This is a genomic window from Pseudomonas sp. QTF5, assembly GCF_000512695.2.
In the GTDB taxonomy this organism is placed as follows: Bacteria; Pseudomonadota; Gammaproteobacteria; order Pseudomonadales; family Pseudomonadaceae; genus Aquipseudomonas.
Genome location: NZ_AZRW02000048.1, coordinates 1 through 43,840, shown reverse-complemented (window position 1 = coordinate 43,840; position 43,840 = coordinate 1). Strand labels below are relative to the sequence as shown.

General features: G+C 60.5%; 24 protein-coding genes and 1 pseudogene. 14 read left to right on the top strand and 11 right to left on the bottom strand.

The genetic code is table 11. The annotated features are described in order from the left end of the window. Positions 1 to 529: 529 nt before the first annotated feature. The 10 genes and pseudogenes from glgA (at position 530) to IC37_RS25920 (ending at position 17,972) form a co-directional block, all read left to right on the top strand. Positions 530 to 2,116 carry a glycogen synthase GlgA gene (glgA, locus tag IC37_RS25965; RefSeq protein WP_030129156.1) on the top strand — a complete coding sequence of 529 codons (1,587 nt, stop codon included), beginning with the start codon at positions 530 to 532 and terminating at the stop codon, positions 2,114 to 2,116. Positions 2,117 to 2,129: 13 nt separating this feature from the next. Then, positions 2,130 to 3,926 (top strand): malto-oligosyltrehalose trehalohydrolase, encoded by a 1,797-nt coding sequence (gene treZ, locus IC37_RS25960; RefSeq protein WP_030129157.1) that lies wholly within the window; start codon positions 2,130 to 2,132, stop codon positions 3,924 to 3,926. After that, positions 3,923 to 6,001, top strand: a complete 2,079-nt coding sequence (gene malQ, locus IC37_RS25955) for a 4-alpha-glucanotransferase (protein ID WP_030129158.1) — start codon at positions 3,923 to 3,925, stop codon at positions 5,999 to 6,001. The genes treZ and malQ overlap by 4 nt, the downstream gene beginning before the upstream one ends. Beyond that, positions 5,998 to 8,790 carry a malto-oligosyltrehalose synthase gene (locus IC37_RS25950; protein WP_030129159.1) on the top strand — a complete coding sequence of 931 codons (2,793 nt, stop codon included), beginning with the start codon at positions 5,998 to 6,000 and terminating at the stop codon, positions 8,788 to 8,790. Before malQ ends, IC37_RS25950 begins: the two co-directional genes overlap by 4 nt. 21 nt (positions 8,791 to 8,811) lie before the next feature. Next, positions 8,812 to 9,156: a DUF2934 domain-containing protein gene (locus tag IC37_RS25945; protein ID WP_030129160.1), complete on the top strand. Its 345-nt coding sequence runs from the start codon at positions 8,812 to 8,814 to the stop codon at positions 9,154 to 9,156. A gap of 177 nt (positions 9,157 to 9,333) precedes the next feature. Further along, positions 9,334 to 11,493 carry a glycogen debranching protein GlgX gene (gene glgX / locus IC37_RS25940; RefSeq protein WP_030129161.1) on the top strand — a complete coding sequence of 720 codons (2,160 nt, stop codon included), beginning with the start codon at positions 9,334 to 9,336 and terminating at the stop codon, positions 11,491 to 11,493. A gap of 491 nt (positions 11,494 to 11,984) precedes the next feature. Further along, positions 11,985 to 12,743, top strand: a complete 759-nt coding sequence (locus tag IC37_RS25935) for a PIG-L deacetylase family protein (RefSeq protein WP_030129162.1) — start codon at positions 11,985 to 11,987, stop codon at positions 12,741 to 12,743. 203 nt (positions 12,744 to 12,946) lie between these two features. Further along, positions 12,947 to 13,747 (top strand): endonuclease/exonuclease/phosphatase family protein, encoded by an 801-nt coding sequence (locus tag IC37_RS25930; RefSeq protein ID WP_030129163.1) that lies wholly within the window; start codon positions 12,947 to 12,949, stop codon positions 13,745 to 13,747. A 284-nt stretch (positions 13,748 to 14,031) separates the two neighbouring features. Continuing rightward, positions 14,032 to 16,582 (top strand): annotated as a pseudogene (locus tag IC37_RS25925) (autotransporter outer membrane beta-barrel domain-containing protein). Between the two features lie 322 nt (positions 16,583 to 16,904). Then, a complete protein-coding gene (locus IC37_RS25920) occupies positions 16,905 to 17,972 on the top strand; it encodes an autotransporter outer membrane beta-barrel domain-containing protein (protein ID WP_030129164.1) in 1,068 nt (355 codons plus the stop codon). A 133-nt stretch (positions 17,973 to 18,105) separates the two neighbouring features. Here IC37_RS25920 and glgB read toward each other — a convergent pair whose 3' ends face one another. The 3 genes from glgB to IC37_RS25905 form a co-directional block, all read right to left on the bottom strand. Next, positions 18,106 to 20,337, bottom strand: a complete 2,232-nt coding sequence (glgB, locus tag IC37_RS25915) for a 1,4-alpha-glucan branching protein GlgB (RefSeq protein WP_030129165.1) — start codon at positions 20,335 to 20,337, stop codon at positions 18,106 to 18,108. 2 nt (positions 20,338 to 20,339) lie between these two features. After that, positions 20,340 to 23,681 carry a maltose alpha-D-glucosyltransferase gene (treS, locus tag IC37_RS25910; protein WP_030129166.1) on the bottom strand — a complete coding sequence of 1,114 codons (3,342 nt, stop codon included), beginning with the start codon at positions 23,679 to 23,681 and terminating at the stop codon, positions 20,340 to 20,342. 178 nt (positions 23,682 to 23,859) lie between these two features. After that, positions 23,860 to 25,857 carry an alpha-1,4-glucan--maltose-1-phosphate maltosyltransferase gene (locus IC37_RS25905; protein ID WP_030129167.1) on the bottom strand — a complete coding sequence of 666 codons (1,998 nt, stop codon included), beginning with the start codon at positions 25,855 to 25,857 and terminating at the stop codon, positions 23,860 to 23,862. Positions 25,858 to 26,073: 216 nt separating this feature from the next. Between IC37_RS25905 and IC37_RS25900 the strand changes: the two genes are divergently transcribed. Then, a complete protein-coding gene (locus IC37_RS25900; protein ID WP_081729303.1) occupies positions 26,074 to 26,256 on the top strand; it encodes a hypothetical protein in 183 nt (60 codons plus the stop codon). 17 nt (positions 26,257 to 26,273) lie between these two features. On the opposite strand, the gene IC37_RS25895 is transcribed toward IC37_RS25900, so the two are convergent. Further along, the gene (locus IC37_RS25895) at positions 26,274 to 26,774 is read right to left on the bottom strand and encodes an MgtC/SapB family protein (RefSeq protein WP_030129168.1); all 501 of its coding nucleotides are present in this window, start codon (positions 26,772 to 26,774) and stop codon (positions 26,274 to 26,276) included. 130 nt (positions 26,775 to 26,904) lie between these two features. Between IC37_RS25895 and IC37_RS25890 the strand changes: the two genes are divergently transcribed. From IC37_RS25890 to mapR, 3 genes are all read left to right on the top strand, one after another. Then, on the top strand, positions 26,905 to 27,138 hold the full coding sequence (locus tag IC37_RS25890; RefSeq protein ID WP_030129169.1) for a DUF3203 family protein: 234 nt from the start codon (positions 26,905 to 26,907) through the stop codon (positions 27,136 to 27,138). Positions 27,139 to 27,333: 195 nt separating this feature from the next. Further along, entirely contained in the window at positions 27,334 to 28,746 is a 1,413-nt protein-coding gene (gene ccoG, locus IC37_RS25885; RefSeq protein ID WP_030129170.1) for a cytochrome c oxidase accessory protein CcoG, read from the top strand. A gap of 204 nt (positions 28,747 to 28,950) precedes the next feature. Continuing rightward, on the top strand, positions 28,951 to 30,360 hold the full coding sequence (gene mapR, locus IC37_RS25880; protein ID WP_030129171.1) for a GntR family transcriptional regulator MpaR: 1,410 nt from the start codon (positions 28,951 to 28,953) through the stop codon (positions 30,358 to 30,360). Positions 30,361 to 30,511: 151 nt separating this feature from the next. Here mapR and IC37_RS25875 read toward each other — a convergent pair whose 3' ends face one another. The 7 genes from IC37_RS25875 to tpx form a co-directional block, all read right to left on the bottom strand. Next, complete coding sequence (locus IC37_RS25875) at positions 30,512 to 31,258, bottom strand: SDR family oxidoreductase (RefSeq protein ID WP_008069154.1); 747 nt, start codon at positions 31,256 to 31,258, stop codon at positions 30,512 to 30,514. Between the two features lie 117 nt (positions 31,259 to 31,375). Beyond that, on the bottom strand, positions 31,376 to 33,457 hold the full coding sequence (locus IC37_RS25870; RefSeq protein ID WP_030129172.1) for a bifunctional diguanylate cyclase/phosphodiesterase: 2,082 nt from the start codon (positions 33,455 to 33,457) through the stop codon (positions 31,376 to 31,378). 109 nt (positions 33,458 to 33,566) lie between these two features. Further along, complete coding sequence (locus IC37_RS25865) at positions 33,567 to 35,066, bottom strand: efflux transporter outer membrane subunit (RefSeq protein ID WP_030129173.1); 1,500 nt, start codon at positions 35,064 to 35,066, stop codon at positions 33,567 to 33,569. Further along, positions 35,063 to 38,170, bottom strand: a complete 3,108-nt coding sequence (locus IC37_RS25860; RefSeq protein ID WP_030129174.1) for an efflux RND transporter permease subunit — start codon at positions 38,168 to 38,170, stop codon at positions 35,063 to 35,065. Before IC37_RS25860 ends, IC37_RS25865 begins: the two co-directional genes overlap by 4 nt. Beyond that, complete coding sequence (locus IC37_RS25855; RefSeq protein WP_030129175.1) at positions 38,167 to 41,271, bottom strand: MdtB/MuxB family multidrug efflux RND transporter permease subunit; 3,105 nt, start codon at positions 41,269 to 41,271, stop codon at positions 38,167 to 38,169. Before IC37_RS25855 ends, IC37_RS25860 begins: the two co-directional genes overlap by 4 nt. Continuing rightward, a complete protein-coding gene (locus IC37_RS25850) occupies positions 41,268 to 42,584 on the bottom strand; it encodes an MdtA/MuxA family multidrug efflux RND transporter periplasmic adaptor subunit (protein WP_030129176.1) in 1,317 nt (438 codons plus the stop codon). The genes IC37_RS25855 and IC37_RS25850 overlap by 4 nt, the downstream gene beginning before the upstream one ends. Before the next feature lie 439 nt (positions 42,585 to 43,023). Then, complete coding sequence (tpx, locus tag IC37_RS25845; RefSeq protein WP_030129177.1) at positions 43,024 to 43,524, bottom strand: thiol peroxidase; 501 nt, start codon at positions 43,522 to 43,524, stop codon at positions 43,024 to 43,026. Positions 43,525 to 43,840 lie beyond the last annotated feature (316 nt).

The window sequence follows — 43,840 nt, the reverse complement described above, 5'->3', positions numbered from 1 at the left end:
ATTTGAAATGCATTCCCCTGTGGGAGCGGGCTTGCTCGCGAAGAGGCCCTCAACCTCACCACATCTCCAGGAATCCAACGCACCGCAATGGTGCAACCCACGTCCCATTACGCCCGATTATCGTGACTTCCCAGTCCCGATTTGACCCGCACCAGAAAACAAACCTGCACTTCGTCGGTGCATCTCCCCGCAAAACCCCATGCCTGCACCCTCTTTTGACCGATTGTCGAACAATTTCATCCGTTGGCCGCCGCCGCTCTAAGTTCTGTCCTAGACTGATTTTCGCGGAGTAAAACCGGCTGGTCATTCGGTGAAAATAATCGAAACTTTTGGTGCTGGCCGCGGGTCAGGTTAAAGGGAGGGCCAGCGACTGGTGCATTCCTTGCAACAGCCACTTCACCCAGTCAGCTTCAGCGCATGGGCAGCGCTTGCTCACCGATGCGTAGCGCGTTCGCGCCCGGCCACGGAATTGGCCACGAACACCGTTTGTGCCAGGCCTAGAATTAGATCAACAACACGGGAGATTCATATGATCAGTGCGGCTTTAGATATCCAGGGAGAACGTGCTCATCAGCAGGTCGGGGAAACGAGCACCGTCGGTGTCCTCAATGCCAAATCAGTCAATATGCCGATCCCCAAGACGCTGGCACCGGCAGCCAGCCAGAATCCCAACAAAAAGAAAGTCCTGTTCGTTACCTCGGAAATTGCCGATCTGGTGAAGACCGGAGGTCTTGGCGACGTTTCCGCCGCACTGCCGCGAGCCATGGCGCATCTGCATGATGTGCGTGTGCTGATTCCCGGTTATCCGCAAGTGATGAACAGCGAAAACCCGATTCATATCATCGGTGAGCTGGGCGGGCACGCAGCGTTGCCGCCCTGCAAGATCGGGCGCATGGACATGCCCGACGGCCTGGTCATTTACGTGTTGATCTGCCCTGAATTGTACGAGCGCGAGGGTTCACCCTACGGCGCCAACAACGGCCGAGACTGGCCGGACAACCATATTCGTTTCGCCCGGCTGGGCCTCGCAGCGGCCGATATCGCCGCCAACCTCGCGCAAATTCACTGGTGCCCGGACCTGGTGCACGCACACGACTGGCCCGCCGGCCTGGCCCCTGCTTATATGCACTGGCGTGGCCAACGCACCCCGACCCTGTTCACCATCCACAACCTGGCATACCAGGGCGTCACCAGCCTCGGCTCGTGCCCGGAACTCGGTATCCCCGCGCATGCCTTGCAACAGGAAGGCATGGAGTTTTACGGCAAGATGTCGTTCCTCAAGGCCGGCATGGCCTACTCGAGCCACATCACCACCGTCAGCGCGACCTATGCCCAGGAAATCACCACGCCGGCCTTCGGCTGCGGCCTCGACGGTTTTCTCGCCTCCAAGACCCAGCAAGGTTTGCTCAGCGGAATTCCCAATGGCATTGATGAAAGCTGGGACGCGGCCACCGATCCGCACCTGTTCCACCCGTTCGGCATCGGCGACTGGGACGGTAAAGCCGTCAATGCCGCGCACGTTCGCCGGCTGTTCGATCTCGAAGACTCCGACGGCCCGCTGTTCGCCGTGGTCTCGAGATTGGTCTACCAGAAAGGCCTGGACCTGACCGAAGCGGTAGCCGAATACATTGTCGCCAACGGCGGGCAGATCGCGATCATCGGCCGCGGCGAGCCGGAAGAAGAACAAGCCATGCGTGAACTGGCGTTGCGCTTCCCCGGGCAAATCGGCGTGCACATCGGCTTCAATGAAACCGACGCTCGCCGGATGTTCGCCGGCAGTGATTTCCTGTTGATGCCTTCGCGTTACGAACCTTGCGGCTTGAGCCAGATGTACGCGCAGCGCTTCGGTTCATTGCCGGTGGCCCGCAATACCGGTGGCCTGGCCGATACCATTGAAAACGGCGTGACCGGTTTTCTCTTCGACGAATCCACGGTGGAGAGTTATCGCGAAGCCCTGAGCCGCGCGTTCAAGGTGTTCGCCTTCCCCGGCCTGCTCAACGCCATGCGTTGCCGGGCCATGGCGGCGCCTTTCAACTGGTGCAAGGCCGTCGAACCCTACGCCGAACTCTACGAACAACTGGTGGCTAAAACGCTGGGAAAATCGGGCAAACAGTAAGAGGCTTTCAACGATGCCGTTACGGACCCTTGAGACCTGGCCCCACGGCGCAATCATGCTGGACGCAGAACACACGCGTTTTGCCTTGTGGGCGCCCGATGCGTTTTTCGTCAGTCTCGAACTGGACGATGGACAAACCCTGCCGCTGCTGCCTCAGGCCGATGGCTGGTTTGTGATCAAGACCCGCTGCACCGCGGGTACCCGCTACCGCTACAACATCGATGGCGAGCTGGAGGTGCCGGACCCGGCCTCCCGCGCCCAGACGGGCGATATCGATAGCCACAGCGTGGTGGTCGATCCCCTCGCCTATCGGTGGCAACACAGCGCCTGGCGGGGTCGGCCATGGCATGAGGCGGTGATCTACGAACTGCACGTCGGACTACTCGGTGGTTTCAGCGAGGTCGAACAGCATCTGGCGCACTTGGTCGAGCTGGGTATTACCGCCGTCGAACTGATGCCGTTGGCGCAGTTCCCCGGCGAGCGTAACTGGGGCTATGACGGGGTTTTGCTTTACGCGCCCCAGGCTTCCTACGGATCGCCCGAACAACTCAAACACCTGATCGACACGGCCCACGGCCACGGCCTGGCAGTGATTCTCGACGTGGTCTACAACCACTTCGGCCCGGATGGCAATTACCTGCATCGCTACGCCAAGGGCTTTTTCCGCGAAGACAAACACACCCCATGGGGCGCGGCGATCGACTTCCGACGGCGCGAGGTGCGCGACTTCTTTATCGACAACGCGCTGATGTGGTTGCTGGAGTACCGCTTCGACGGCCTGCGCCTGGATGCCGTGCACGCCATCGAAGACCCCGACTTTCTTCAAGAGCTGGCGCAACGGGTGCGACGGCAAACCGATCCGACGCGGCATGTGTGGCTCATGGCGGAAAACGAGCACAACCAGGCCAGCCTGCTGGAGCAAGGTTTCGACGCGCAGTGGAACGACGACGGCCATAACGCCCTGCACGTTCTGCTCACTGGCGAAACCGATGCCTATTACGCCGATTATGCCGAGCAGCCCACCGAACAGCTCGCCCGCTGCCTGAGCCAGGGCTTCGTGTTTCAGGGGCATATCACCCGCCACGGTACGCCACGGGGTGAGCCGAGCGGTCACTTGCCGCCCACAGCCTTCGTGCTTTTTCTGCAGAATCACGACCAGATTGGCAACCGCGCCTTTGGCGAGCGCCTGCATCAGCTGGCCCATCCTGATGCCCTTTACGCCGCCACCGCGTTACTGCTGTTGTCGCCGATGATCCCGCTGATGTTCATGGGCGATGAGTTCGCCGCCGAGCAACCGTTCCTGTTTTTCACCAGCCACCATGGTGAGCTGGCGGAGTTGGTGCGCGAAGGACGACGCAATGAGTTCGCAGCGTTCAGCGCCTTTGCCGACCGGCACAAACGCGAGCAGATTCCCGACCCGAACGCGACGCAGACCTTCGAAGCTTCACGGCCAAAACTGACCGCCATTCAACAACCGCCGATTTACCAGCTGTATCGCCAACTGCTGCAGATCCGCCATCGACACATCATCCCGCACCTGCCCGGCACCCAGGCGCTGGGCGCGCAGGTACTGGCCGAGGGCGCGGTGACGGCGCGCTGGCGGCTGGGCGATGGCAGTCAGTTGCGCATTGACCTGAACCTCAGCGACGCGCCCGTGGTCCACACCCCACAGGCCGACGCTACGTTGCTGTTCGAACACCCGCCACAATCGGCCGGTCTGTTGAATCAGGGCATGCTTGCCCCGTATTGCGCGCTAGTCAGCCTCACGGCCGCAGCCCCTTTGCTACCCCCGGATGGAGAGCGCCCATGAGCAATACGCAACTGGAAATACTGGCCAGCCGAGCAGGCCTGGCCGTCGACTGGATCGACGCCAATGGCCGTCCACAGAAGGTTACCCCGGCGGTGTTGCGCTCGGTGCTCAGCGGCCTTGGCCATCCCGCCAATACCGCCCAAGAGATCGACGCCAGCCTGCTGCAATTGCAGGAGGTGCAACAAACCCGGCACCTGCCACCGCTGCTGACCTGCGACGTGGGCGTTGGCCTTGATCTGTCCCACTACTTCGAACCGCAAACCCCGTGTGAGATTCATCTCGAAGACGGCTCACGGATTAACTTGAAGCTCGATGACAACGCTGTGTTGCCCGGACTGGTGCCGGTGGGTTATCAGCACGTCAGCATCGACGATCAATCCTTCACCCTGGCGGTGGCACCTGAGCGCTGCTACAGCGTCGGCGACGCGGTTGACAGTCAAAACCCGCGCGCCTGGGGCCTGAGCGTGCAGTTGTATTCGCTGCGACGCCCCGGCGATGGCGGTTTCGGCGATACCCAGGCCCTCGAAGACCTGGCCCGGGTGGCCGGCGAACGAGGCGCCGAAGCGTTGGCGATCAGCCCGCTGCATGCGATGTTCAGCGGCGACACCCAGCGTTACAGCCCTTACTCGCCGTCCAGCCGTTTGTTCCTCAATAGCCTGTACGCGGCGCCCGGTGCGATTCTCGGTGAACGTGCCCTGCGCACCGCGATCGACGCCACCGGCCTTGCCGCTGAGCTCAAGCACCTGGAACAACTTCCACTGATCGACTGGCCCACCGCCGGCGAAGCCAAGCACCGTTTGCTCGAAGCCTTGTACGAAGGATTCACCCACGGTGAACATCCCTTGCACCCAGACTTCAGCAGTTTTCGCCATGCCGGCGGCGAAGCGCTGGAAAATCATTGCCGCTTCGAAGCGATCCAGGAAGCCCGTGCGCTGCGCGGTGAAAGCCTTGACTGGCGCGAGTGGCCCGAACAATGGCGTGACCCGCGCAGCACCGCCTTGGCGCATTTTGCCGAAGAAAACTCGACCCGCATCGGTTACTACGCATTCTGCCAATGGCTGATTGCGCGCAGCCTGGAACGCGCTCAGAGCGCCGCCCGCGGTGCCGGCATGGGCATCGGCCTGATCGCCGACCTGGCGGTGGGCGCTGATGGCGGCGGCAGCCAGGCCTGGAGTCGTCAGGACGAATTGCTCGCCTCACTGACCGTGGGTGCGCCACCGGACATCCTCAACCGTTCAGGGCAGGGCTGGGGCATTTCCGCATTCTCCCCCAAAGGCCTGGTGCGCAACGGCTTTCGCGCATTCATCGAAATGCTGCGGGCCAACTTCGCCCATGCCGGCGGCCTGCGCATCGATCACGTCATGGGGCTGCAACGGCTGTGGGTGATCCCTAACGATGCGCCGCCCAGCGACGGTGCCTACCTCTATTACCCGGTGGACGACCTGCTGCGTTTGCTGACCCTCGAATCCCATCGGCATCAAGCCATCGTCCTCGGCGAAGACCTCGGCACCGTGCCCGAGGGTCTGCGCGAGAAACTCATCGCGCGCTCGATTCTCGGCATGCGCGTGCTGCTGTTCGAACAGGACAATACTCACTTCAAGCCGATTCTCGACTGGCCGGACAACGCCCTGGCAACCACCAGCACCCATGACCTGCCGACGCTCAATGGCTGGTGGCATGGCCGCGATATCGATTGGAGCGCGCGCTTGAATCTGGTCGACGCCCCGGGTGAAATCGAATGGCGCCAACATCGTGAGCGCGAGCGCGAAGGTTTGCGCCGGGTGCTGAGCCAGGACCCGCAGAACTTTCGCGAAGAGTCCCACGAAACCGATCAGGTGCTCGACGCCGCCATCCGTTTCCTCGGCCATACCCGCGCGCCGCTGGTATTGCTGCCACTGGAAGATGCCTTGGGTATCGAACAGCAGGCCAACCTGCCCGGCACCACCGACACCCATCCCAACTGGTCCCGCAGGCTACCCGGCGACAGCGAAGCCCTGCTCGATGATCCGGACGCCGCCCGGCGCCTGGAACTGCTCGCCTGTGCGCGACTTCAGGCGGCCGAGCGTGACCAATGAATCAACCGTTCAACCAACCGCTGCGGGCGACTCTACGGCTGCAATTTCATAAAGGTTTCACTCTGGATCAGGCGGTGCCGCTGGTGCCGTACTTCGCCAGCCTGGGCATCAGCCACGTCTATGCCTCGCCGCTGCTCGCCGCACGCGCGGGGTCCATGCATGGCTACGACGTGGTGGACCCGACTACCGTCAACCCTGAACTGGGCGGCGAAGCTGCATTGCGCCGTTTGGTCGGTGCATTGCGCGAACAGAACATGGGGCTGATCCTCGACATCGTCTCCAACCACATGGCCGTCGGTGGTGGCGATAACCCCTGGTGGCTCGACTTGCTCGAATGGGGGCGACTGAGCCCTTACGGCGAGTTCTTCGACATTCAATGGCACTCGCCCGACCCGTTGATGGAGGGCCAATTGCTCCTGCCTTTTTTGGCCAGCGATTACGGCATCGCCTTGCAGGACGGCACCCTTCCCTTGCGTTTCGATGCCCGGCGCGGTGCCTTTTATGTCGAGCACTACGAACATCACTTCCCGATTTGCCCGACGAACTACGGCGAACTGCTCAAGGCCAATGATCAATTGAATGCCGAGCAGGTCGAGCAGCTCAAATCCCTGGCAGACCGCTTCACTACCTTGAGCTACCAGACTGACGCGCACAGCCTGGCAATTGCGCTGAAAACGGAACTGCATGAACGGGCCAGCGATCCGGCCATTCTTCACGCCATTCAGCACACGCTCGGCACCTACGACTCGCTCACCCCCGAAGGTTTCCAGCGCCTGCATAACCTGCTGGAGCGCCAGAGTTATCGCCTGGCCAGCTGGCGCACCGCAGCAGACGACATCAACTGGCGGCGCTTTTTCGATATCAATGAACTGGGCGGCCTACGGGTCGAACGCCCGGCGGTGTTCGAGGCGACCCACGCAAAAATCTTCGAGCTGGTGGCCGAAGGTCTGGTCGACGGGCTGCGCATCGACCACATCGACGGCCTCGCCGACCCGCGCGGTTACTGCCGCAAACTGCGGCGCAGAGTCGATAGCCTGGCACCGGAGCGGCACCTGCCGATCTACGTCGAGAAGATCCTCGGCGAAGGCGAAACCCTGCATCGTGACTGGGCCATTGATGGCAGCACCGGTTATGAATTCATGAACCAGTTGTCGTTGCTGCAACATGATCCCGAAGGCGCCCGGATCTTGGGTGAACTCTGGCACCGCCACAGCGAACGGCCCGACGATTTCCGTCAGGAAGCACAACTGGCGCGTCAGCAGATTCTCAACGGCTCCCTCGCCGGGGATTTCGAAAGTGTCGCCCACGCCCTGTTGCAAGTGGCCCGGGACGACCTGATGACGCGAGACCTGACCCTCGGCGCGATTCGTCGGGCCTTGCAGGAGCTGATCGTGCACTTCCCGGTGTATCGCACTTATATCGGTCCGTTGGGCCGCTGCGATCAGGACGAGGTTTTTTTTCAGCAAGCCATGGATGGTGCCCGGCAAACCCTTGGCGAGGCCGATTGGCCGGTGCTCGACAGCCTGGCTGGCTGGCTCGGCGGCCAACCCTGGCGCAAGCGCCCGGTGGGCCGCCCACGCAAACTGCTCAAACATGCCTGCGTGAGGTTCCAGCAACTGACCTCACCGGCGGCGGCCAAGGCCGTGGAAGACACCGCGCTTTATCGCTCGGCGGAATTGCTGTCGCGCAACGATGTCGGCTACAACACCGAGCAGTTCAGCGCCCCGGTGGCTGACTTCCATGCGGCGTGCGCCAATCGCCTTGCCGAATTCCCCGACAACCTGCTGGCCACCGCGACCCACGACCACAAACGGGGGGAAGACACCCGTGCGCGGCTGGCGGTATTGAGCGAGCGCAGCGCCTGGTATGCCGAACAGGTCGAACATTGGCGAACGCTGGCCGATGAATTGCGCGTTGAACCCGGTGCGCCTTCGGCGGGCGATGAGCTGATTCTTTATCAAGCGATCCTCGGCAGTTGGCCGCTGGAACTGCGCAGCGATGATCGGGTGGCGCTTGAGGCCTACGCCAAACGCCTCTGGCAGTGGCAACGCAAAGCCCTGCGCGAAGCCAAGTTGCAAAGCAGCTGGAGTGCGCCAAACGAGGGCTATGAACAGACAACCCATGGGTTTCTCCAACGCCTGCTACTCAGCCCCGAAGGTCAGCCACTGCGCGCGGCCATTGGTGCGGCGGCGCAGAGCATCGCCGTCCCGGGCGCGTTGAATGGCTTGGCGCAAACCTTGCTGCGAATGACCGTGCCGGGGGTACCGGACCTCTATCAGGGCAACGAGTTCTGGGACTTCACGCTGGTCGATCCGGACAACCGCCGGCCGGTGGATTACGTCAGCCGTCAGCAGGCCATGCACGTACGGTTGGACCTGCCCGATCTGTTGGTGAACTGGCGTGACGGGCGCATCAAGCAAACCCTGATCGCCCAGACGTTACACCGGCGTACCGAGCATGCCGGGCTGTTTCAAAAAGGGACGTATCAAGCTCTTGAAACCCTTGGCAGCCAGGCTCACCGAATCCTGGCGTTCGCTCGTGAATGGCAGGGAAAACGGGCTATCGTGACAGTACCGATACGCTGTGCCGAACTGCTGAAAAACAGTGCCGAACCACGGATTGACGCGCCGCTCTGGGGCGACACCCGAATCAAATTGCCGTTTGCCGCCCCTGAAGATCTGAAGGGACTTTTCGCAAGCGTCGCAGTCACAAAACACAGGGAACTGATGGTCAGCGCCGCGCTGGGGGATTTCCCGGTCAATCTCTTTATCCAAACTACCCAAGCTTGAGTTCAGTTCAGGAGCATTGCGATGAGTACCGACGATAAACGTATCCGCGAATTTGCCTATCAGATCTGGGAGTCCGAAGGAAAACCCGTGGGCCAGGAAGCACGCCATTGGGAGATGGCCTGCAAACTGGCCGAAGCCGAAGCACTGGCGCCCGGCAAGTCACCGAAAGCCAGCGGCAGTAAAACCGTCGGCACCAAGCCTGCTGCCGGCAAGCCCGACGGCAAGCTGGTCAATGCCAATGGCATCGAAACCAAAGCCAAAGCCAGGCCCAAGGCCAAACCCGCCGCCGCTTCGGCAGTGACCCCGCCTGGCGAAAAAGCCACCGAGAAAAAACCTCGCGCCGCGCGTAAACCGCCAACGACCTGACGCGTTAGCACCATGCCTCGCTTGATTTGTGGCGAGGGAGCTTGCTCCCGTTGGACTGCGAAGCGGTCCCCTCTTTTTGGGGATAAGGGGGGGGCCGCTTCGCGGCCCAACGGGAGCAAGCTCCCTCGCCACAGCTGACCGGCATTAGCCCAATAATGCCCCCATGCAGGAGCACCTATGAGCAGTCCAAAGAAAACCGCGCCCGAACCTCGTGCCGAGGCCTCGCGAATCCGTGAAGGCTTGCCCTTCCCGCTAGGCGCGACCTGGGATGGCCTGGGGGTCAATTTCGCGCTGTTTTCGGCTAACGCGACCAAGGTCGAACTGTGCATCTTCGACGATGCCGGCGAGGTGGAGCTCGAGCGTATCGAGTTGCCGGAATACACCGACGAGATCTACCACGGCTACTTGCCCGACGCCCATCCGGGGTTGATCTACGGCTATCGCGTGTACGGTCCGTACGACCCGGCCAACGGTCATCGTTTCAACCCCAACAAGCTGCTGATCGATCCCTACGCCAAACAATTGGTCGGCCAATTGAAATGGTCCGAAGCATTGTTCGGGTTCACCATCGGCCACCCTGATGCCGACCTCAGTTTCGATGAACGGGACAGCGCGCCCTTCGTGCCCAAATGCAAAGTGATCGACCCGGCGCACACCTGGGGCCACGATCATCGGGTCAGCGTGCCGTGGGACAAGACCATCATTTATGAGACCCACGTACGCGGCTTCAGCATGCGTCATCCCTCTGTCCCCGAGAACTTGCGCGGCACCTTCGCCGGGCTGATGGTCGATGACGTACTGGAACACATCCGCAAGCTCGGCGTGTCGAGCGTGGAATTGCTGCCGATTCATGCCTTCGTCAATGACCAGCATCTGCTGCACAAAGGCATGACCAATTACTGGGGTTACAACAGCATCGCGTTCTTTGCCCCGGACCCGCGCTATCTGGCGAGCGGCAAGATCGCCGAGTTCAAGGAGATGGTCGCGCACCTGCATGACGCCAATCTGGAAGTGATCCTCGACGTGGTCTACAACCACACCGCCGAGGGCAACGAACAAGGCCCGACCCTGTCGATGCGTGGCATCGACAACGCCTCCTACTACCGCTTGAGGCCCGACGACAAGCGCTACTACATCAACGATTCCGGGACCGGCAACACCCTGGACCTGAGTCACCCGTGTGTACTGCAAATGGTCACCGATTCACTGCGTTACTGGGCCACGGAAATGCACGTGGACGGTTTCCGCTTCGATCTGGCAACCATTCTCGGCCGCTATCACGACGGTTTCGACGAGCGTCACAGCTTCCTCGTGGCCTGCCGCCAAGACCCGGTGCTGCGCCAGGTGAAAATGATTGCCGAATCCTGGGACTGCGGCCCCGGCGGTTATCAGGTCGGGAACTTTCCGCCGGGGTGGGTCGAGTGGAACGACAAGTTCCGCGACACCGTGCGTGCGTTCTGGAAAGGCGATGATGGTCAAATCGCCGACTTCGCCAACCGCATGACCGCGTCCGGTGAGATGTTCAATCAGCGTGGCCGGCGTCCGTATGCCTCGCTGAACTTCATCACCGCCCATGACGGTTTCACGCTCAACGATCTGGTGTCGTACAACGACAAACACAACGAAGCCAACGATGAGAACAATCAGGACGGCAGCAACAACAATCTGTCGTGGAACCACGGCGTCGAAGGCCCCACCGACGATCCCGAGATCAATGCGCTGCGCCAGCGACAAATGCGCAATTTTTTCGCCACGTTGCTGCTGTCCCAGGGCACGCCGATGCTAGTGGCCGGCGATGAGTTCGCCCGCACCCAGGAAGGCAACAACAATGCTTATTGTCAGGACAGCGAGATCGGTTGGGTCAATTGGGACCTGAGCGAAGATGGCAAGGCCCTGCTCAAGTTCGTCAAACGCCTGATCAAGTTGCGCCTGGCCTATCCGATCCTGCGGCGCGGGCGTTTCCTGGTGGGCAATTACAACGAAGACATCGGCGTCAAGGACGTGACCTGGCTGGCCCCGGATGGCAGCGAAATGTCCACCGAACAATGGGAGGAAGGCCACGGTCGTTGCCTGGGCATGCTGCTCGATGGCCGCGCCCAGGAAACCGGCATTCGCCGCAAGGGCGCCGACGCAACTCTGCTGCTGGTGGTCAATGCCCACCATGACATCGTCAATTTTCTGCTGCCGGAAGTGCCTGACGGCGGTTTCTGGACCTGCATGATCGATACCAATCAACCCTCGATTCGTGGCCAGGAACGCTTCGAGTTCGGTCACGAATATTCGGTCACCGGCCGTTCACTGCTGCTGTTCGAACTGCAGCGCGAAGAGGACGAGTGAAGGGCATCAAGGAGCGCAATGCTGTTCACTTAAGTGCGACTCTTCAATATATGCCTACCTTTGTGGCGAGCGAGCTTGCTCGCGCTGGGCTGCGTAGCGGCCCCAAAAATCTGGCAACCATCGCCGATTTTTGTGAGTGCTACGCACTCAAACGGGAGCAAGCTCCCTCGCCACAGGTTTCTCACTGACTCAAGATTCACCGGTCGGGCCGCCGCACCGCTCGCTCCTACAGGCAATTCCCGCGCCCGACTGGATAGCCGGGACGGTTTTGCTGACTATTTGCGACACCTGACACAGCTCGGATTAAAAAACCATATCAGACCAAAGGCTGGGGCGACGAATAGCGTTCCATGAGCAATACTCTCCCCGCAGCAATCCAGGGTTCGGAGCGTTGCAATGGTTATTTTTCCGACTTCACGGGTCTGCCAGGCTTGCTCCCCTGCAAGCAATGCGCATGACTGAAGGCAAGACAGAACAAGGACGTAGCGCCTATGAAATCAGTTTCCATCAGCGAAAACAGCTCGCTCGCGCAGATCTGGAACAGCGCCCCGCAACTGGACAACATCCCTGTCATCAACACCGAAACGCTGGTCCCGGCGGGCGCTCGCGCAGTAGTCATCGCGCCGCATCCCGGCGATGAAGTAGTGACCTGCGGTGGCCTGCTGCAGTTGCTGTGCTCACTCGGTCATCCTCTGCAATTGATCTCGATCACCGACGGTAGCGCCAGCCATCCGGGGTCACGACAATGGTCGGAGAAACGCCTGAGCGTGTTCCGCCCCCAGGAAAGCGTCGAAGCCTTACGCCGGCTGGGGGTGCCGATGCACAGCCTGAAGTGGATTCGTGGCGGCTTCACCGACAGCGGTCTGGCCGAGCGGGAGTCTGAATTGACCCAATTCCTCGTCCGCTATCTGCGCCCCGGTGATGTGCTATTCACCACATGGCGCGAAGACGGTAACGTCGACCATGACGCCGTCGGCCGTGCCAGCGCCAGAGCAGCGGCCCTGGTCGGGGCAACGCTCAACGAAGTACCCGTCTGGGCCTGGCACTGGCCGACGCGCGATCACGGGCTGATTCCCTGGCATCGCGCACGCAAGGTACGCCTTGACACCTGGACCGTCGCGCGCAAAAGCCACGCCACCTACGCCTACGCCAGCCAACTCGACGGCGAGCCGGCAATCGGCATCGCCCCAATGCTGCCCTCGGTGATACTGGAGCGCATGCGATTGCCGTATGAAATCGTGTTTGTCTGAAACCCGACTCTCAATCAGCTCACCATTCAATGTGGGAACGGGCTTGCTCGCGAAAGCGGTTTGCCAGCCGCCAAAGATGTATCGAATGTACCGGCCCCTTCGCGAGCAAGCCCACTCCCACATGGGATTGGCGTCGCTCAAACTGAACTGCTCGCCCGTGCATCAGTCGCATAGAAACATCAGCCTGATTCAGAGGAGTGAACGTGACCAGTGATTCCGAAAGGCAGCCCGTCGAATCAGTGCCATTGAACACGCCTGCGGCGATTCATCGACTGAGGGTGCTGACGGTCAACACCCACAAAGGCTTCACCGCCCTCAACCGGCGTTTCATCCTGCCGGAACTGCGTGAAGCGGTACGCAGCACGTCGGCGGACCTGGTGTTTCTACAGGAAGTGGTGGGTGAGCACGACCGGCATTCATCCCGTTACAACGACTGGCCACAGACCTCGCAATACGAGTTCCTGGCCGACAGCATGTGGAGCGATTTCGCTTACGGTCGCAACGCGGTCTACCCCGACGGCCACCACGGCAATGCCCTGCTGTCGAAATACCCGATCCGCGAATTTCGCAACCTCGATGTCTCGATCACCGGCCCCGAGCGGCGCGGGTTGCTGCACTGTGTGCTGGATGTGCCGGGCCATGCCGAAGTGCATGCCATTTGCGTACACCTGAGCCTGTTGGAAAGCCATCGACAACTCCAGCTCCAGTTGCTCTGCCTGTTGCTCGAGTCGCTGCCCGATGACGCCCCGGTGATTATTGCCGGCGACTTCAACGACTGGCAGTTGCAAGGCAACGCTGCCCTCGCCAGGCGCCACTACCTGCACGAAGCTTTCGAACGCCATCATGGCCGACCGGCGAAAACTTACCCGGCGCGTTTTCCCCTGCTGCGCCTGGACCGGATCTACCTGCGTAATGCCAACAGTCATGAACCGCGCATACTCGGCCACAAACCCTGGACGCACCTGTCGGACCATTTGCCGCTGGCCGTTGAAGTCCACCTTTGAGCTCTTTGCTGGTCCTATCGAAAACTGTTCATGACCGGCCGCTAAATCGTTTCACCTGTTACTTTTGACAGTAGCGACGCAAAAATACTGCTGCTACGTTGCTCTCGTCCCTACCTGGCGGTGCGGACATGCGACTCGCAGTGGCCGTCGTTGCCAAAGGCTCTCGATTTACGGGTGATTGCTTTCCCGATGCCGTCTCGCAACTCGCGCTGCCCAAGGTGTCTGATGCCTTGCCGCTTTTGACAAGTGGCAACTCAGTCGCCGACCCACCAGCGGAGACGAGCATGAAATTTTTCAGCGATCTGCCCAAGTACCGTTATAGCGTCTGTGCAGTTTCAATCTGGTTATGCCTAGGCTGGTCCCAACCCACCCAAGCGGCCTGTACGCTCAGCCCCACCGCCGGCAACGACAACTTCGTTTGTGACAGCGCCAGCAGCGGACCGTTGACCGATCTGGCGGGCAATAACAGCCTGACCTTCCCCGCTAATAGCACCGGCACTATCAATGGCAACGTGACGTTCGGGGCCGGCACAGACACGGTAGACATGAATTCCGGGCGCATCGTCGGTACGCTGGATCAGGGTGACGGCGCTGACAACTTCAACATCAGCGACGGACAGATCACCGGGGCCGTCAACCAGGGCAATGGCGTCGATAATTTCACCATGAGCGGCGGCACCCTCCAGTCCCTGGCCCAAGGCGACAGCCGCGACTTCTTCTTGATGACCGGCGGCACCATCATCGACGCCTTCGAGGACGGCGACACCGCCAGAATGACCGGTGGCACCATCGGCCGGGTCGACATGAAACTCGATAACAATCGGTTCGATCTCTCCGGCGGGCAGATCCTCGGCAATCTGGTCACCGGTTTCGGCACCGACACCATCATCGTGTCCGGTGGCAGGATCGGCGGCAATATTAGTGTCAGCGGTGGCAACGACAGCATCACGGTCACCGGTGGCGAAGTCGTCGGCGAGATCCGCACCAGCGCTGGCAACGACACTTTTGTATGGGATGGCGGTGGGATTATCCACTCGGCGATCCTCATGGGCGACGGCGACGACAGTGCGACCCTGCGCAATATCGGGGAGAGCACGCTCGCCCAGACCCCGAGCCTCAACGGTGGCACTGGCAACGATGTGCTGACCTTCGATCACACAACCACCGCGGGTGCCGACCGCTGCGCCAATTGGGAAACGGTAAACCTGAATGAAAGTTCGCAGTTCGATCTCACCGGTAACCTTGTGCTGGGTGACAGCACTACCGGTACCCGCGTGTTCAATATCGACGGCAGCAGCGTCCTGACATCGACGCAAGGCAGTATCACGCCATTCACCGCTGGCCAGCATGCAACGCTGACCAACGCCGGCACAATCGACCTGAGCAGCGGCAATACCCGCACCAATGACACCCTGACAGTGCAGGGCAATTATTCGGGTAATGGCGGCCAGCTGTTTATGCAAAGTGTGGTGGGTGATGACACCTCCCCCAGTGACAAACTGGTGGTCGTCGACGGGGCCATGACCGGCACCACGGCGATTTCCGTTAGCAATATCGGCGGTACTGGCGCCCTGACCCGGCAGAACGGCATTCAGTTGGTCCAGGCCCAAGGCACGGCGAGCAGCGACAACGGGGCGTTTACCTTGAAATCCCCGGTGTCCGCGGGCGCCTATGATTACTACCTGTTCAAGGGTGGCGTCACGGCCGGCAGCGAAAACAGTTGGTACCTGCGTTCGTCCGTCGTCGCGGCCCCGTTGGTGGCCGTGCCCAACCCGGACCCGGCCTTGCCGCCGATTCTAGTGCCGCTGGTGGCGGCGCCCGTGGCTGCCACAGGTACCCCATCGTTGCCGACCGCCGAACCCGGCGCAGCACCGGTTCCGCTGTACCGACCGGAAGTCCCGACCTGGTCCGTATTACCACCGGCTGCGGCACAACTGACCCTGTTGGCACTGGGCACGTTCCATGATCGCCAGGGCGATCAGCGCCTGCTCAACGAAACCGGTGTCTTTGGCGCTGGATGGGGCCGGGTATACGGCAAAAACTTCGACCAGACCTGGGCCGGCACGGTGACGCCGCGGCTCGACGGATCGGTCAACGGTTTTCAAGTCGGCAACGACGTGTACAGTTCGCAAACCTCGGGTGGGCAAACCCCAGCGCACCGGTTTTTTCGTCGGCCACACCCGCTTGCGGGGTGATGTCGATGGCTTCAATCAAGGCTTCGAAGGCAAACGCGCCGGCAAGGTGGAGCTAGAAGGTGACAGTTACGGCCTGTACTGGACGCTGACTGATTCGAAAGGCTGGTACGTCGACACCGTGGTGATGGGCACTCGGCTGGATGGCGACAACCGTTCCGAACGCGGACTGAAACTCGACAACCGTGGTCACGCCCTCACCCTCTCGGCCGAGGCCGGTTATCCGATGGCGGTGGGGCACAACTGGGTCATGGAACCTCAGGTGCAAGTGATCCATCAAAAAGTCTCCCTCGACAGTCAGGACGATGGCATTTCACGCATCTCGTTCGATTCCGACGGCGCCTGGACCGGTCGCCTCGGTGCTCGACTCAAAGGGCGCTACGCAGTCATGGGCCGGCCGCTCGAACCTTATGTGCGGGCCAATCTTTGGCACACGTTTTCGGGCACTGACACGGTGACATTCGATGGTGCCGAGCAGATCGGGACCCAACAAAAATATTCTTCGGCCGATCTCGGCGTCGGCGTGGTACTGAGTCTCGCATCAACGGTCGGTGTATACGCCAGCGCCGACTACAGCAGCAATATCGACAGCAATCACCTGCGCGGAACGAGCGCAAATATCGGGGTGCGCATGAGTTGGTAGAACAATCCACTGCGTCCAGAAAACTTTTGAGCGAGCGGATTTTTGATGATTTTTCGCACAAACAACAACTTAGTTATACGTCAAAAATCAGTCACTTATAGCCAATAAAATAGCCATACCACTTATCGGCCATTTTCTTGACGCGGCGCCATGGGTCTTCTTAGCTAGAGCTTACTACCCCCGGAAATCCATCAGGGGCAAGCCTTCAGACTCTCGTAAAAACGGGCGGGTCGGACCTTGCCCCAATCCATTCGGTCGCCCCTCATTCGGGGTAGGAGAGACGCCACAGCGAGATACGCATGCGATTGCAAGGTAGACCCCCATGAAAACTTCGCTCACCCCACAAGAGATCAAAATCACGTTTTGCACTGTCACAGGTTCACTCCTGCTGTGTTCATCCATGGAGGTGCGGGCCGCGTCTGCCGACGATGAAACAGCCCCCTGGTACAACCAGGCATTGCCGACCCTTACCTTGCCGGCCGACTCAGCCACGTATCCCGGCCGCTTACGCTTCAATCCAGACTTACAAAGCTCACGCCTGACGGTAGAAGACGCCGCGCCTTCGGCCTGGGACCACGTCTATGGAAAGGCATCACGGCAGGCCCAGACCGATTATCTGGCCCAGGGTTCTTCTATCCCCGGCGCCACTGAATTCAAAGGCCCGGCGCTGCTGACCGTACAAAGCAACAGCGGCCATACCCAACGGGTCGGACTGATCGGCGGCACCACCCAATTCCAGGGCAATGACAACGGTCTGCTGACCAGCCGCGCCCTCGCCGATCCCGGCCATGACACGCTCAACCTTCAAGGCCAAAGTCTCGGCGCCTACTGGAGCCTGACCGGCCCGCAAGGCTGGCACGTGGACTTAACGGCCAGCGGTGGCCGGGTCAACGGATACAGCCGCAATGAACAGGGCGCGCGACAAGCCACCGAAGGCAGCGCGGTGACGTTGTCGGTGGAAGGTGGTTTCCCGATTGGTCTGGGTAATAACTGGGTGATCGAACCCCAGGCACAGTTGATCAATCAACGCATTACGCTGGATACGCCGTATGCCGGTTCTGGTAATGCGTCATCCAGCGACTTGACGTCCTGGAGCGGTCGGGTCGGTGCACGCTTGAAGGGCAGTTACGATATTAACGGCCTGCCGGTCGAACCCTATGTTCGGACCAACGTGTGGCACACGGTGTACACCGGCAATACCGTGAGCCTGGATCAGGTCGACAAAATCAGCAGCAGCCGCAACTCGTCGACGGTAGATGTGGGTCTGGGGCTAGTGGCCAGAGTGACGCCTTTGGTCAGCCTGTATATCAGCGCCGATTACAGCAGCGATGTGGATGACAATGATTTGAACGGGTTGATTGGCAGCCTTGGGGTGCGGATGCGGTGGTGAGCGCATGACACAAGAAGCGCTTTGTTCGATCTGGCCTCTTCGCGAGCAAGCCCGCTCCCACATTGGATTGTCGTCGTACACAACACCAATGTGGGAGCGGGCTTGCTCGCGAATGAAGCGACGCGGTTTTAGATCACCCCTCCGGACGTAAAATCAACACCGCCAACGGCGGCAGGTTCAACACCAGCGAAAGGGCCTGCCCATGACTTGGCTCTTCTTCGGTGAACACCCCGCCGCCGTTACCGTAATTGGACCCGGCGTAAGTATCGGCATCGCTGTTAATCAACTCGACCCAACGCCCGGAAAATGGCACTCCAACGCGGTAGGACTGACGCGGCACCGGGGTGAAGTTGGCCACCACCAACACCGGCCGCCCGTCTTTGCTCCAGCGCAACCAGGCATAAACGCTGTTGATCGCGTCGTCGCCGATCAACCACTGGAAGCCTTGCGGGGCATCGTCCTGATCGTGCAGCGCCGGTTCTTCGCGATACAACTGATTCAGGTCACCGACCAGTTTTCGCACACCCTGGTGTTCCGGGTATTGCAGTAAATACCAATCCAGCTGCTGATCGTGATTCCACTCACGCCATTGGCCGAACTCACATCCCATGAACAACAGTTTCTTGCCGGGATGCGTCCACATGAAACTCAGATAAGCCCGCAGGTTGGCAAACTTCTGCCAGCGATCGCCGGGCATCTTGTCGATCAGTGAATGCTTGCCGTGGACCACTTCATCGTGGGAAATCGGCAGGATGAAGCGCTCGGACCAGGCGTACACCAGACCAAAACTCAGCTCATTGTGATGATGGGCGCGGTATACCGGATCCTGCTGAATGTAATGCAGTGAATCGTGCATCCAGCCCATGTTCCACTTATAGGCAAAACCCAGCCCACCCTGTTGCGTGCTCTGGCTGACACCCGGCCATGCCGTGGATTCTTCGGCAATCACCAACGCGCCCGGTGTTTCCAGGGCCACCACATCGTTGAGATGGCGGACGAAATCAATGGCCTCCAGATTCTCCCGACCGCCGTGACGGTTGGGCACCCATTCGCCGGCCTTGCGCGAGTAATCGCGATACAGCATCGACGCCACTGCGTCCACGCGCAGGCCATCGACATGGAAATGCTTGAGCCAGTGCAGCGCCGACGCCAGCATATAGCCGTGCACCTCGGTGCGGCCCAGGTTGTAGATCAGCGTGTCCCAGTCTTGGTGAAAGCCTTCCTGCGGGTTGCCGTACTCATATAACGCGGTGCCGTCGAACTGCGCCAGGCCATGGGTATCAGTGGGGAAATGCGCCGGCACCCAATCGAGGATCACGCCGATCTCGGCCTGGTGACAGGCGTTGACGAAAGCGGCGAAGTCATCCGGCGTACCGTAACGGGCGCTCGGGGCGAATTGCGACAGCAGTTGATAACCCCACGAGCCACCGAACGGATGCTCCATGATCGGCATCAGTTCGATGTGGGTAAAACCCAGCTCCTTCACATAAGGAATCAGCCGCTCGGCCAACTCGGGCCAGGTGTACTGACGGGCGACCTCACCGAGGTCATCCAGCTCGCATTGCCAGGAACCGGCGTGTAATTCGTAGATCGACAACGGTGCGCTGGTTCGCTGACGCTCGCCCCGCGACTGCATCCAGGCGTGGTCGTGCCAGTCGATTTTCAGCGGCGAGGCGACTTTTGATGCGGTGTCCGGCGGCAGTGCGGTGGCGAGGGCCATCGGGTCGGCCTTGAGCGGCAAAATGCCGTGGGCGCCAAGTATTTCGTATTTGTAGAGCTCCCCCGCTTGCAGGCGCGGAATGAACAACTCCCAGACCCCGGAAGGATGGCGCAGGCGCATCGGATGCCGACGACCGTCCCAGACGTTGAAGTCGCCGACCACCGAGACCCTTTTGGCGTTCGGTGCCCACACAGCGAAGCGCACGCCATCGACGCCATCGACCGTCTTCAGTTGCGCGCCGAGGCAACTGCTCAAGTCCCGGTGATTGCCCTCGGCGAACAGATACAAATCCATCTCGCCGAGTAACGGGCCGAAGCTGTAAGGGTCCTCGGCAAGTTGCTCGCCGCCGGCCCAACGGGTTCGCAACAGATAGGGCCGGGCCCGTTCGAAGTGCCCGACGAACAGCCCTGGGGTTTGGGTGGTCTCAAGGCTGCCGAGTTCTTCCCCGGATTCCTTGTCCACCACTTGCACGCTCAAGGCGTCCGGCAGATAGGCTCGAATGAATCGCCCGCCAGCGCCATCACCGTGCGGGCCGAGAATTGCAAAGGGGTCTTGGTGCTCGGCGCGTACTAACGCATCGATATCCCGCGCTCTGGGCAGCAGCGCCTCATTAACTTGTCCCTGTTCCTTGTTCGAGATACTCATGACTACTCTCCACCAAGATCGGAAAAGGGTTTAAGCCCACTCAATAATCCATATAAACCGTGCAACGGCACAGGCAACCAGGTGGGGCGATTTTCCGCCTCATAGGCCACTTCATAAGCCGCCTTCTCCAGACCGAACAACGCCAGCGCAGCGTCCTCGCCTTCAGAATCTTGCCATGCATGAGCAAGACTAGCTGCCGCCAGCCGATAAGCGTCGACAAATGATTGTCGCGCCTCTTTCAGATAACGATCTGCGACTCGTTGACGCGCCGCCTGGGCGTCGGCGGTGTTGTCAACGTTGTGCACGTTGATCGCCATCGCTGCGGCGTAATCGAAGGAACGCAACACACCGCTGACATCTTTATAGGGGCTGTGTTTGCCCCGGCGCTCATGCAGCGGCCGCGCCGGTTCACCCTCGAAGTCGATCAGGTAGGCATCACCCTTGATCACCAACACCTGCCCCAGATGCAAGTCACCATGGACGCGAATGCGCAGGCCACCAGCCGCTTTCTTACCCAACTCCTGAACATGGCTGAGGATGGTTTTTTTGTTGTCCAGCAATCGACTGACCAATGCCTGATCCGCGGCGTTCAGTTCGGTTTGACGCTGCGTGAGCAACTTCAGGGCGTGTTCCAGTTGGGCCGCCACGTCCTTGGCCGAGGCCTGGGCATCTTTCTGGGTGGTGATCTGTGGAGCAAAGTCCGGGTTGGCGCTCGGGGCCGCCAACACCTGATGCATTTCTCCCAGACGCTGACCAAGCATGCCGGCGAAATCCTTCAGCTCGCCGAGGGCGTTGTAGTGCTGCTCCTGTTCGGACACAGCATCGGCGAGTTCGTCGCGAAGTGCCCGTTCGAGGTTGTTCTGCGTCCACTCCCACGCATCGCCCTGATTGCTCAAGTAGCCTTGGGCGATCATCAACAGCGTGTCCTCGCCCGCCGCATCGCGACGAATCACCGCCCCCAGCAGCGGCGAAATATTCTGGAAACCGGCATGGGTCAGGTACGCACTCATTTCCAGTTCCGGGTGCACCCCTGATGCGACCTTGCGGATCAGTTTCAGCACCAGGCTGCTGCCGATTACCACCGAACTGTTGGATTGCTCGGCGGACAGATAACGCACTTCCGATTCGGCAGTCAGGCCTAGTTTGGCCAGTTCGCCGGTAGGCTCGAAACGGATCTCGCCGCCGTCCGATGACAACACCAGCCCGGCCTGCATGCTCTGCAACACGGCATGAATAAAGCTCTCGAGGCTGAAGGCGTCGGTGATCAGGCCGACCTGACGGCCGCGCCGGACCCTGGCCAGCGCCAATTGCTGCGGCAAGGCCGCGCCGACCTGCTCCTCGGAGATAAAACCGAATGGCAACTGATAACGGCTGGTCTGACCGCCACTGGTGACGTCGATTTCACCCAATAGCACTGGATGCTGCGGGTCGCCAAAACGCACGCCGTAAGCGAGGTTGACGTTGTCGATGATGCCGTCCTTGCCAGCGTACCAGCGGCGGTTCTGCAACCAGCTCGGCAGAATGCCCTGCTCCAGGGTATGGCGGGATGGCGCTTCGAGCAGCTCTTCCATGCGTTTTTTCAGCACCAGGGTGGTGAAGTCCGGCAGGCTTTGCGCCGGTTCCACGTGCCAGCTCGGCATCTGGTTTTCCGCCGCCAGCCCGAACCAATAGAAACCGTATGGCGCCAGCGTCAGCAGGAAATTCAACTGGCCGATGGGTGGGAAGGCATTGCCGCCAAGCATCTCCACCGGAACCATGCCGACATAAGCCGACAAATCCAGCTCCGCCGCTTGCGCGCTGCGGGATACGTTGGCCACGCACAAAATAATCTCGTGCTTGCCGTCCGGGCCGGTGAATTCGCGGGTATACGCCAGAATCCGTCGATTGCTCGGCGAGAGCATCTTCAGCGTCCCGCGACCGAAGGCCTTGGACTGCTTGCGTACCGCGAGCATGCGCCGGGTCCAGTTCAACAATGAATGAGGGTCGCCGGCCTGGGTTTCGACGTTGACCGACAGATAGCCGTATTGCGGGTCCATGATTGGCGGCAATACCAGGCTGGCCGGGTCGGCGCGGGAGAACCCGCCATTACGGTCGATCGACCACTGCATCGGCGTGCGCACGCCATCGCGGTCGCCAAGGTAGATGTTGTCGCCCATGCCGATTTCATCGCCGTAATACAGGGTCGGCGTGCCGGGCATCGACAGCAGTAAACTGTTGAGCAATTCCACGCGGCGACGATCACGTTCCATCAACGGCGCCAGACGCCGGCGAATCCCCAGATTGATTCGCGCTCGACGGTCGGCGGCGTAGTAATTCCACAGGTAATCGCGCTCCCGGTCGGTGACCATTTCCAGGGTCAGCTCATCGTGGTTGCGCAGGAAAATAGCCCACTGGCAGTTGGCGGGAATTTCCGGGGTCTGGCGCAGAATATCGGTGATCGGGAAACGATCTTCCTGAGCCAGCGCCATGTACATCCGCGGCATCAACGGGAAGTGAAAGGCCATGTGGCATTCGTCACCGTTCTGGCCACTGGCGTCGGTGTTGCCGAAATACAGCTGAGTGTCTTCCGGCCATTGATTGGCCTCGGCCAGCAACATGCGGTCGGGGTAATTGGCGTCGATCTCGGCACGGATCTGCTTGAGGACGTCGTGGGTCTCGGGCAGGTTTTCGTTGTTGGTGCCGTCGCGCTCGATCAGGTACGGGATCGCGTCCAGGCGCAGACCGTCGATGCCCATGTCGAGCCAGTAACGCATCACCGACAGCACCGCTTTCATTACCTGCGGATTGTCGAAGTTCAGGTCCGGCTGGTGGGAATAGAAACGGTGCCAGAAGTATTGACCGGCCACCGGATCCCAGGTCCAGTTGGACTTTTCGGTATCGAGAAAAATGATGCGGGTGCCGTCGTATTTCTGATCGTTATCGGACCAGACGTAGAAGTCGCGGGCCGCCGAACCAGGCTTGGCCTTGCGCGCGCGCTGGAACCATGGGTGCTGATCCGAGGTGTGATTGATGACCAGCTCGGTGATTACCCGCAGGCCACGTTTGTGGGCCTCGGAAATGAAGCGCTTGGCATCGGCCAGAGTGCCGTAGTCGGCATGAACGCCACGGTATTCGGCGATGTCGTAACCGTCGTCGCGACGTGGCGAAGGGTAGAACGGCAATAGCCAGATGGTATTGACGCCCAAGTCGGCAATGTAATCGAGCTTGGCGATAAGGCCGGGAAAGTCGCCGATCCCGTCGTTGTTGGAGTCGAAAAAAGATTTAACGTGAACCTGGTAGATCACCGCATCCTTGTACCAGAGCGGGTCCTTGATGAAGGTGGCTGACCTGGGTTTCTTCGCCATTTGTAACTCCTGAAAAATTCTGGGAAAACTGTATCTGCCTGAAGAAATGCGGTCAGTGTGGGAGCGGGCTTGCTCGCGAAGGGGCCATAACAGTCAGCACTGATGTCGCCTGACACACCGCTTTCGCGAGCAAGTCGAATCATCGCACCGCCGCTCCCACATTTGATCTTCGCCAGGCTCAGGAACTGGTAATCCGCCAAATCCCGAACGGCAGATGCCACGGTTCAATCCGCATGAACTGAAACTTGCCGTGCCAGGTCCAGCGATGGCCGTTCATCAAGTCCTCGCCCTGGGTGACGGCATCATCGGGCAAACCCATTTCCCACAGCGGCAATTCGAAGTTCGCCTCCTGGGCGTGATGCGGATCGAGGCTGACTGCCACCAAAATGAAATTGCTGCCGTCAACGCTGCGTTTGCCGAAGTACAGAATGTTGTCGTTCCAGGCGTTGTAGACCTTCAGCCCCAGGTGCGTGTGCAGCGCCGGGTTCTGCCGGCGAATGCGGTTGAGCTGGGCGATTTCGGCAATGATGTTGCCCGGCGCATTGAAGTCCCGCGGGCGGATTTCGTACTTTTCGGAATTGAGGTATTCCTCCCGGCCCGGCACCGGTGCCGCTTCACACAGTTCAAAACCCGAATACATGCCCCACAGCCCGGAGCCCATGGTCGCCAACGCGGCGCGAATCAGAAAACCGGCGCGCCCGGATTCATGCAGGAACGCCGGGTTGATGTCCGGCGTGTTGACGAAAAAATTCGGCCGGTAGCATTCACGCCACGGCGATTCATTGAGTTCGGTGAAATAGGTTGCCAGCTCGGTCTTGGTGTTGCGCCAGGTGAAATAGGTATAGCTCTGGGAGTAACCGACCTTGCCCAGGCGCGCCATCATCGCTGGCGTGGTAAAGGCTTCGGCCAGAAAGATCACCTCGGGATACAGTGCCCGCACATCGGCGATCATCCACTGCCAGAATGGCAACGGTTTGGTGTGAGGATTATCGACGCGAAACAGCTTCACGCCCTCCTCGACCCAACCCACGACCACATCGCGCAACTCGATCCACAGGCTGGGAATCGCGTCCACGGTATAGAAGTCGACGTTGACGATGTCCTGGTATTTCTTCGGCGGGTTCTCGGCGTATTTGATCGTGCCGTCCGGCCGCCAGCTAAACCAGCCGGGGTGTTGTTTGAGCCACGGGTGGTCCTGGGAACACTGAATCGCAAAGTCGAGGGCGATTTCCAGCCCATGCTCGGCGGCGGCCGCGACGAGCCGGCGAAAATCTTCGCGAGTGCCCAGTTCCGAGTGAATTGCCTCGTGGCCGCCCTCTTCGCTGCCGATGGCGTAAGGGCTGCCCGGATCGTCGGGGCCGGCGATCAACGAGTTGTTCGGGCCTTTGCGGTAGCTGCGGCCGATCGGGTGGATCGGCGTGAAATACAGCACGTCGAAGCCCATGTCCTGGATCATTGGCAGCCGCGAATGCACGTCGTTGAAGGTGCCGTGGCGGGCCGGGTCATCGGTGATCGAGCGCGGAAACAGTTCATACCAACTGGCGAACTGCGCCAGCGCTCGCTCTACGTCCACCGGGTATTCAGGGCTCAGGCTCAGGAAGGGACGATGGTCGGCCTGGGCCATCAAGTCCGCGCTACGCTGGTGCAGAAACAAAGCGACCTGCTCGGTTTCGAGCAGACCGGACAATTCATGATGCAACGCCGCCAGTTGTTCACTGAGGTGGCCTTCGGAACGTTCGGCGGCCTGCTGGACGTGAGTGCGCCCTTCCTGCAATTCCAGGCTGACCGATACGCCAACGGCGTGTTTTTTCTCCAGCTCATAACAAAAACTGGCGAACTGATCGATCCAGGCTTCGAGGCAGAACACATAACGCCCCTGCTTCGCGACGCGGAACTGGCCCTGCCAGCCGTTATTGCCCAGCTCGGCCATTACCTCGCTCTGCCAGGTATCGTCGCCGTCGGCACGCCAGCGAATGCGCACGGCCAGTTTGTCGTGACCGTCGGCAAACACTTTGCTGGTCACCACCACGTTCTGATCAATCACGGCTTTAACGGCGAATTGCCCGCCATCGAGGGTCGGCATGGTGTTTTCGATCACGATCCGCGGTAGCAGTAATGCCTGAGACAGCGGGATATGCGGGTTGTAGCTCAGTTCTGTGGGTTTTTCAGCGGTCATCGAGCATCTCTCCTTAACGCCCCAAGGACGCTCTTGTGCCTTGTCGTCATTCACACGAAGCGGTCTGCCCCGACATGAACTCACTTAAGTTCCGAACAGCAGGCGCCGGTAAAAGTTCAGAGGGATTTGCCAAGTCTTTCGGGGAATCAAATTCCCTGAGTACGGGTCAATCAACTTAAGCACGACTCACGCCATCTGCCACTGGAGACTGTTTCGATGAGTATTCCTATCCCCGCCGAGACACCCGATCCGAACATCGATGAGCCGACGATTCCGCCCATACCCCCAACCCCGCCGACCGAACCCGGCCCCATCCCCGAGCAGGAACCGCCAGGCACCAGCCCGCCACCCCGGGAAGAGCCGCCGAGCACCCAGCCGCCGGAGATCGTGCATCCGTAAACTGCATGAAAGCTCAACTACGGGTTTCGATCCTTTTCAATCTGGCGCACGACGATAGGCATCACACCGAGAATCACCAACGCCAACAACGTACTGAGCACCGCCGTCGCCTCGCGGCCCATTCCGGCTGAAACACCAATGGCCGCGGTCATCCACAACCCGGCGGCGGTGGTCAGGCCTTTGACATGGGCCTCGTCGCCATCGGTGTTTTTCAGGATAGTCCCGGCGCCGAGAAAGCCGATGCCGGCGATCACGCCCTGCACCACCCGGCTCATGGCATCGGCCTGGGATCCTGACATCTGCGGCACCAGCACAAACAACGCCGCGCCCAGTGCCACCAGCATATGGGTGCGAATCCCGGCGGCCTTGCCCTTCTGTTCACGTTCGAAACCGAGAATGCCGCCCAGCAAGGCGGCCATCAGCAAGCGCACCGTAATGCGCGTCAGTTGTGAAGCATCGCCAATGTCGGCGAACTCCGCTTGCAGCGTCACCCAAACCTCGTGCCACCAAGCGTCCATGGCGCAGTCCTTGTGATGAATTAATGACTCGATAAAGGATGGACCGCCCCCACCATTAATCGGTTGCACAGAACGATGACCGGCGGATGCGCCCTAACACTTCAGAATCCGCAGAAAAAAGGACGCCTCCATGACCGTGCGCATCGATAACCAGACCTGTTTCTTCATCACCCAAAACGGCGAAGAAATCCGTCTTTGCTCCGACGTGACCATCATCACCGACGGGGAAAAATCCATGTCGGCGGTCGACCTCGACGGCCGCCGCATTTACATCACCGAAGCAGAAGCCGATGCATTGACCGTAGCAGGCGCAGTGGACGGTCGCCGACATTTGAAAGCCACGGACAGTGATTCGGTGATTTGACTGACTCGTGTCAACACACGCCGCAGACACCTGGCATAGGTGTTTGCGGCCAGCCGTTGCAGGTGCATCAAGTTGTCGCAGGCGGGTGCCAGAAACTCATCTGATCCGCTTTTTATTGCTTTAGCTGAGTCTGTTATGTAAACAGATCGCTGGTCATAGTGCTCAGGCCTGATGGAGGCTGATGAGCGAAAGACCATGAGCGATAGAATCCCCGTCCGAACCGTTGAAACCTTTGAGCCTTTGCGTCCAAAGATAAAGGCCAAGTCCAGCGACAACCTGATCCACACCCGCAGCTTCACGGGTTTGTTCCGCACACTGCGCATGAGTGGCGCGGGGGTTCTGTTTTTGCTGTTCTTCGGCACGGTATGGCTGAACTGGGGTGGCCGCCAGGCGGTGCTCTGGGACCTTTCCGAAAGCAAATTCCACATCTTCGGCGCAACCTTCTGGCCACAGGATTTCATTCTGCTTTCGGCGCTGCTGATCATCGCCGCGTTCGGCCTGTTTGCGATAACCGTGTTCGCCGGTCGGGTCTGGTGCGGTTACACCTGCCCGCAGAGCTCCTGGACCTGGATCTTCATGTGGTGCGAGAAGCTCACCGAAGGCGAGCGCAACCAGCGGATCAAACTGCAAGCCGCGCCCTGGGGCCTGAACAAACTGATCCGCCGCTCGGCCAAACACACCCTGTGGCTGGCAATCAGCCTGCTCACCGGCCTGACCTTTGTCGGCTACTTCACGCCGATCCGTCCGCTGGCCGAAGAGCTGCTGACCTTGCAGATCGGCGGTGTCAGCCTGTTCTGGGTGCTGTTCTTCACCGGTGCCACTTACATCAATGCCGGCTGGCTGCGCGAAGCGGTGTGCATGCACATGTGCCCGTATGCGCGGTTCCAGAGCGTGATGTTCGACAAGGACACCCTGACCATTTCCTACGACGTGGCTCGCGGCGAAAACCGTGGCCCGCGCAAACGAGACGTCAAACCCGTCGAAGTCGGTTTGGGTGATTGCATCGACTGCCAGTTGTGCGTGCAGGTCTGCCCGACCGGCATCGACATCCGCGACGGCTTGCAGATGGAATGCATCGGTTGCGCCGCGTGCATCGACGCCTGTGATTCAATCATGGACAAAATGGGCTACGCCCGTGGGCTGATCAGCTACACCTCGGAGCATGAATTGCAGGGTGGCAAGACCCACCTGCTGCGCCCTCGCTTGATCGGCTACACCGCCGTACTGCTGCTGATGATCGGCGCCCTCGCCCTGGCGCTGGTAGAGAGGCCAATGGTGTCGCTGGACGTGAGCAAGGACCGTGGCCTGTTCCGCGAGAACAGTGCAGGCCAGATCGAAAACATCTACAGCCTGAAAATCATCAACAAGACCCAGCAACGTCAGGATTATCGATTGACGCTGGTCGATGGCGATGGCTTCCAATTGCAAGGCAAGACCGAACTGAGCCTGGCCCCCGGTGAGATCGTCGACGTACCGGTGTCGGTGGCGATGACCACGGATCGCCCGAGCAGCAGCTCGCAGACCATCGGTTTCAAGATTGTCGACAGTGATGAGCCGGATATCTACAGCGTGGCCAAGAGCCGGTTTGTTGCACCGATGAACCGCTGAGCCTTTAAGATGCGATCTTTTGTGAGATGCGTTNGCAAATAAATTTATCTTTAAAATCAATGAGATAAATTTTGTTCTATAAGAGCTTGCTCCCGCTGGGGTGTGAAGCGCCCCCAAAATTTTACGACTGCTACGCAGCCGAGCGGGAGCAAGCTCCCTCGCCACAACAGCGCACCCACTGAATAACTTCAAACCGGGCCTTTGATGAAACGCTACGAAAAATTCGCCGACGACATCGCTGAACTGATCCGCTCCGGCGTCCTCGGTCCCGGCCAGCGAGTGCCGTCGGTACGCTATGCCAGCCAGACTTACGGCGTCAGCCCGTCCACGGTGTTCCAGGCCTATTACCTGCTCGAACGTCGCGGCCTGATCCGTGCCCGGCCGCGTTCCGGCTACTTCGTCAATGCGCATGCACCGAGCCCGTTCTCGGAGCCGGTGATCAGCAGCCAGGTCAGCGAGTCCACTGAAGTCGACGTCAGCGAACTGGTGTTCTCGGTGCTGGACTCGATCAAGGATCCGACCACCGTGCCCTTTGGTTCGGCGTTCCCCAGCCCCACGCTGTTCCCGCTGCAACGGTTATCTCGCTCACTGGCCAGTGCCACCCGGGAAATGGACCCGCGCATGGTGGTCACCGACATGTCGCCGGGTAACCCGCAACTGCGTCGACAAATCGCCCTGCGCTACATGGTCGGCGGGCTGATGTTGCCCATGGAAGAGTTGCTGATCACCAACGGCGCCCTCGAAGCCCTGAACCTGTGCTTGCAAGCGGTCACCGAACCCGGTGATCTGGTGGCCATCGAAGCCCCGGCGTTCTACGCCAGCCTGCAAGTGCTGGAACGGCTTAAGCTCAAAGCGGTGGAAATTCCCGTCCACCCGCGAGACGGCATCGACCTCGGCGTGCTCGCGCAAACCCTGGAGCGGCACCCGATCAAGGCCTGCTGGTGCATGACCAGTTTCCAGAACCCCATGGGCGCGACCATGCCCGAAGCGAAGAAGCAGGAGCTGGTGGAGCTGTTGCGCAGCCACCAGGTGCCGCTGATCGAGGACGACGTCTACGCCGAGCTCTATTACGGCCAACAGGCGCCAAAACCGGCCAAGGCTTTCGATACCGAAGGGTTGGTGATGCACTGCGGTTCGTTCGCCAAGAGCCTGGCCCCCGGCTACCGCATCGGCTGGGTCGCCGCTGGGCGTTATGCGCAGAAGATCGAGCGCCTGAAACTGATGACCTCACTCTGCGCCTCGATGCCTGCCCAAGCCGCCATCGCCGATTACCTGCAACACGGCGGCTACGACCGGCACCTGCGCAAACTGCGTTACGCGCTGGAAGAACAGCAAAGCGCCATGCTCGCCGCCATCGCCCGCTACTTTCCGGCGCAAACGCGCGTCAGTCAGCCGGCCGGCGGTTACTTCCTGTGGCTGGAACTGCCACCGCAGATGGATTCGCTGAAGTTGTTTCAGATGGCATTGGCGCAAGGAATCAGCATCGCGCCGGGGCCGATCTTTTCACCGACCCAGCGGTTCAGGAATTGTATACGGCTGAATTACGGGAGCCCTTGGACCGAGGATTCGGAGAAGGCGATGGAGACGTTGGGGCGGATTGTGCGGTCGTTTTGAAGGTTTGATGTTGTCTGGGCTATCGCCTTCGCGAGCAAGCCCGCTCCCACAAGGTGCAATGTTGAGAACACGATAGTGTTTACACCGCAGCACACTGTGGGAGCGGGCTTGCTCGCGAAGAGGCCGGTGCAGACACCGCAAATCTTGAGGATTAGCGCCCCCCACCAAGGTCGACGAAAGTCCCCGTCGCATAAGAAGCCTTATCCGACAACAACCACACAATCGCCTCCGCCACTTCATCCGGCCGCCCACCCCGGGCCATCGGGATCGCCGACTCCAACTTGCTGACCCGATCCGGATCACCGCTCAATGCATGGAAATCGGTGTAGATGTAGCCCGGCCGCACGGCGTTGACGCGAATCCCCTCGCCCGCCACTTCCTTGGACAGGCCAATGGTGAACGTATCCAGCGCGCCTTTAGATGCTGCGTAGTCGACATATTCGCTGGGGGCGCCCAAACGGGCAGCGACCGACGATACATTGACGATGCTGCCACCCTGCCCACCGTGCTTGGGCGACATACGCAGGATCGCGTGTTTGGCGCAGAGGATCGGCGCCAGGACGTTAGTCTTGAGGATTTTCAGAATACGGAATTCGGACATTTCGTCGATCCGCGACTTTTGCCCGACAGTGCCGGCGTTGTTCACCAGCGCCGTGACGCGGCCCAGTTCTGTGTCCACGCGGTGGAACAGTCCGATCACTTCGTCTTCGATGCTGACATCGGCGCGCACCGCAATGGCCTGGGCGCCGAGTGCACGGACTTGCTCCAGCACACTGTGCGCCGCCTGTTCGTCGGACTGATAGTTGATACAGATCCGATAGCCCTGCTCTGCGGCCAACAGGGCCGTGGCGGCGCCAATTCCGCGGCTTCCGCCGGTGATGACGATGACTTTGTCCATGCTGGCATTTCCCCCGTTACAAGCGTAAGCAGTCGGGGCCAAGAATAACCGCCATTGCGCGGTTTTGCATGAACCTGCGTCAATTCCAATGACGACAACCCTGTGGCGAGGGAGCTATCAGCCGGCAGCCAATTGCTCCCCGCGGTGAATATCGGCCATGAAGCGCTCGGCTGGCAGCGGGTGCCCCAGCAGGTAACCCTGCAACGAGTCGCAGCCCAATTTGGTCAGGAAGTCTTGCTGGACATCGGTTTCCACTCCTTCGGCGACGATCCGCAAGCCAAGCGCCTGGCCGAGGGCGACGATGGCCGACACGATGGCCGCGTCGTCGCTGTCATGTTCCAGATCGCGGACAAAACCCCGATCAATCTTCAGCTCATTGGCCGGCAGGCGCTTGAGGTACATCAAGCTCGAATAGCCGGTGCCAAAGTCATCGATGGATAGGTCGACGCCCATTTCCGAGAGTTCCCGCAGCACCGTCATGCTCGCATCCGCGTCGCTCATGGCGGTGGTTTCGGTGATTTCCAGGGTCAGGCTGTTGGCGGGCAGATGATGAGTGGCCAAGGCCTTGGCGACACTCTGGACCAACCCGGCGTGGCAGAACTGCAAGGCCGAGAGGTTCACCGCGATGCGCCAGTCGGTGTAACCGAGCACGTACCACTCGCGCATCTGACGGCAAGCTTCGTTGAGCACCCATTCGCCGATCGGAATGATCAGCCCGGTCTTCTCCGCAAGATCGATGAATGTGTCCGGCTGCAGCATGCCCTGGGTCGGGTGCACCCAGCGCAGCAACGCCTCGGCGCCCACCGCTCGGCCATTGCCGGCGTCGAACTTGGGTTGGTAATAGAGACTGAACTGCTGCTGATCGACGGCATTGCGCAGGTCTTGCAGCAATTGCAGCTGTTTGCGCGCGTTGCTGTTCATCGAGGCGTCGAAGAACCGGTGGCCGTTTTTCCCGGCGCCCTTGGCGTGATACATCGCGGCGTCGGCATTCATCAGCAGCTCCTCGGCGGTGTGTCCGTTGCCCGGATAGAGCGCGATGCCGACGCTGGCGGAAATCTGCAAGTCATGTTCCGCGACCCGGAACGAGCGCCCGATCAGCCCCACCTGTCGCGCCGCCAGGTTCAGCGCGTCATTCGGCTCGGTGAGTTGCACCAGCAGCACAAACTCATCGCCGCCGATCCGCGCCAGGGTGTCCTGGCTACGCAAATCCTCGCGCAGACGCAAGCCGACCTCGCGCAACAACTGGTCGCCCATGTGGTGCCCGAAGGCATCGTTGACCGGTTTGAAGCCATCCAGATCGATAAACATCAAGGCGAAACAGCCGCCCTGCTCCTGCACCCTCGACATCGCCTGATCGATACGATCGGCCAGCAATACTCGGTTTGGCAGACCGGTCAGCGTATCGTGCAGCGCCAGTTGGGTGAGCTCGCGATTGGCCTCGGTCAGCGATTGGGCGAGCTGCGCAGTGCGAGCCTCCAGGCGGGCATCGAGGATCGACGTCAGCAAGGCAATGCTCAACACCGCCAGGGTGGTGATCAGAACCAGATTGTCCAGGCCCTTGCCGTTCAGGCCATCGACCGCCGCACCACAGAAACTGCCGTCCGCGAAGCGCGCCGCGGCCATGCCGGTGTAGTGCATGCCGACGATGGCGACACCCATGATCACCGCCGCACCGCCGCGGATCAGGCGAACATACGGTGCGTGCTGGCGCAGGCGGAACGCGATCCATAACGCCGCGCCCGACGCGCCGACGGCTATCAGCAGCGACGAACTAAACAGGGTCGGGTCGTAATCGATGCCCGGCTGCATGCGCATGGCGGCCATGCCGGTGTAATGCATCGCACTGATGCCCGAGCCCATGACCAGCGCGCCGAACGTCAATTGCCAGGCCGGCAGTTGTGGCTGGCTGACCAGCCACAGGGCAAAGCCGCACGACAGGAGCGCAATCAACAGCGACAACGAAGTGAGGGTAATGTCGTAACCCAGATCGATCGGCAATGTGAAGGCGAGCATGCCGATGAAATGCATCGACCACACGCCAATGCCCATCGCAAAAGCGCCACCCACCGTCCATAAATGCACGGCTCGGCCCTTGGCCGTGGCGATGCGTCCGGTGAGATCGAGCGCGGTATAAGAGGCCAGTATCGCCACACAGAGCGATATGAAAACCAGCGTAAAGGAATAACTACCGATGAGCATGGGACTTCTCGCAACCGCCCCCGCTGTGCTGCGTTCGTTCACGGGGAGCAAAGTCGGCGATTGTACTGATTCCGCGGACGAACGCACTCACAAAGTTATCAAAGGGCCATCAAGGCGATGAAACATTTGTGTGATCGTTGCTCAACTGAAGCTGCCCGTCCCACCCGCCGCCCAGTGCGGCGATCAATTGCACGCTGGCGATCAAGCGGCTCTGCAACAAGCTCAGCACGTTGCGCTCGTTGCTCAATGCCGTGGCCTGAACCACCACCACATCCAGATAAGCAATCACTCCGGCTTTGTATTGATTGCGGGTCAAACGCAAGGATTCGCGCGCTGCATCCAGGGCTTCCTGGCGCACCTTGGCCTCGTCTTCCAGCACCTTGAGCTGCACCAGATAGTTTTCCACTTCACGCAAGCCATCGAGCACGGTCTGGCGGTACTTGGCGACGGTTTCGTCATAGGCCGCTTCGCTGCGATCGACTTCCGCCGAGCGCTGCCCACCGTCGAACAGGGTCATGGCCAGTTGCGGGCCGACCGACCAGAAGCGGTTCGGCACGCTGATCCAGTTGTTAGAAGTGCTGCTGCTATAACCGCCGTTCAGGCTCAGGGTCAGGTCCGGGTAGTAGGCGGCTTTGGCCACGCCGATATTGGCGTTGGCGGCCATCACCGAGCGCTCGGCGGAGGCAATGTCCGGGCGGCGTTCCAGCAACTGCGAAGGCAGGCTCAGCGGCACCTGCGGCAATGCCGGGATGTCTGGGGTTTCGGCCAGGCTGAATTCGGCCGGCGGCAGGCCAATCAGCACGGCGATGGCGTTCTCGAACTGCGCGCGCTGCCAGATCAGGTCGACCATTTCCGCCTGAGTGCTTTTGAGCTGCGTGGTGGCCTGTGCCACCGCGTCCTTGCCCGAGACACCGGCGCGGTACTGGTTTTCGGTCATGGTCAGCGAGCGTTGATAGGCCTCGACCGTCGCTTCCAGCAGACGCTTCTGCTCGTCGATCACCCGCAATTGCAGGTAGTTCTGCACCAGCTCCGATTGCTGGCTCAGGCGCATCGCCGCCAGATCGGCAAAACTCGCCTCGGCGTTGGCCGTGTCGGCTTCCAGGCCTCGGCGCAATTTGCCCCAGACATCCGCTTCCCAACTGACCCCGGCCTGCGCGGTATACGTGTCGCGAATACCGCTGGAGGAACTGCTCAGGCTCGAACTGCTGCTACCGGTGCCCTGGCTGGAACGGGTTTTCCCGACGGTCAGGTCCACCGTCGGGAAAAACGCCCCCCGGGCATTGCGCACCAAGGCCTGAGCCTGGCGGTACTGGGCTTCGGACTGGGCGACGGTCTGGTTGGCGCTGTTGAGTTTTTCGATCAGGCCATTGAGCTGCCGGTCGCCATATAGCTCCCACCAGGCACCGCGCGCCAAAGAATCGCTGGGGTTGGCCTGACGCCAGCCGGCGGCTTCCTTGTACTGCACCGGCGCGGCAGTTTGCGGGCGCTGGTAATCCGGGCCGATGGCGCAGGCACTGAGCATCGCCACGCACAGCGACAGGCTCAGCAAACGCGAGCCTCGGGCCGTGATCAACGGTGCAACCAGGTTGATAAGCGAACGGTCAGTCATAGCGGAGTTTCCAGAGCAGCATCGGTACGCACCCCACGCCAGCGGTTGAAGCGATGGCGCAGATTGTCGAGATAGAGGTAAACCACCGGGGTGGTGTAAAGGGTCAGCACCTGGCTGAAGACCAGCCCGCCGATGATGGTCAGGCCCAGCGGCTGGCGCATTTCCGCCCCTTCGGCACGGCTCAGCAATAACGGCAAAGCGCCGAGGATCGCCGCCAGAGTGGTCATCAGAATCGGCCGCAGCCGTTGCAGGCAGGCGCTGCGGATCGATTCCAGCGGTTCCAGGCCCTGGTGCCGTTCCAGTTGCAGCGCCAGATCGATCATCAGAATGGCGTTTTTCTTCACCACGCCAATCAGCAAGAACAACCCGAGCAAGGAGATCAGGCTGAACTCGCCGCCCAGCGCATAGATCGACAGCAACGCCCCGACCCCGGCCGATGGCAAGGTCGAGAGAATGGTCAGCGGATGAATGTAGCTTTCATACAGCACGCCCAGCACCAGATACACCGCCACCAGCGCGCCGAGAATCATCCACGGCTGGCTCTTCTGGGTAGCGGCAAACGCATCGGCGGTACCGGCCATTTTGGCGATAACGTCTTCCGGCAAACCGACCTTGGCAATCGCCCGCTCGATGGCCGCCGAGCCCTGCTCCACCGTCACGCCTTCGGCCATGTCGAACGCGATGCTTTCTGAAGCGAACTGGCCTTCGTGGCTGACCCGGTCGTCTTCCAGGCTGTTTTCGTAGTGGGCAATGGTCGACAGCGGAATCCGCGCACCGTCGGCGGTGATCACCTTGACCTGATTCAGGGTGATCGGGTCCTGGGCGTATTTCGGGTTGACCTCCATCACCACCTGATACTGGTTGAGGCTGTCGTAGATCGTCGAAATCTGCCGCTGGCTGTAGGCGTTGTTCAGCACCGCGGTGACCATGTCCATGTCCACGCCCAGACGCTTGGCCTGATCGCGATCGACAATCAGAGTCACTTGCGGGGCGCCCCGGCCTTCGCGCGCGTCAATCGCCGTCAACTCCGGCAGCGCCTTGAGGGCGGTGACAACTTTCGGATACCACTCACGCAACGCGCCGAGATCGCCGCTTTGCAGGATGTAGGAATATTGCGAGGAGGTCTGCTCGCGGCCGCCGCCAAATTGCAGGTCCTGATCCGCCATCAGCATCAATTGCGCACCGGGCACCTTGGGCATTTCCTTGCGCAGGCGTTCGATGACTTTTTGCGCGGACAGGTTGCGTTCCTTTATCGGCTTCAGCCGCACCAGCATGAAGGCGTTGTTGGTGCCGTTGCTGCCACCGATGAACCCGGCGACGCTTTCAACCGCCTCGTCCTTAAGCACGGCACGGCGGAAGATTTCCATCTTCGGCTGCATCACGCTGAACGACAGGCTGTCATCGCCGCGCACGAAACCGATCAACTGGCCGGTGTCTTGCTGAGGCAAGAAGGTTTTAGGAACAACGACATACAGCGCGATATTCACGCCAATCGTCACGAACAGACTGAGCAAGGTCAGCCGACGGTGACGCAGCACCCAATCGAGGCTGGTGGCGTATTTGCCGACCATCCACTCGTTGGCCCGCTGGCTCCAGCGTTGCAAGCGGTTTTCCTGCCCCGGTGTATGCGGCTTGAGCCAGCGGGCGCAGAGCATCGGCGTCAGCGTCAGCGACACCAGCAACGACACCACAATGGCCGCCGCCAGGGTGATGGAAAACTCGCGGAACAGGCTTTCGATGATCCCGCCCATGAACAGGATCGACAGGAACACCGCCACCAGCGAGACGTTCATCGACAGCAGCGTGAAACCGACTTCCTGGGCCCCGAGGTACGCGGCCTTCATTGGCGGCACGCCTTTGTCGATGTGCCGGGAAATGTTCTCCAGCACCACGATGGCGTCGTCCACCACCAGCCCGGTGGCCAGAATCAGCGCCATCAGCGACAGGTTGTTCAGGGAGAACCCGTAGAGGTACATCACCGCAAACGTGCCCACCAGCGACACCGGCACCGCCAGGGTCGGAATCAGCGAGGCACGGAAGTTACCGAGGAACAGGAACACCACCAGAATCACCAGCACCACGGCAATCAGCAGGGTCATTTCCGCTTCGTGCAGAGTGGCCTTGATCACCGGCGAACGGTCCATCGCCAGGTTCAGTTTGACGCTGGCCGGCAGCACTGCCTGCAACGCCGGCAACTGCGCCTTGATCTCGTTGACCGTCTCGATGATGTTGGCGCCCGCCTGGCGGTTGATCACCAGCAACACCGCCGCGTCGTCGTTGAAGAACCCGCTGTTGTAGCGGTCCTCGACGCCGTCGCTGACCTTGGCCACATCCTTCAGGCGCAGGGCTGCGCCGTCCGCATAGTGAATGATCAGCGACTCGTAATCCTTGGCCTTTTCCAGTTGATCGTTGGCCTGAACCTGCCACAGCCGCTGGCCGTCTTCGACCGAGCCCTTGGGCCGGCGCACGTTGGCGTTGGCGATGGTGTTGCGCACGTCGTCCAGCGCCACGCCGTACTGGTTGAGCGCCTGGGGTTCGAGTTCGATGCGCACCGCCGGCAACGAGCTGCCACCGATTTGCACTTCACCGACGCCCTGCACCTGCGACAGGCTCTGCGACAGAATCGTCGAAGCGAGGTCGTAGAGCTGGCCTTTTTCCAACACATCGGAGGTCAGCGACAGCACCATGATCGGCGCCTGAGACGGGTTGACCTTCTTGTAGGTCGGCATGCTGCGCATCCCGCTCGGCAGCAAGTTGCGCGAGGCGTTGATCGCCGCCTGCACTTCCCGCGCCGCGCCGTTGATGTCGCGGTCCAGGTCGAACTGCAGAATCACCCGCGTCGAACCCTGGCTGGAACGGCTGCTCATAGTATTGACCCCGGCGATCGCGCCGAAGGAACGCTCAAGCGGCGTAGCCACGGTCGAGGCCATGACCTCCGGGCTTGCACCGGGCAGGCTCGCCTGAACCACGATCACCGGGAAGTCCATCTGCGGCAGCGGCGATACCGGCAACAGGCCGAAGCTCACGCCGCCCAGCAATATGATGGCCAGGCTCAACAACATCGTCGCGACCGGGCGCTTGATGAAAGGTCCGGACAGGTTCATGGCTGTTCTACCGGTTCCACAGACTCGGACTTACGGCCCCAGCGCCGCCCGAGGCGATCGAAGTACAAGTAGATGACAGGCGTGGTAAACAGCGTCAGCACCTGACTCACCAGCAAACCACCGACCATCACCAGACCCAAAGGCTGGCGCAGTTCCGCGCCGGAACCGGTGGCCAGCATCAATGGCACCGCGCCGAACAACGCCGCCAGGGTGGTCATCAGAATCGGCCGGAAACGCAGCAGCGCTGCCTGATAGATCGCGGTTTGCGGGTCCATGCCTTGGTTACGTTCCGCCTCGAGGGCGAAGTCGATCATCATGATCGCGTTCTTTTTCACGATACCGATCAGCAGGATGATGCCGATGATCGCGATCATGCCCAGGTCATTGCCGCTTAACAGCAACGCCAGCAAGGCGCCGACCGCCGCCGAGGGCAAGGTCGAGAGAATGGTGATCGGGTGAATGTAACTCTCGTAGAGCACGCCGAGCACGATGTACATGGTCACCACCGCCGCCAGAATCAGCAGCAAGGTGCTCGACAGCGACGCCTGGAACGCTTCGGCCGCGCCCTGGAACTGGGTCTGCACGCCGATCGGCATACCGATGTCTTTCTGTACCTGATCGATGATCTCGACCGCATGCCCCAATGCCACGCCGGGCGCCAGGTTGAAGGACATCATCACCGCCGGGAACTGGCCGATATGGGTGATCGCCAGTTGCGCCTGGCGCTCCTCGACATGCGCCAGGCTGGACAGGCGCACCTGACCGCCATCGGTAGTCTTGACGTGAATCTGGTTCAGCGCATCCGGACCGATCTTCTCGCCGGACTGCGATTGCAGCACCACGCGGTATTGGCTGGCCTGGGTGTAAATGGTGGAAATCTGCCGCTGACCGAAAGCGTCATACAGCGCATCGGTGATATTCGACACCGACACGCCGACCCGCGACGCCGCATCGCGGTCGATCACCAGATAAACCTGCAAGCCCTTGTCCTGCAAATCGCTGGCGACGTCAGTCAACTCCGGCCGTTGCGCCAGCGCTTCCACCAGACGCCCACTCCACAGGCTGAGCAACTCGGCATCTGGCGACGACATGCTGAATTGGTACTGCGTGCGACTGACCCTGTCTTCGATGGTCAGGTCTTGCACCGGCTGCATGAACAGGCGAATGCCGATCAGCTTGTCCAGCTCCGGTTGCAGGCGCGCGATCACTTCGGTGGCACTCAGATCGCGATGGCTGTGGGATTTGAGGTTGATCAGCAATCGGCCGCTGTTCAGCGTCGAGTTGTCACCGTCGACCCCGATGTAGGACGACAGGCTCTCGACCGCCGGATCGGCGAGGATCACCTTGGCCAGTTCCTGCTGCCGCTCGCTCATCGCCGCGAAGGAAATCGACTGCGGCGCCTCGGAAATACCCTGGATCACCCCGGTGTCCTGCACCGGGAAGAAGCCCTTGGGCACCACCATGTACAGGAACACGGTCAACGCCAGGGTGCCGATGGCCACCATCAAGGTCAGCGGCTGGTGCTTGAGAACCCACTTTAACTTGCGCCCGTAAGCCGCGATCATCCAATCAATTGCGGCGCCACTGGAGCGATAGAACCGGCCCTGTTCTGCTTCCTTGGGCTCACGCTTGAGCAGCCGCGCGCACATCATTGGCGTCAGGGTCAGGGAGACGACAAGGGAAATCAGGATCGCCACCGCCAGGGTGATCGCGAACTCGCGGAACAAGCGCCCCACTACGTCGGCCATGAACAGCAGCGGAATCAACACCGCGATCAGCGACAGGGTCAGGGAAATCAGGGTGAAACCAATCTGCTTGGCGCCCTTGAGCGCCGCTTGCAGCGGGCTGTCGCCCTCCTCGATGAATCGGGAAATGTTTTCCAGCATGACGATCGCATCGTCCACCACGAAACCGGTGGCGATAGTCAGGGCCATCAGGGTCAGGTTGTTGACCGAGAACCCCGCGAGGTACATCACGCCGAAGGTGCCGATCAACGACAGCGGCACGGCCACCGACGGAATGATCGTGGCGCTGGCCCGCCGCAGGAACAGGAACGTGACCATCACCACCAGTGCGATGGCGATCAGCAGTTCGTGTTGCACGTCAGTGACCGAGGCGCGAATGGTCTGGGTGCGGTCGGTCAACACGGTGACTTCGAGGCCGGCCGGCAGGTTGTCGGTGATACTCGGCAGCAAGGCCTTGATCCGGTCGACCACTTCAATGACGTTGGCGCCGGGCTGTCGCTGGATGTTCAGCAATACGGCCTGGTTTTCATTGGCCCACGCCGCCAGACGTTCGTTTTCGGCACCGTCGACGATCTCTGCCACGTCCTTGAGTCGCAACGGCGCGCCGTTGCTGTAGGCGAGGATCAGGTTGGCGTAGTCCTTGGGTGAAGTCAGCTGGTCGTTGGCGTCGAGCATCGACACCCGGGTCGGGCCGTCGAAGTTGCCCTTGGGCTGGTTGACGTTGGAGGCGCCGATGAGGGTGCGCACGTCCGACAGGTTCAGGCCATTGGCCGCCAGGGCCTCGGGATTGACCTTGATGCGCACTGCCTGACGCTGACCGCCGGCAATGCTGACCATGCCGACGCCGCTGATCTGGGCGATTTTCTGCGCCATGCGGGTGTCGACCAAATCATTGAGTTTGGGCAACAGCATGGTTTTCGAGGTAATGGCCAGGGTCAGCACCGGGGTATCCGCCGGGTTGACCTTGTTGTACACCGGTGGTGCTGGCAGATCCTTGGGCAGCAAATTGGTCGCGGCGTTGATCGCGGCCTGCACCTGCTGCTCGGCGACGTCCATGTTGATGTCGAGGCTGAACCGCAGGGTCAGCACCGAGGCGCCGCCAGAACTGGTCGAGGCCATCTGGGTCAGGCCGGGCATCTGCCCGAACTGCCGCTCCAGCGGCGCAGTCACCGCGCTGGTCATGACATCCGGGCTGGCGCCGGGATAGAGCGTCATGACGCGGATAGTCGGGTAATCGACCTGGGGCAATGCCGACACCGGCAGCAGCCGATAAGCGATCACGCCGGCCAGAATAATGGCCAGCATGCTCAGGGTCGTGGCGACCGGACGAAGGATGAACAGCCGCGAGATGTTCATGCGCCGCCCTTTTTCGCCTTGTCGGTGGCCGCTGGCTCAACCGGGGTCGCCGCTGACTTGCCTTGCAGGTGTTCGGTCGGGGTGGTCGGTACATCCTTGCTGTCGTTGACGACTTCCACTTCGCTGCCTTCTTTCAGGCGGTCGGTGCCTTCCAGCACTACCCGATCGCCAGCGGCCAGGCCTTCGGTGATCACCGTGTTGTCACCGTCACTGGCGCCGACTTTCAACTGACGGATGGTGACTTTCTTCTCGCCGTCCATCGCATAGACGAATGTGCCATTGGTGCCGAACTGAATCGCCGCCGAGGGCGCAAGCACCACGCCCTTGAGGGTGTCGGCCAGCAAGTGGACGTTAACGAATTGATTAGGGAACAGCGCTTGATCGCGGTTCTCGTAGCGGGCCTTGAATTTCAGGGTGCCGGTGGTGACGTCGATCTGGTTGTCCAGGCTCTGCAACACACCAGTGGCCTGCAATTTGGTATCACCACGATCCCAGGCTTCGGCGGGCAGTTTGGCGCCGGTGCGATAGCGGGCCAGCACGGTGTCCAGGCTGTTTTCCGGCAAGGTGAACGCCACGCTGATCGGTTGGGTCTGGGTGATGATCACCAGTGCCGTGGTGTCGTTGGCCGCCACAAGGTTGCCGACGTCCAGCTGGCGCAAGCCCACGCGCCCGGCGATCGGCGCGCGGATTTTGGTGAATTCCAGATTGAGCTTGGCGTCGTTGACCGCCGCCTGATTGGTCTTGACCGTGCCCAGGTACTGGCCGACCAGTGCTTCGGCGGTGTCCAGGGTTTGCTTGGCGATACTGTCTTCGCGGTACAGGCCGCGATAGCGCTCGACATCGACCTGGGCGTTTTTCAGTTGTGCCTGACTCTGCAGCAAAGTGCCTTCGGCCTGGAGCAAGGCATTCTGGTAAGGACGCGGATCGATTTCCGCCAGCAGGTCACCCGCCTTGACCATTTGCCCTTCTTCAAAATAGACCTTGACCAGTTCGCCGCCGACGCGGCTGCGCACATTGATGGTGTTCAGCGCGGTAACCGTGCCCAGCGCTTTGTAGTACAGCGGGAAATCGCCTTTGACCACCGGCGCCACGCGCACAGGGACCGGCCCGGACGCCCCTCCAAACCCTGGACGCATCCCCCCCGACCGACCGGTGTGCCCGGCAACGGCTTTCTGCCCTGCGCCCTCCTTCGGGCTGCTGTCTGCGGGCCAGAATTTCCAGCACAGGCCGGCGATGACCAACAGGACAAGCAGGCCGAACAGCCAGCGACGGGGATTGCGGGAAGCGGAGGATTGCATTGAGTGATCAACCATTGGGCGCGTGGGCTTCTTTACATGAGGCTGAACGATAAGCACTGATGGGTATTAAGCAAAGCGCCTTTACCGGCAATTTACCTTTGGCTTACGTAACAGGAGATTTGGCTAAGACGCTGAAGCACAAATGAAAACGGCCTGGACAGAGGGTAACGCTGTTCACTTAAGAGAGTTTGAGTCAGAAAAACCTGTGGCGAGGGAGCTTGCTCCCGTTTGAATGCGTAGCACTCACAAAAATCTGCAATGGTTGTCAGATTTTTTGGGGCCGCTACGCAGCCCAACGCGAGCAAGCTCGCTCGCCACAAAGGTAGGCATGACTGATGAGCGCGCTTTAAGTAAACAGCATTGCTCGACAGAGGGGCGTTAACAATCAATTACCCCGCGGCGGGGAAATCAGCTGAGAACGTCCCCTAGGCCGTTAACAATTGTAAAACTTCGCTTATTTCAGAACGGCGAGTGCTGCCTCGTAGTTCGGCTCTTCAGCGATTTCCTTGACCAGTTCGCTGTGCAGGACCTTGTCGTTTTCGTCCAGCACCACGACGGCACGGGCAGTCAGGCCTTTGAGTGGGCCATCGGCAATCGCCACGCCGTAGTTCTCGATGAACTCGGCACCGCGCAGGGTCGACAGGTTCTGGACGTTTTCCAGACCTTCGGCGCCGCAGAAACGAGCCTGGGCGAACGGCAGGTCAGCGGAGATGCACAGTACGACGGTGTTGGCGATGTCATTGGCCTGGGCGTTGAACTTGCGCACGGAAGTAGCGCAGGTCGGGGTGTCGACGCTTGGGAAGATGTTCAGCACTTTGCGCTTGCCAGCGAAGCTCGCCAGGGTCACGTCGGACAGATTGCCGGCAACCAGGGAAAAGGCTGGCGCCTGGGAACCGGCTTGTGGCAATTGGCCGTTGACTTGAACCGGGTTGCCTTTAAGAGTGACTTGAGCCATGAACGGAGTCCTTCTGAACGTTGATGTAGAGAATTTTGACGAGGCCGAAGTTAACCACGAAATGGTCTGAGGACCTATGCCCAGATACAAATTGTGATATGTCGTCGCACAAAACTGGATACAAGCGTTTCAACAAAACTTACTAACACTGCATGACCCTGTGGGAGCGGGCTTGTGTGGCGAGGGAGCTTGCTCCCGCTCGACTGCGTAGCAGTCGCAAAGCTTTTGGGGCCGCTTCGCGACCCAGCGGGAGCGGGACTGTCATAAATTTTGTGTTCGGGCATAACATGTTGAAGAGGTGCATGTATGCCAACCA

Excerpts from the sequence above, each read along its gene's own strand:
- glgA (WP_030129156.1), top strand. The coding sequence starts at position 530 with ATGATCAGTGCGGCTTTAGATATCCAGGGAGAACGTGCTCATCAGCAG.
- treZ (WP_030129157.1), top strand. The coding sequence starts at position 2,130 with ATGCCGTTACGGACCCTTGAGACCTGGCCCCACGGCGCAATCATGCTG.
- malQ (WP_030129158.1), top strand. The coding sequence starts at position 3,923 with ATGAGCAATACGCAACTGGAAATACTGGCCAGCCGAGCAGGCCTGGCC.
- IC37_RS25950 (WP_030129159.1), top strand. The coding sequence starts at position 5,998 with ATGAATCAACCGTTCAACCAACCGCTGCGGGCGACTCTACGGCTGCAA.
- IC37_RS25945 (WP_030129160.1), top strand. The coding sequence starts at position 8,812 with ATGAGTACCGACGATAAACGTATCCGCGAATTTGCCTATCAGATCTGG.
- glgX (WP_030129161.1), top strand. The coding sequence starts at position 9,334 with ATGAGCAGTCCAAAGAAAACCGCGCCCGAACCTCGTGCCGAGGCCTCG.
- IC37_RS25935 (WP_030129162.1), top strand. The coding sequence starts at position 11,985 with ATGAAATCAGTTTCCATCAGCGAAAACAGCTCGCTCGCGCAGATCTGG.
- IC37_RS25920 (WP_030129164.1), top strand. The coding sequence starts at position 16,905 with ATGAAAACTTCGCTCACCCCACAAGAGATCAAAATCACGTTTTGCACT.
- glgB (WP_030129165.1), bottom strand. The coding sequence starts at position 20,337 with ATGAGTATCTCGAACAAGGAACAGGGACAAGTTAATGAGGCGCTGCTG.
- treS (WP_030129166.1), bottom strand. The coding sequence starts at position 23,681 with ATGGCGAAGAAACCCAGGTCAGCCACCTTCATCAAGGACCCGCTCTGG.
- IC37_RS25905 (WP_030129167.1), bottom strand. The coding sequence starts at position 25,857 with ATGACCGCTGAAAAACCCACAGAACTGAGCTACAACCCGCATATCCCG.
- IC37_RS25900 (WP_081729303.1), top strand. The coding sequence starts at position 26,074 with ATGAGTATTCCTATCCCCGCCGAGACACCCGATCCGAACATCGATGAG.
- IC37_RS25895 (WP_030129168.1), bottom strand. The coding sequence starts at position 26,774 with ATGGACGCTTGGTGGCACGAGGTTTGGGTGACGCTGCAAGCGGAGTTC.
- IC37_RS25890 (WP_030129169.1), top strand. The coding sequence starts at position 26,905 with ATGACCGTGCGCATCGATAACCAGACCTGTTTCTTCATCACCCAAAAC.
- ccoG (WP_030129170.1), top strand. The coding sequence starts at position 27,334 with ATGAGCGATAGAATCCCCGTCCGAACCGTTGAAACCTTTGAGCCTTTG.
- mapR (WP_030129171.1), top strand. The coding sequence starts at position 28,951 with ATGAAACGCTACGAAAAATTCGCCGACGACATCGCTGAACTGATCCGC.
- IC37_RS25875 (WP_008069154.1), bottom strand. The coding sequence starts at position 31,258 with ATGGACAAAGTCATCGTCATCACCGGCGGAAGCCGCGGAATTGGCGCC.
- IC37_RS25870 (WP_030129172.1), bottom strand. The coding sequence starts at position 33,457 with ATGCTCATCGGTAGTTATTCCTTTACGCTGGTTTTCATATCGCTCTGT.
- IC37_RS25865 (WP_030129173.1), bottom strand. The coding sequence starts at position 35,066 with ATGACTGACCGTTCGCTTATCAACCTGGTTGCACCGTTGATCACGGCC.
- IC37_RS25860 (WP_030129174.1), bottom strand. The coding sequence starts at position 38,170 with ATGAACCTGTCCGGACCTTTCATCAAGCGCCCGGTCGCGACGATGTTG.
- IC37_RS25855 (WP_030129175.1), bottom strand. The coding sequence starts at position 41,271 with ATGAACATCTCGCGGCTGTTCATCCTTCGTCCGGTCGCCACGACCCTG.
- IC37_RS25850 (WP_030129176.1), bottom strand. The coding sequence starts at position 42,584 with ATGGTTGATCACTCAATGCAATCCTCCGCTTCCCGCAATCCCCGTCGC.
- tpx (WP_030129177.1), bottom strand. The coding sequence starts at position 43,524 with ATGGCTCAAGTCACTCTTAAAGGCAACCCGGTTCAAGTCAACGGCCAA.